The sequence below is a fragment of the Paenibacillus sp. MMS18-CY102 genome, assembly GCF_009789195.1.
In the GTDB taxonomy this organism is placed as follows: domain Bacteria; phylum Bacillota; class Bacilli; order Paenibacillales; family Paenibacillaceae; genus Paenibacillus_T.
In genome coordinates this window covers 1-57,671 of sequence record NZ_WSTC01000028.1, presented here as the reverse complement: position 1 = coordinate 57,671, position 57,671 = coordinate 1, and the positions used below count along the sequence as shown (strand labels likewise).

59 protein-coding genes, 2 pseudogenes and 1 riboswitch (1 of these 62 running past the window's edge) are annotated in these 57,671 nt (G+C 49.1%); of the genes and pseudogenes, 15 read left to right on the top strand and 46 right to left on the bottom strand.

Annotation, left to right across the window (positions count from 1 at the left end):
- Positions 1-465, bottom strand: partial view of a TetR/AcrR family transcriptional regulator gene (locus GON22_RS19345; protein WP_160397756.1) — the 5' portion only. Its footprint begins 330 nt before the window's first position; 465 of the gene's 795 nt are visible here — the first part of the coding sequence; it begins with the start codon at positions 463-465; its stop codon lies beyond the left edge, outside the window.
- Positions 466-635: 170 nt separating this feature from the next.
- Between GON22_RS19345 and GON22_RS19340 the strand changes: the two genes are divergently transcribed.
- Complete coding sequence (locus GON22_RS19340) at positions 636-1,178, top strand: DinB family protein (RefSeq protein WP_160397755.1); 543 nt, start codon at positions 636-638, stop codon at positions 1,176-1,178.
- A gap of 108 nt (positions 1,179-1,286) precedes the next feature.
- Here GON22_RS19340 and GON22_RS19335 read toward each other — a convergent pair whose 3' ends face one another.
- The 3 genes from GON22_RS19335 to GON22_RS19325 are packed head-to-tail and all read right to left on the bottom strand — an operon-like array spanning position 1,287 to position 4,572.
- A complete protein-coding gene (locus tag GON22_RS19335; RefSeq protein ID WP_160397754.1) occupies positions 1,287-3,122 on the bottom strand; it encodes a carbohydrate-binding domain-containing protein in 1,836 nt (611 codons plus the stop codon).
- Between the two features lie 32 nt (positions 3,123-3,154).
- Complete coding sequence (locus GON22_RS19330; RefSeq protein ID WP_160397753.1) at positions 3,155-3,835, bottom strand: DUF4956 domain-containing protein; 681 nt, start codon at positions 3,833-3,835, stop codon at positions 3,155-3,157.
- The gene (locus GON22_RS19325) at positions 3,832-4,572 is read right to left on the bottom strand and encodes a polyphosphate polymerase domain-containing protein (protein ID WP_160397752.1); all 741 of its coding nucleotides are present in this window, start codon (positions 4,570-4,572) and stop codon (positions 3,832-3,834) included. The genes GON22_RS19330 and GON22_RS19325 overlap by 4 nt, the downstream gene beginning before the upstream one ends.
- A gap of 243 nt (positions 4,573-4,815) precedes the next feature.
- Here GON22_RS19325 and GON22_RS19320 point away from each other — a divergent pair, with 243 nt between their 5' ends.
- Together GON22_RS19320 and GON22_RS19315 are read left to right on the top strand one after the other, a co-directional pair.
- A complete protein-coding gene (locus GON22_RS19320) occupies positions 4,816-5,493 on the top strand; it encodes a response regulator transcription factor (RefSeq protein ID WP_160397751.1) in 678 nt (225 codons plus the stop codon).
- Positions 5,493-6,803 (top strand): sensor histidine kinase, encoded by a 1,311-nt coding sequence (locus GON22_RS19315; protein WP_160397750.1) that lies wholly within the window; start codon positions 5,493-5,495, stop codon positions 6,801-6,803. The genes GON22_RS19320 and GON22_RS19315 overlap by 1 nt, the downstream gene beginning before the upstream one ends.
- Before the next feature lie 428 nt (positions 6,804-7,231).
- On the opposite strand, the gene pyrH is transcribed toward GON22_RS19315, so the two are convergent.
- From pyrH to GON22_RS19250, 13 genes and pseudogenes are all read right to left on the bottom strand, one after another.
- Entirely contained in the window at positions 7,232-7,969 is a 738-nt protein-coding gene (gene pyrH / locus GON22_RS19310) for a UMP kinase (protein ID WP_160397749.1), read from the bottom strand.
- A gap of 207 nt (positions 7,970-8,176) precedes the next feature.
- Complete coding sequence (locus tag GON22_RS19305; RefSeq protein WP_160397748.1) at positions 8,177-8,590, bottom strand: DUF1801 domain-containing protein; 414 nt, start codon at positions 8,588-8,590, stop codon at positions 8,177-8,179.
- A gap of 28 nt (positions 8,591-8,618) precedes the next feature.
- Positions 8,619-9,182 (bottom strand): annotated as a pseudogene (locus GON22_RS19300) (histidine phosphatase family protein); the annotation flags it as partial.
- 1 nt (position 9,183) lies between these two features.
- Complete coding sequence (locus GON22_RS19295) at positions 9,184-10,893, bottom strand: proline--tRNA ligase (RefSeq protein ID WP_160397746.1); 1,710 nt, start codon at positions 10,891-10,893, stop codon at positions 9,184-9,186.
- Positions 10,894-11,196: 303 nt separating this feature from the next.
- A complete protein-coding gene (locus GON22_RS19290; RefSeq protein ID WP_160397745.1) occupies positions 11,197-12,183 on the bottom strand; it encodes a hypothetical protein in 987 nt (328 codons plus the stop codon).
- The gene (locus GON22_RS19285; RefSeq protein WP_160397744.1) at positions 12,173-12,751 is read right to left on the bottom strand and encodes a sigma-70 family RNA polymerase sigma factor; all 579 of its coding nucleotides are present in this window, start codon (positions 12,749-12,751) and stop codon (positions 12,173-12,175) included. The genes GON22_RS19290 and GON22_RS19285 overlap by 11 nt, the downstream gene beginning before the upstream one ends.
- 191 nt (positions 12,752-12,942) lie before the next feature.
- The gene (locus GON22_RS19280) at positions 12,943-13,332 is read right to left on the bottom strand and encodes a hypothetical protein (RefSeq protein WP_160397743.1); all 390 of its coding nucleotides are present in this window, start codon (positions 13,330-13,332) and stop codon (positions 12,943-12,945) included.
- Between the two features lie 301 nt (positions 13,333-13,633).
- The gene (locus GON22_RS19275; RefSeq protein ID WP_160397742.1) at positions 13,634-15,502 is read right to left on the bottom strand and encodes a sensor domain-containing diguanylate cyclase; all 1,869 of its coding nucleotides are present in this window, start codon (positions 15,500-15,502) and stop codon (positions 13,634-13,636) included.
- Between the two features lie 98 nt (positions 15,503-15,600).
- Positions 15,601-16,161 carry a hypothetical protein gene (locus tag GON22_RS19270; RefSeq protein WP_160397741.1) on the bottom strand — a complete coding sequence of 187 codons (561 nt, stop codon included), beginning with the start codon at positions 16,159-16,161 and terminating at the stop codon, positions 15,601-15,603.
- Entirely contained in the window at positions 16,158-16,967 is an 810-nt protein-coding gene (locus GON22_RS19265; protein WP_160397740.1) for a GNAT family N-acetyltransferase, read from the bottom strand. The genes GON22_RS19270 and GON22_RS19265 overlap by 4 nt, the downstream gene beginning before the upstream one ends.
- A gap of 49 nt (positions 16,968-17,016) precedes the next feature.
- On the bottom strand, positions 17,017-17,496 hold the full coding sequence (locus GON22_RS19260; protein WP_160397739.1) for a GNAT family N-acetyltransferase: 480 nt from the start codon (positions 17,494-17,496) through the stop codon (positions 17,017-17,019).
- Complete coding sequence (locus GON22_RS19255) at positions 17,468-18,082, bottom strand: DJ-1/PfpI family protein (RefSeq protein WP_160397738.1); 615 nt, start codon at positions 18,080-18,082, stop codon at positions 17,468-17,470. The genes GON22_RS19260 and GON22_RS19255 overlap by 29 nt, the downstream gene beginning before the upstream one ends.
- A 65-nt stretch (positions 18,083-18,147) precedes the next feature.
- A riboswitch (ZMP/ZTP riboswitch) is annotated at positions 18,148-18,226 on the bottom strand.
- 87 nt (positions 18,227-18,313) lie between these two features.
- The gene (locus GON22_RS19250; protein ID WP_160397737.1) at positions 18,314-19,747 is read right to left on the bottom strand and encodes a patatin-like phospholipase family protein; all 1,434 of its coding nucleotides are present in this window, start codon (positions 19,745-19,747) and stop codon (positions 18,314-18,316) included.
- A gap of 433 nt (positions 19,748-20,180) precedes the next feature.
- Here GON22_RS19250 and metE point away from each other — a divergent pair, with 433 nt between their 5' ends.
- Positions 20,181-22,451 carry a 5-methyltetrahydropteroyltriglutamate--homocysteine S-methyltransferase gene (metE, locus tag GON22_RS19245; RefSeq protein ID WP_160397736.1) on the top strand — a complete coding sequence of 757 codons (2,271 nt, stop codon included), beginning with the start codon at positions 20,181-20,183 and terminating at the stop codon, positions 22,449-22,451.
- Positions 22,452-22,475: 24 nt separating this feature from the next.
- Here the strand turns inward: metE and GON22_RS19240 are convergent, their stop codons facing one another.
- The 6 genes from GON22_RS19240 to GON22_RS19215 all read right to left on the bottom strand — a co-directional run bounded on the left by GON22_RS19240 (position 22,476) and on the right by GON22_RS19215 (position 26,491).
- Positions 22,476-23,417, bottom strand: a complete 942-nt coding sequence (locus tag GON22_RS19240) for a LysR family transcriptional regulator (protein ID WP_160397735.1) — start codon at positions 23,415-23,417, stop codon at positions 22,476-22,478.
- Between the two features lie 66 nt (positions 23,418-23,483).
- Complete coding sequence (locus GON22_RS26795; RefSeq protein ID WP_160397734.1) at positions 23,484-23,624, bottom strand: sigma factor-like helix-turn-helix DNA-binding protein; 141 nt, start codon at positions 23,622-23,624, stop codon at positions 23,484-23,486.
- Positions 23,605-24,021, bottom strand: coding sequence for a sigma factor (locus GON22_RS19230; RefSeq protein ID WP_160397733.1), 417 nt, complete (start codon positions 24,019-24,021; stop codon positions 23,605-23,607). Before GON22_RS19230 ends, GON22_RS26795 begins: the two co-directional genes overlap by 20 nt.
- 167 nt (positions 24,022-24,188) lie before the next feature.
- Positions 24,189-25,235 carry an oxidoreductase gene (locus GON22_RS19225; RefSeq protein ID WP_202113338.1) on the bottom strand — a complete coding sequence of 349 codons (1,047 nt, stop codon included), beginning with the start codon at positions 25,233-25,235 and terminating at the stop codon, positions 24,189-24,191.
- Entirely contained in the window at positions 25,222-26,007 is a 786-nt protein-coding gene (locus GON22_RS19220) for a DeoR/GlpR family DNA-binding transcription regulator (RefSeq protein ID WP_160397732.1), read from the bottom strand. The genes GON22_RS19225 and GON22_RS19220 overlap by 14 nt, the downstream gene beginning before the upstream one ends.
- 130 nt (positions 26,008-26,137) lie before the next feature.
- A complete protein-coding gene (locus GON22_RS19215; RefSeq protein ID WP_160397731.1) occupies positions 26,138-26,491 on the bottom strand; it encodes a winged helix-turn-helix transcriptional regulator in 354 nt (117 codons plus the stop codon).
- Between the two features lie 248 nt (positions 26,492-26,739).
- Here GON22_RS19215 and GON22_RS19210 point away from each other — a divergent pair, with 248 nt between their 5' ends.
- On the top strand, positions 26,740-27,279 hold the full coding sequence (locus GON22_RS19210; RefSeq protein ID WP_160397773.1) for an NAD(P)H-dependent oxidoreductase: 540 nt from the start codon (positions 26,740-26,742) through the stop codon (positions 27,277-27,279).
- A 56-nt stretch (positions 27,280-27,335) separates the two neighbouring features.
- Here the strand turns inward: GON22_RS19210 and GON22_RS19205 are convergent, their stop codons facing one another.
- Positions 27,336-27,749 carry an Lrp/AsnC family transcriptional regulator gene (locus GON22_RS19205; RefSeq protein WP_160397730.1) on the bottom strand — a complete coding sequence of 138 codons (414 nt, stop codon included), beginning with the start codon at positions 27,747-27,749 and terminating at the stop codon, positions 27,336-27,338.
- A 141-nt stretch (positions 27,750-27,890) separates the two neighbouring features.
- On the opposite strand from GON22_RS19205, the gene GON22_RS19200 reads away from it, so the two are divergent.
- Positions 27,891-28,361: a hypothetical protein gene (locus tag GON22_RS19200; protein WP_160397729.1), complete on the top strand. Its 471-nt coding sequence runs from the start codon at positions 27,891-27,893 to the stop codon at positions 28,359-28,361.
- Between the two features lie 349 nt (positions 28,362-28,710).
- On the opposite strand, the gene GON22_RS19195 is transcribed toward GON22_RS19200, so the two are convergent.
- The 4 genes from GON22_RS19195 to GON22_RS19180 form a co-directional block, all read right to left on the bottom strand.
- Positions 28,711-30,669 (bottom strand): elongation factor G, encoded by a 1,959-nt coding sequence (locus tag GON22_RS19195; RefSeq protein ID WP_160397728.1) that lies wholly within the window; start codon positions 30,667-30,669, stop codon positions 28,711-28,713.
- A gap of 4 nt (positions 30,670-30,673) precedes the next feature.
- The gene (locus tag GON22_RS19190) at positions 30,674-30,979 is read right to left on the bottom strand and encodes a hypothetical protein (RefSeq protein ID WP_237179246.1); all 306 of its coding nucleotides are present in this window, start codon (positions 30,977-30,979) and stop codon (positions 30,674-30,676) included.
- A gap of 362 nt (positions 30,980-31,341) precedes the next feature.
- Entirely contained in the window at positions 31,342-32,214 is an 873-nt protein-coding gene (locus GON22_RS19185; RefSeq protein WP_160397727.1) for an ABC transporter permease subunit, read from the bottom strand.
- A gap of 15 nt (positions 32,215-32,229) precedes the next feature.
- Positions 32,230-33,222, bottom strand: coding sequence for an ABC transporter permease (locus GON22_RS19180; protein WP_160397726.1), 993 nt, complete (start codon positions 33,220-33,222; stop codon positions 32,230-32,232).
- A gap of 277 nt (positions 33,223-33,499) precedes the next feature.
- Between GON22_RS19180 and GON22_RS19175 the strand changes: the two genes are divergently transcribed.
- The 3 genes from GON22_RS19175 (at position 33,500) to GON22_RS19165 (ending at position 38,535) form a co-directional block, all read left to right on the top strand.
- The gene (locus GON22_RS19175; protein ID WP_160397725.1) at positions 33,500-35,089 is read left to right on the top strand and encodes a sensor histidine kinase; all 1,590 of its coding nucleotides are present in this window, start codon (positions 33,500-33,502) and stop codon (positions 35,087-35,089) included.
- On the top strand, positions 35,073-36,710 hold the full coding sequence (locus GON22_RS19170; protein ID WP_160397724.1) for a response regulator: 1,638 nt from the start codon (positions 35,073-35,075) through the stop codon (positions 36,708-36,710). Before GON22_RS19175 ends, GON22_RS19170 begins: the two co-directional genes overlap by 17 nt.
- Positions 36,711-36,816: 106 nt before the next feature.
- Positions 36,817-38,535 carry an extracellular solute-binding protein gene (locus GON22_RS19165; protein ID WP_160397723.1) on the top strand — a complete coding sequence of 573 codons (1,719 nt, stop codon included), beginning with the start codon at positions 36,817-36,819 and terminating at the stop codon, positions 38,533-38,535.
- Between the two features lie 90 nt (positions 38,536-38,625).
- Here the strand turns inward: GON22_RS19165 and GON22_RS19160 are convergent, their stop codons facing one another.
- The 9 genes and pseudogenes from GON22_RS19160 to GON22_RS26785 form a co-directional block, all read right to left on the bottom strand.
- Positions 38,626-39,036 carry a YjdF family protein gene (locus tag GON22_RS19160; protein WP_160397722.1) on the bottom strand — a complete coding sequence of 137 codons (411 nt, stop codon included), beginning with the start codon at positions 39,034-39,036 and terminating at the stop codon, positions 38,626-38,628.
- 188 nt (positions 39,037-39,224) lie between these two features.
- Complete coding sequence (locus GON22_RS19155; protein ID WP_160397721.1) at positions 39,225-40,235, bottom strand: Gfo/Idh/MocA family protein; 1,011 nt, start codon at positions 40,233-40,235, stop codon at positions 39,225-39,227.
- 22 nt (positions 40,236-40,257) lie between these two features.
- Positions 40,258-40,590 carry a hypothetical protein gene (locus GON22_RS19150; protein ID WP_160397720.1) on the bottom strand — a complete coding sequence of 111 codons (333 nt, stop codon included), beginning with the start codon at positions 40,588-40,590 and terminating at the stop codon, positions 40,258-40,260.
- Between the two features lie 151 nt (positions 40,591-40,741).
- The gene (locus tag GON22_RS19145) at positions 40,742-41,548 is read right to left on the bottom strand and encodes a histidinol-phosphatase (protein ID WP_160397719.1); all 807 of its coding nucleotides are present in this window, start codon (positions 41,546-41,548) and stop codon (positions 40,742-40,744) included.
- A 19-nt stretch (positions 41,549-41,567) separates the two neighbouring features.
- Positions 41,568-42,389 carry an alpha/beta hydrolase gene (locus GON22_RS19140; protein WP_160397718.1) on the bottom strand — a complete coding sequence of 274 codons (822 nt, stop codon included), beginning with the start codon at positions 42,387-42,389 and terminating at the stop codon, positions 41,568-41,570.
- Positions 42,390-42,442: 53 nt separating this feature from the next.
- Positions 42,443-42,925: a MarR family winged helix-turn-helix transcriptional regulator gene (locus tag GON22_RS19135; protein WP_237179245.1), complete on the bottom strand. Its 483-nt coding sequence runs from the start codon at positions 42,923-42,925 to the stop codon at positions 42,443-42,445.
- The gene (locus GON22_RS19130) at positions 42,916-43,374 is read right to left on the bottom strand and encodes a methyltransferase family protein (RefSeq protein ID WP_202113336.1); all 459 of its coding nucleotides are present in this window, start codon (positions 43,372-43,374) and stop codon (positions 42,916-42,918) included. The genes GON22_RS19135 and GON22_RS19130 overlap by 10 nt, the downstream gene beginning before the upstream one ends.
- A gap of 118 nt (positions 43,375-43,492) precedes the next feature.
- Positions 43,493-43,756: a YiaA/YiaB family inner membrane protein gene (locus GON22_RS26790; RefSeq protein WP_442954392.1), complete on the bottom strand. Its 264-nt coding sequence runs from the start codon at positions 43,754-43,756 to the stop codon at positions 43,493-43,495.
- Positions 43,757-43,786: 30 nt separating this feature from the next.
- Positions 43,787-43,969: pseudogene (locus GON22_RS26785) on the bottom strand (YiaA/YiaB family inner membrane protein); the annotation flags it as partial.
- 178 nt (positions 43,970-44,147) lie between these two features.
- Between GON22_RS26785 and GON22_RS19120 the strand changes: the two are divergent.
- Positions 44,148-44,621, top strand: coding sequence for a GNAT family N-acetyltransferase (locus tag GON22_RS19120; RefSeq protein ID WP_160397716.1), 474 nt, complete (start codon positions 44,148-44,150; stop codon positions 44,619-44,621).
- On the opposite strand, the gene GON22_RS19115 is transcribed toward GON22_RS19120, so the two are convergent.
- From GON22_RS19115 to GON22_RS19090, 6 genes are all read right to left on the bottom strand, one after another.
- Positions 44,611-45,522, bottom strand: coding sequence for a sensor histidine kinase (locus GON22_RS19115; protein ID WP_160397715.1), 912 nt, complete (start codon positions 45,520-45,522; stop codon positions 44,611-44,613). The two genes, GON22_RS19120 and GON22_RS19115, sit on opposite strands and share 11 nt — an antisense overlap.
- A gap of 20 nt (positions 45,523-45,542) precedes the next feature.
- Positions 45,543-46,292, bottom strand: a complete 750-nt coding sequence (locus tag GON22_RS19110) for an ABC transporter permease (RefSeq protein ID WP_160397714.1) — start codon at positions 46,290-46,292, stop codon at positions 45,543-45,545.
- Positions 46,285-47,208: an ABC transporter ATP-binding protein gene (locus tag GON22_RS19105; protein ID WP_160397713.1), complete on the bottom strand. Its 924-nt coding sequence runs from the start codon at positions 47,206-47,208 to the stop codon at positions 46,285-46,287. Before GON22_RS19105 ends, GON22_RS19110 begins: the two co-directional genes overlap by 8 nt.
- Positions 47,209-47,292: 84 nt before the next feature.
- Positions 47,293-47,991, bottom strand: a complete 699-nt coding sequence (locus GON22_RS19100) for a response regulator transcription factor (RefSeq protein WP_202113334.1) — start codon at positions 47,989-47,991, stop codon at positions 47,293-47,295.
- A gap of 166 nt (positions 47,992-48,157) precedes the next feature.
- The gene (locus GON22_RS19095; RefSeq protein WP_160397712.1) at positions 48,158-48,931 is read right to left on the bottom strand and encodes a TerC family protein; all 774 of its coding nucleotides are present in this window, start codon (positions 48,929-48,931) and stop codon (positions 48,158-48,160) included.
- Positions 48,932-49,066: 135 nt separating this feature from the next.
- Positions 49,067-50,371 (bottom strand): ferredoxin reductase family protein, encoded by a 1,305-nt coding sequence (locus tag GON22_RS19090; protein ID WP_160397711.1) that lies wholly within the window; start codon positions 50,369-50,371, stop codon positions 49,067-49,069.
- A gap of 119 nt (positions 50,372-50,490) precedes the next feature.
- On the opposite strand from GON22_RS19090, the gene GON22_RS19085 reads away from it, so the two are divergent.
- Both GON22_RS19085 and GON22_RS19080 read left to right on the top strand, forming a co-directional pair.
- Complete coding sequence (locus GON22_RS19085; RefSeq protein ID WP_160397710.1) at positions 50,491-51,318, top strand: MerR family transcriptional regulator; 828 nt, start codon at positions 50,491-50,493, stop codon at positions 51,316-51,318.
- A gap of 31 nt (positions 51,319-51,349) precedes the next feature.
- On the top strand, positions 51,350-52,372 hold the full coding sequence (locus tag GON22_RS19080) for a serine hydrolase domain-containing protein (RefSeq protein ID WP_160397709.1): 1,023 nt from the start codon (positions 51,350-51,352) through the stop codon (positions 52,370-52,372).
- 38 nt (positions 52,373-52,410) lie between these two features.
- On the opposite strand, the gene GON22_RS19075 is transcribed toward GON22_RS19080, so the two are convergent.
- Positions 52,411-53,436, bottom strand: coding sequence for an NAD-dependent epimerase/dehydratase family protein (locus tag GON22_RS19075; protein ID WP_160397708.1), 1,026 nt, complete (start codon positions 53,434-53,436; stop codon positions 52,411-52,413).
- A gap of 94 nt (positions 53,437-53,530) precedes the next feature.
- Positions 53,531-54,160 carry a methyltransferase domain-containing protein gene (locus tag GON22_RS19070; RefSeq protein ID WP_160397707.1) on the bottom strand — a complete coding sequence of 210 codons (630 nt, stop codon included), beginning with the start codon at positions 54,158-54,160 and terminating at the stop codon, positions 53,531-53,533.
- 215 nt (positions 54,161-54,375) lie between these two features.
- Between GON22_RS19070 and GON22_RS19065 the strand changes: the two genes are divergently transcribed.
- Genes GON22_RS19065 through GON22_RS19055 form a run of 3 tightly spaced genes read left to right on the top strand, consistent with a single transcriptional unit; the run spans position 54,376 to position 57,209 of the window.
- Positions 54,376-55,428 (top strand): fatty acid desaturase, encoded by a 1,053-nt coding sequence (locus GON22_RS19065; protein WP_160397706.1) that lies wholly within the window; start codon positions 54,376-54,378, stop codon positions 55,426-55,428.
- Between the two features lie 48 nt (positions 55,429-55,476).
- The gene (locus GON22_RS19060) at positions 55,477-56,607 is read left to right on the top strand and encodes a sensor histidine kinase (RefSeq protein ID WP_160397705.1); all 1,131 of its coding nucleotides are present in this window, start codon (positions 55,477-55,479) and stop codon (positions 56,605-56,607) included.
- On the top strand, positions 56,604-57,209 hold the full coding sequence (locus tag GON22_RS19055; protein ID WP_160397704.1) for a response regulator transcription factor: 606 nt from the start codon (positions 56,604-56,606) through the stop codon (positions 57,207-57,209). The genes GON22_RS19060 and GON22_RS19055 overlap by 4 nt, the downstream gene beginning before the upstream one ends.
- Positions 57,210-57,589: 380 nt before the next feature.
- On the opposite strand, the gene GON22_RS26780 is transcribed toward GON22_RS19055, so the two are convergent.
- Positions 57,590-57,670 carry an IS3 family transposase gene (locus tag GON22_RS26780; RefSeq protein WP_087440906.1) on the bottom strand — a complete coding sequence of 27 codons (81 nt, stop codon included), beginning with the start codon at positions 57,668-57,670 and terminating at the stop codon, positions 57,590-57,592.
- Between the last annotated feature and the right edge of the window lies 1 nt (position 57,671).

Below are 57,671 nucleotides of genomic sequence, written 5' to 3'. Positions count from 1 at the left end.
CCGCATAATGCGAAGCATCCAGTCAATCACTTGCAGATTGCTAGGCGTCAGCGGAACACTCTTAATCTGAATATCGCCATACCACGGATGATCGCGAAATACGCCCACACAAGCCCAGACATACTCTTTCATCTCCTCGCGCCATGGCTTTCCGGCCACTTCCGGCGGTATCGGAATAGCACAGACAGCATCCTGCATCAACGTCAACAAGTCTTCCTTGCCCGTAATATAACGATACAACGACATTGTCGTAAAGCCGAGCGACTGCGCGACTCTGCTCATCGATACGCCCGCAAGCCCGTCCCGATCCGCAATCTCAATGGCTGCATCTACAATTTTCTTAATGCTTAGCTCGCCTTTTGGTCCCCTGCGGGACTGCTTCACGATTCCCCAGCTCAACGCTATGCCGGAAGGCAGCTTGCCGAGTGCTCCTTCGCCAGCTCCATTTGCATCGCCGCGTTCCATATCGTTAGATCCTCCATTAATCCATTCACGATGGCATGTGTGTATTCTGTACACAGTATATCATATTTCCCTTAATAAATCGCAAAGCAGCAACCATCACTGACACCCTGTTGTCAGGGACGCTTTTGTAAGATGGATACATAAGAACAGAAAAGGCTGAGGTGATCGAGATGGCTAACCACTGCGAAAGAATGTATGACTATCATGTGTGGGCGAACAAAACGATTTTTAATCGATTAAAGGAGCTTCCCCCGCATCTCTATAATCAAGAGATTGAAAGCGTGTTTTCTTCCGTGTCCAAAGTAATGGCGCATATTTATAAGGTCGATTACGGATGGATGGAAATTTTCTTGGGCAAAGAAATGAGCGAAGCAATGACGGATTCTTTCCGAATCGAAGCAGATGCCGAGACCAAGACCCTAACGGAGCTGGAAGCGATGTACGACGAATTGGCCGCGAAGTTTAAACGCCATATCTCCAGCCATCCGAATCTAGAAAATGAGGTCATCTTGCATAATCCATACGCTGGCGTACTGCACACAAGATATTCCGAATTCGTCACCCAAGTGGTCAACCACGGCACCTACCACAGGGGCAACCTGTCTGCCATGCTCCGCCAGCTCGGGCATTCCTCCGTCATGACGGAGTATGGGCTATTCATGCACCTATCTCCTGAATCGGGCATGGCAGCAGAAGCAGCCCAGAGCAATTAACGTATCACTCGGCAAAATGCGGCAATAGGAGCGTGCCCCTTCAAATGAAGGCACACGCTCCTATTGCCGCTCATTCTATAACTGTATCGCAGCAACGTACGGATAGCATCACTGCGCCCGTTGCGGCCGTTCGCCATCGCCGCCCGGCGGCATGCGATCTCCGCCTTGGCCCCGGCCGCCGCCAGGCCCGCTCATGCCACCCATGCCGCTTCTTGCTTCCGTAACGCCCGACTCGTTCAGCCAGGTTACGAGCGATGCAGTCTCGAATGCGACGATTTGCGTCCCGCCTTGGTATTCGCCGCCTTCATAGAGCCCATCGATCTCAGTGCCCGTTGATGCGCCTCCCGAGTATAGCGTATAAGATGCATTCTGCTTCAGGTTCGGCGAGCTGATGAATACCGCCTGATAATCTTTCGATGGCGCAAAGGTAATGGCCGCATTGCCTTCATTATCTGCCAAATGAACCAACGTGCCTGCTTGCTGGGCCTGCGGGTACGTCATAAGAACGCCAGGCTGCGCTGATCCATCCGATGTAGCTTGCACCATGCCGGAGCTGCCCGCCGCGATCAGAAATCCGCCTGTCATCGTGAAGGTTCCATCATAATCGAGCGCCCCGTTGTTATTCTCAGTCGGTCCATTAACGATAACGGTGCCGCCTGTCATCACGATTGATCCGTTGGCATCCAAACCATCGCCCTTCGAGTCAACGGTCAAATAGCCGCCACTGATCGTAAGCTGTCTCGCTGACGCCGCTCCTGATTCGGATGGATCGCCTCCTGGCTCGCCTTCGTTAGCCGATCCATCTGCGCCTCCCGCGACATTCACGCCGTCATCGTTGGCAACAATGCTCGTCTTGCCCTCCGAGATCATAATGGCAGGCGCTTCGATGCCTTCATTGCTCCGGGCAATCGTAATGGTTCCTCCCTCTATGGACAGTGCGAGTTCCGCATGAATGCCATCATCGCCCGCGTTGATTTGAACGTCACCGTCCGTTACCCGAACACCGCCGCTGCTGTGCAAAGCATCTTCCCCAGATTCGATTGCAAACGTACCCCCTGCAAGGTTGATAATCCCTTCGGAACCTGCCTTATCGTTCGTCGCCTGAATGCCATGCCCGCCTGCCTTGATTGTGAACTCGCCCGCTTGGATAGCGACGAGATCGCGCCCCATCAATCCATCGTCGATGGCGTCGATAACGATCGTGCCGCCCGTAACTTTCAGCTTATCCTTGCTTGTTATCCCGTTGTTATAGTTTCCTTCTACGACGAGCTGTCCTGTTCCGTTGATCGTCAAATCATCCTTGCTATAGATCGCCGCATTAGGCTCATCCGTTTCTTCCTCAGCCGATCCGTCAACACTAGCATCGGATGCATTGGACGCATCGGTTGCTGCCTTCGCCGCAGTAGCGTATGTTTCACCGTCAGATATAACGTTATTCGTTCCCTCTGGCAAGCTAATGATCGTCTTGCCCGCTTCTTTGACGTAGATCGCTGAGCCGCTGCTGTTATGAATTTCTGCACCGTTTAAGACGAGGCGCACGACACCTTTATCCGGCACGTCGATAACAATCTGCCCGTCATCCAGCTTCCCGCTTACCGCATACGTTCCAGCTGCCGTTATTGTAACCGTGCCATCCTTCGCTGTCGCTCCCGCGCCTTCGACGCTAGCGCTGGCACCGCTGAGCTTAATAGCGGCCGGATTCGCTGCCGCCCAATCCGTATAGGCATCGTCAGCCTCGTACTCAATTTCCTGCGTCAGGTCGATGCTAGCCAATTGCCCGCTCGACGCCGTTTCGCCTGATTGGACCGATACAGCCGTAGCCTTCGTTTCTGTAACCGATGTGGATGTAGATGTCGTTGCGGTTTTGTCACTGCATGCCGTAAGCAAAGCCGCGCATAATAGAAGAACACTTAATTTATTGGTAACGCTCCATGTTTTTTTCATTGTTTATCTTTCCTCTCTATTATTCGTTTATGTTAGTATTCTGCCGTAGCTGGGCTCATCGTTAACGTAATGTCCAAATTGCCATTTCGGCATCGGATCGCATCGAGCAGCTCCTTCTGGTTCGTGAGATGATCGATCGTCACCGCATAAACGAGCTCGTACAGGCTGCCTAACTCTGTTGTTCTTACTTTTCTTAGCTCGTAATCGATCTTGAAGGATTGAAAAATCTCGTCGAATGCTTCCTCGTACCCCAGATTTTCCGGAATCGTCACTTTCAGCAGTTTCTGCGTTGCTTTCTTAGCGCCAAAGTTAGCCGCTTTCAGTACGAACATCAGTATGCAGAGGATGATGGTGAATAGGACGGCGTAGCCGAACGCCCCGACGCCGCACGCAAGCCCTGCCGCCATCGTGAATAAGACGAATGCAATATCCTTCGGATCGCCTGGCGCACTGCGGAAGCGGATAATCGAGAAGGCTCCAGCTAAGCTAAACGCTCTTGCAATATTGCTGCCGATTAGCAGGATGATGATGGCCACGATTGTGGGCAGCACGATCATCGTTAGGGCAAAATTTTGCGTAAAGCCGGTCTGGGTCTTCATATACGTAAGGCTGATAATCCCGCCCAATGCGATAGAAATGAAAATGGTTAGCAGAGCATGCGCCAGCGTTAAGTCCGAGCTCGTGGCCGCCGTCGCGAAAATGGATTCGATCATAAGGAAATTCGCTCCCTCGTCAGTTGATTGTTCATTCGTGTTTTCTTATATTCGTTGCCGTATTTGGAGAAGCCCGTCCGAAACATCTGATGCTCCGATAGCATGTGAGCCAGCCAAACCGGTATCGTCTTCTCAGCCTTCACTTCCATCAGCCATTGCCCCTGATCCATTAACGGCTCCCCATGATCGCCAGCTTCCAGCCTCAGGCCATGCCGCCTCGACCGGATGTTCGTGTCGAACGTAATGCGCAGATCCCGATTATTTTTGCAAAATAACGCGATGCGGTCGTAAGCCAGATACACCTTCGGCTGCAGCTCATACCGGCTCATGAAGTACTTAATTTCTTGAATCACCTGCTGGTTCATATAGCCCTGCAGCTCTGGCTCAATCCCCGTTCGAACGAATGCGTAAGCCTCGTCCAGCTTCAGCGCCGTCCTTCTTTTGTTCACCAGGCCCAGCACTTTCTTCTTCAATTCCACGTACACCTTGGCATCTGCATCCGGAATGCCGTAGGCTCTAATCCGCAACTTCTCCCTATACTTGGGCTTTGCTAAACTCGTACGGATCAAGGAATCATGCTCGGTATCATAATAAAGGTTACTGATGGAATAGAACTTATCGTTCTTGTTGTAGGCATCAAGCTCCATATATTCGAGCAAACGATGATATAGCGCGTGGAATGCTTGGCTATCCATCAGGTACTTGTTTTCGTATCGATTGAACACTTCGATCGCCATCGGCTGCGCCCCCTTTCATGTGGCTGAACGTTTCGCCGTTCGCCGTTCCATGACCAAAGCTTAGGGCTCGAACCTTTAACGAATCTTAAATGATGGCGATGCATCGGATTTTGTTTTGTTTGTTGGCGAGCGCCTGGCTTGCTACTATAAGAAGGATTACGTCGATTAAGGTTGATTAAAGGTTCGATGCTTATAGTGGTCCTACATAGACAACGGCTTATTCAGAAAGGGAGCGACAGCGATATGCGCCTATTAATTGTGGAAGACGAGGTTCATCTGGCAGAGGCACTAACGCAAATTTTGAAAAAGCACAATTACTCCGTCGATGCTGTCCATGATGGGCAATCGGGGTTGGATAACGCGATGAGCGGCATCTATGATTTAATCTTGCTCGATATCATGCTGCCTGAGATGGACGGCATTACGGTATTGAAGACGATGCGAAGCAAAGGAATCGCAACGCCTGTTATTCTGCTTACCGCCAAGGGTGAAATTTCCGACAAAATCTCGGGACTGGACTACGGCGCCGACGACTATGTGGCGAAGCCGTTCTCGACGGAGGAGCTCATGGCCAGAATCCGAGCAGCGCTGCGGCGCAAGGGGGAAGTCGTGCCAGAGGATGCGCTCAAGTTCGGGGATATCGAGTTGAATGCAGCGAATCTGAAGCTTGCTTGCGGAGGCAAGGAGCTGAAGCTGATTTTGAAGGAGAGTGAGCTGCTGGAGCTGCTCATGTCGAGGAAAAACGCAGTCACTTCCAAGGAGCAAATTATTGAAAAGCTGTGGGGGTTCGATTCCGAGGTCGAGCATAATAACGTAGAGGTCTACATTTCTTTCTTGCGGAAAAAGCTTGTCTTCCTCCATGCGGCGGTCCGCATCAATACGATCAGGGGCGTAGGCTATGTGCTGGAGGCGACTTCCTAATGTTTACGAAGCTCCGCAATCGGTTTCTCGTCGTCAATCTTGTCATTATCTCCTTCATGATGCTGTTGGCCTTCGCGGCCATCTACACGATTACGTACCAGAATGTTCGTAAAGATATCGATATGGAGCTGGGCAGAGTGTCGGAATTTTATCACAAGCCGGAAGGGAAGTTTGGGGGAGAGAAGCAGAAGGACGGCGGCGGCGGCCATCTTCCGAAGGGAGATGGCGGCATTGGCAGCGGTAACGGGATCGGAATCGGAGACGGGAATGGAAATCCGCCGCCGGAGCGCTCCGTCTCCTTCTCGTTGCAGACGGACGAGCAGTGGAACATCACATCGGCGAACTCCCGGTTCGACATGGACAGCGCGTTCTACGATCTGGCGGCAAGCGAAGCGGCCTCTGCCCGATCCAATAGCGGGAAGTTTACGCTAGACGGCAATCGCTGGGCTTACAAAATTCAAAGCAATGGAGCCGGGCATCAGGTCGTTTATCTGGATGTCACGGCCCAGCAGAAAATCATTACGAATCTCGTTTATACCTTCTCCGCCGTAGGGCTTGTTATGCTCATTTTGATTTATTTTACGAGCCGCTACTTCGCCAATCGCTCTATCGCGCCGGTCAAAGAAGCGTTCAATAAGCAAAAGCAATTCATCGCCGACGCCTCCCATGAGCTGAAAACGCCGCTGGCCGTCATTAATACGAATGCTGACGTACTGTTGGCCAATAGCGAAGATACAATACGCAATCAAGCAAAATGGCTGCACCGCATTCAATCCGAGACCGAGCGCATGAAGACGCTAACCAACGATTTGCTGTACCTAACCGAGATGGACGATTCTAGGGCAGGCATGATCTTCTCGAATTTCAACGTGAGCGAATCGGTCGAAAGCGTCATTCTCACGATGGAAGCAGTCGTGTTCGAGAAGGATTTGTCATTGCGCTACGAGATTGAACCTGATTTGGCCGTCCGCGGCAATAACGAGCAGATCAAGCAAGTAGCGATGATTTTGCTGGATAATGCCATCAAATACACGCCTGCCAAGGGAACCATCGACATCTCGCTTAAGAAGCGCCACCACGAAATCGTGCTGGCGGTTGCGAATACCGGCGATGGCATACAGCCTGAGCATCTGGAACGAATTTTCGACCGCTTCTATCGCGCCGATGCTTCAAGGTCACGCAGGCTTGGCGGCTATGGCTTGGGCCTGGCTATCGCCAAGTCAATCGTCGAGCAGCACAGAGGCAAAATTGTGGCGAAAAGCACGCCGAAGGAGATGACCTCATTTACGGTGCTGCTTCCGGTGGGATGAGTCTCGTGCTTCCGGGCCCTGCGAACACTGGCGGAACGCAGGGTTTAGCAGCTCAGGCTCGTGTGTCATATGCACCTGCACCTGCACCTGCGTCCTCGACCTGTTCGCTCAACGGCGTCGGGGTAAACTCTCGCTAGCGCGCAATGCGCGTTAACCGCTAACGGACCGTATAGCCGTTATTCGGGGAAATTGCAGGCATTTGAAATTCTAACGGACCGGAGCGCCGTTATTTTCCGCAAAACCGCTGATTTGTAGCGTTTTTGCGCTAAATAGCGGCTCCTGAGTCCGTTACCTTTTTATTAGCGCTGTTTGGGCTCGAATAACGGCTCCTCGGTCCGTTAGCGCAACCGTGCGAGGTTCAGCTTTGCCCCCAGTTCCGCTTAGAGCGAGGGCGATCGCACGCAATACGCACATCCCTCGGACGTCACTCACTCCAGCTCCAACACCGACTCGCTGCTAATGATCGTCCCGTTGTTCTTTCCTTCGCAAATCTCTTTCATAGAACCCGGTTTGTCAAAATTGAATACATGCATCGGCAAATTATAATCTCTTGCTAATATGAAAGCAGATTGATCCATGACTTTCAAGTTATGCTTCAATACATCGTTGTAGTGGAGCGACTTAAACTTCCTTGCCTCTTTATCGTACTTCGGATCTGCGTTAAGCACGCCATCGACGCCTTGTTTGGCCACTAACAGCGCGTCACAATTGACTTCAATCGCCCGTTGGACGGATGGATAATCGGTCGTCACGTAAGGCTGCCCATTGCCACCAGCAAAGATAACAATATACCCCTTCTCTAGATGGTGAACCGCCCTTAATCGAATATAAGGCTCTGCGACTGAGGCAATCGGTATAGCAGTCATCACGCGAACCTCTTGGTTCGCCTTAGATTTAAGGACGCCCCGGAGCATTAAGCTATTGATCACCGTCGCCAGTGTCCCAATATTATCAGCCTCGGCCCGTTCGATGCCCCAGCTCTCCGCCATATTGCCGCGAAAAATGTTGCCCCCACCAATAACGAGCGACACCTCCACGCCTAAGTTAACGACCGCTATGATTTCGTTCGCAATATGCTCCAGCCGCTCTGGTTCAAAGCCGGATGCTCCGTTCCCCGCAACTGCCCCGCCGCTTAACTTGATCAGAACTCTCTTGTACCTCGCCACTTGCCATTCCCCCTTATTAAATAAAAAACACTAAAGCAATAAATGCTTTAGTGTCTTAATGGAATGAAAATATGAACGTGTACAGCAGCCGATTGATTGCACGCCCCCTGCTTCCGTCTCATATCTCCACCCCTTCCATTATTGAAATCAACTTATTCTACAGCTTATGGAAGTAAAATACAACAAATATAATCAGCGCCAGCGGCTCTAATACAACTCTTGCAAAAACTTAACCGACTGCCGGATTAACGCCCTCAGTACTTCGGTATCGACATCGTCTACCTTCTTAATATACACACAAGCTTTCCCCGCGGTATGCTTGCCGAACTTCTCCAACAGCGCCTCCCGCTCCGTATCGCCCGTGGCAAAATATAAACTAATCTGCGCTTTCCGTGGAGAGAAGCCAACGAGCGGCGCATCGCCCTCGTGGCCGGAAGCATACTTGTAATGGTACGAGCCGAACCCGATGATGCTCGGCCCCCACATTTTTGCTGGGTAACCCGTCGTTTCCGTGAACAGGTCCAGGAGCAGATAGGCGTCTGCTTTCTTCTTCGGGCTTTCTACATTTTCGATAAATTCAATGACGCTGTTGTCCGTTTCCTTCGTCTTCTGCTGGTACATGTGTGGACACCTCTTCTTTCGTAGAGTGCCATAGCCGTTTAACGCCTACGAGCTCTTGGCCATTGAATGCCATTCGATATACATCTGGCTTAGAGGCATTCCATAGAAAATCCAAATCATAATGGCTGTCATAATGCCCCATCATTAAAGCCATGACGGCTCCATGCGTGCCTAACGCTATTTTCCGTCCCCTATAGGATGTCAATAGTTGTTTTAGCACCGCTATGGCACGGTTCTGGCACTCCGCATTCGACTCTCCCCCGGCTAAAGCAAAGGTTGGATCGGCAAATGACTGCTCCAACAGCGGATATAACTCCTTATCAGGCATTCGGCTGTCTTCGTTTAGAAAGACTCTTTCTTTCAGGCCTTCGAATAGTTGCACTTCTTGCCCTGCACTCCGAGCCGACTCCTCAATCGTTAGGATCGCACGTTGATAAGGGCTGGAAACGAAAACCTCAATGCCCTCTTCGGCTAGAAGCTCCGTTATTCGCTTAGCGTCCGCTTTTCCTCGATCCGTTAAACCTCTTGTCCACTCATTTCCTTCTGTTTTCGGCGAATCGCCGTGCCTTACCATGTAGATATATGTTTGCATATTAAGCACCCTCGACATTCGCCAAAATCCTAGCAATAGCGTCGTCCAACAGCAATGCTTGCTTTTCATTGCTTCTGCGGTCGACATACTCTACTTGCCCGTTCCCTGCATCCTTGCCGACTACGATCCGAACAGGAATGCCCATAAGGTCAGAATCATTGAATTTCACGCCTGCCCGCTCATCTCGATCATCCAACAGCGCCTCAATGCCGCGGCTTCGCAGTAAGCCGTAAAGCTCATGGGCGATTCGCATTTGCGCCTCATCTTTAACGGATACTGGAATAACATGCACGTGGTAAGGAGCTACCGCCTGTGGCCAAATGATCCCCCGCCCGTCATGGCTTTGCTCCACAATAGCCGACAGGATGCGGGACACGCCAATGCCGTAGCAGCCCATAATGAAGGTTTGCTCCCTCCCATTCGCATCAAGGTAACGGGCTCCTAGCGCCTCGCTATATTTGGTGCCGAGCTTAAACACATGGCCGACTTCAATGCCCTTCATCAATTGAAGCTCTCCCTCCGCACAATGCGGGCATGGGTCCCCTGCTGTTACGTTACGGAAGTCACCGGCTTGTTCCACGGAAAAATCACGGCCTGGCACGACATTTGTGTAATGGGCATCCACCTCGTTGCCTCCGCAAACGCCAGCTTCCATCTGGAGAACCGCAAAATCGACGAGCACAGGAATGTTCAACCCAACCGGCCCTACAAACCCAATTGGCGCTCCTGTGGCTGCTTTAGTTGTTTGTGCATCAGCCAATTCTAGCGTCTCCACTCCGAGATGATTTTGCAACTTTATCTCATTCACCTCATGGTCCCCACGGACAACGACTGCTATGGGCTTGCCGTCTGCGGCATAGATGAGCGTCTTCATAACAGCTTGGGAACTGATTGCAAGATATTGCGCCAATTGCTCTACTGTACGCACATCTGGCGTTTCGATTTTCTGAACCGTACCATGCTGTGCACTTACTCTCCGCTCGCTCGAAGACCCGGAATGTGCCTTCTCCAAATTGGCTGCATACGCACATGCATTGCACGTTGCAATCGTATCCTCCCCAATATCGGCCAGCGCCATAAACTCATGGGTCCCGCCTTCACCGCCTATTGCGCCTGCATCCGCTTCGACCGCTTTAACAACTAAACCGCAACGCTGAAAAATGCGAACATACGCCTCATACATCGCCTTATAGGAACGGTCCAATCCTTCCCATGAAGCGTCGAAAGAGTACGCGTCTTTCATCATAAATTCCCGTCCGCGAAGCAAACCATAACGCGGCCGTCGCTCATCACGAAACTTCGTTTGAATCTGGAACAGCGTGACCGGCAATTTCCGATAAGAGTTAATTTCGTTCTTAACAAGGGAAGTTATGACCTCCTCATGCGTCGGGCCCAGTGCAAACTCCCGATTATGCCTGTCTTTTAGCCGCATTAGCTCTGGCCCGTATACACTGTAGCGGCCTGATTCTTTCCATAGCTCCGTCGGCTGTAGGGCGGGCATCAACAGCTCTTGGGCACCTGCATGCTCCAATTCCTGGCGAATGATGTGTTCAATTTTGTGCAGCACACGCAATCCCAAGGGCAGGTAGGAGTAGATGCCGGCAGCAAGCTGCCTTATAAACCCTCCCCGCAGCATGAACTGGTGGCTTGCAGCCTCCGCATCCGAAGGGGCTTCCCGTAACGTATTTGAAAACAGGGCTGATTGGCGCATTGAATGACCTCCTTGTTATCGTTAAAAACACAAAAAACACATTCGCCAGGGACGAATGTGTTCGTGGTACCACCCTTGTTTAACCGCCAACGATGGCGATCCTCGATCCGAATAACGTCCGGCAACGGCAACGGATAATAAAATGGATCACCGCTGCTGCTCGCAAGGCAGGAATGTTTACTCAGCGGAAAGGCCTCGCAGCCGTGGGCCTTCTCTCTGAAACGCTGATCGCTAAACATTATGTCCTCGGTCAAAGCAATTACAATATATTGCAAACGATATTAGGCCATATCCAGCTGGGAGTCAAGTAGCAAGCAAACTCCTCGCTGCTTCAATTAACTGCTCTTTGGCCAAACTGGCAGAGTCCGATCCCACGCGATAAATAATCGGCTGGCCGCCCTCATCCCTGGTCCACATGACTTCCTGATGAACGCTGCTTTCGCCATATAGGGACTGTTCGTCCTTTGTATAGTGCACCTTCTGTCCGTTCATGTCAATTTCCTCATAAGAGGTGCTCGACGGAGTAATCAGATTGAAATAAAGGGACGGGCTGTTCACGATCTCCCATGTCAAATAAACGTTATCCTGATTTGAATTTTGGTAAACAGAGCTATAAGCTGCGGTAGGCTGATCATGTGAAGGGTGTATTTTGCGCCAAAGCATCTTGCTTCCATCCTGTTTGCTCTGGGTCCTCATCTCGTTCCATGCTTGCTCGGCATCGGGGCTAAGTGCCACGGAAAACGGATTGCCTTCCATGCCTTCTACAAATTTAAACGTTCCGCCAATTGCCTCTGGCAGCGGTTCTTTTATGTTGTGTTTCTTTAATAGCCGCTTCCATTGCACGATATCGGTGAACGGGATAGGCTGGTATGCACCGAGCCAACCGCCTTTCACATCGAATTCAGGGGCATACACAACAGCTGTCTCCCCCGGGTCCAGCTTGGATTGGACATCGCTTAACGATGCGCGCACGCTCTCCAAATCACGCTTTCCTAGTTCTAACAGATCGCTGCTCTGCACATTTAATGTGATCATTCCCTCCTCATCTTTAAACAACAATTTATTGCCTGCATAGGCAAAGCCACATATGCTGGCTGCCACGATGGCGGAAATAAGCGCCACTTTCGGCATTCTCCATAATGTCTTCAACCGCTGTTCCCTCCTTCTCGCCATCATCGACTGCCTGTACTCGGCCGCAATTCGATGGTCCAATGAAGAAGGGCATTGCCTCTGCCGGGAACTTTGTTTGAATTCTTCCGCTAATTGCTGCTCAATCGTCTCAGTAGACAAAACCGTTCCCCTCCTTTCTAAGCTCCACTTGGTCACATCGGCCGCGCAGCTGCTTAATCGCATGATGATGCCTCGATTTGGCTGTGCCTAATGGTATCTGCAATAAACTGGCAATTTCCTCTAATGAGCAATCTTGATAGTAGCGCAATACGATAATTTCCTTTAGCTTGTACGGGAGGGTTTGAAGGAGCGGCATCAAAACCAGTTGGTCGTTCAACGTTGACAGCCGTGCCTCTGCCCCTAAATCCACCCCTTCAGGGACCAGCGCCTGTACCTTTTCCTTGATACGGAATAGCCGCCAGCCCTTCCGCTTCCAGCTCCTTACCTGCCGTACGATCAGGCCGTTAAACCACGAGGCAAACTGACGTCTGGGGTCGAACGTATGCAAACTTCGCAGCAATTCAAGGTAAACCTCACTCATAATATCCCCGACATCTTGCTGGGCAGGAGCCAGATAGCTAATTAATCGATAAGCGTGATCACGTGTTGATTCGTAAACGAATTGAAATGCCTCTTCATCGCCCTGGCTCATCCGGATAAGCCACGGGTTTAAATCGATTTCCTTCATAGGGCCAGCCTCCATTCAGGTCTTACAAGTCATATTGGATCATTCGCCCAAAAAGGTTCAATTTTATGTAAAAGAAAAAGACAGCGGGCCTGTTGCCCCTGTCTATCGTACCAAAAAAGCTGTCCCAAAAGTCGCTGGATCGTGACTTCTGGGACAGCCCCTATAGGGTGGCTATTGCCGCCTGTTTCGCATTAGAACGTTTGCCAAGGCGTATCGGACTGGCCGACGCCCGTTTGCCAGTAAGTAACGCGGACGACGCTATTTTGCGGAACATTATAGTAGACGAAGCCATTCGTGCCTAAGAGGCTGGAAGGCGACATGAACACATTTTGTTGGTTTCCATTAACTTCATAAGTCAAGATCGCATAATCGCATTGGAAGGTTGGCGTGAAATACACGGCACCAATGCCTTGGGTAACGCGGCTAGGCATGTACTGAATTGAGTAGGACCCTTGCGTTAGTGCTGCTGATTCTGTCGCCGGCACTTTAGCGGTTTCTGCGTAAGCTGCTGCAGGAGCGACCAGAAGGGTCGCGGTCATGGCCATAACGAGCGTTTTTGTAATCGATTTCTTCATCTTCATCACTCTCCACTCCAAAAATTTATCTCTCTGTAGGTTGTGATTAATGGAATCCCGGCCGGAAATTCATTAACACTTGCCAGAATGACATTACTGACATAATTTACTATATAGTGGCTTGTACATTCTGCCAAACATGCTAAATTGCCCATAAATCGCTTTCAACGGCAATGTTCATTTAAAACAACCGCTTACACTCCTGTTTTCCAACAATTTCAAACAAACCCTTTTTACTATTATTTTGTAAGGTGAAATTACAAATGGCCCACGTCCCTAGGACGTAGGCCATCTCATCTTCTGTGCACTATACAGCAGCAAAGTACCCGTTTCTGCCCTGCTTCTTCACCTTATACAGCGCTGCATCTGCAGCCTCAATTAATGAATTCGCGGAAACCGGCTCGTCCACGCCCACTGCTGCATAAGTCATAACACCGCAGCTAATGGTTATGCAGGGAGCCGTCTTGGATGCCGCATGCGGAATTTGCAATGCGGCCGTTCCGCGCACCAGCCAATCTGCGAGCTTGCTCGCTTCCAATGCGCCAATGGGGGCGATCACTGCGAATTCCTCGCCACCATATCTTGCGGCAAGCCCGCCCCATGCCTTGGTTTCCGATTGCAGCATTGCTGCAACTTGTTTCAAGCATTCGTCGCCTTGCAGATGGCCATAGGTGTCATTGTATGATTTGAAATCATCGATATCGATCAACAGAAGGGACATCGCGCCGCCACTCTGCACCGTATCGGACAGCATTTCCTGCAGCAACTGGTCAAAATATCTCCGGTTCGCAATGCCGGTTAAACCATCCAGCGAGGATTGAACCCGCAACAGCTCGTTGATCTCAACCAGTTCATTCGTTCTCTCTTGGACCTTCAGCTCCAGCGAATTGTTAAGCCCGCGCAGCTTGCGCGCCAACTCCTCACTGCTCGCGAACGCCTTAGAAAATTTTATCGCCAGAATGAACGATTGCGCCACAATGAACGAAAACAGCCCCATCGTAACATAGTCGCCCGTCTGAATAATGCCGCGGTAATACAAAATATCGTTGATAATACACGCGATCAATATTGTTCCGCCGATCCCTGAGATGACCGAGCCTTCCCTTCGGCGGATCACCGCTAGGAGGAATACAATAAACGCATAGCTCACGAACCCTATAATCATAAGCTGGAAATAGGATAACAACGACGTGAATAGATAAGGGCCCGTTAGTATAATAATGGCGCTATAGGCCGTGCATACAACGACGATGAAGCGATAAATGGCGGACGACATCTCCTGCGGATAGATCGCCCGCACGAACATGGTGAATATCAATGCCCCTATGCTTAAGCATAAATATTCGACCTTCAGCGCAAGCACCCAGTTCAGCGACGGAATAATCCTGTAAATGAACGATTCCCCGACGATCAAGCTTCTTAGCGCAATGACGAAGCAATACACGCCGAAATACAATGGGGCTTTCTCTTTTCTTCGCATCGCATATAGCCCTAGATGATATACCGACATAATAAATAGTGCACCGGATAAAAAGAGTTCAAACGCTAACCGTTTCTGTTGTGCCCCTAAAATGCTCTCCGGGTCTCCGAGCGCAATGCCCCGCGTAATGCCCCCGCGTGGATGCATGCTGTTTGAAACCTGCATCACAATGTCGATCGTTCGATCCGCCGACTGGAACACAGCCACTTGCTGCTGCATGCGGACACCTGTTCCGCCCGCTTGGGCGCTAACTTTACCGTTCTGAATAAGCAGCTTGCCATCAACCCAAAGCTTATAGGCTGATGAAATTGTGGGCATGTCGATTGCCCACACCTTGTTCGGCTCAGCGTGATGGACATGTAGCGTGTAGGTAGCGTATCCTGCACGGTCCGGTTTGCCATTTTGCAGCTGATACTTGCTCCAAGCATTGGGCACCGCAACGTAATCGGCCGGCCGGTCCTGTCCCACCTGCTCGGGATCTACGAGGCGGTTCCAATAAAAGCCCCACTCGCCATCAAGTGAAACCGCATGGTCCCCATCCGTTTGCCTCAGGTCCAGCATGCCTTGAACCGCCACAGGCTGATGATGATGATTACTCCCTGGGACCGTACCGCATGCCGCACATGCGATTAGAATCATAATGGCAGCAAGCCAACGATAGATACGTGATTGTCTTTGAATTCTGATAAGTTCCATATCGTTAACCCCTGCTTGTCCTCGATTGGTTTACATTGCACAGTACGCTATTCGACATCGGGAACGATGATCCTTTAGAAGATGGGCTGCTGGCGAAATTACGCCTTATCTTCAGCTACGAATGCGAAGTTTAGGTCTTCTTTGGAGATATACAACGTTTCAATCGGTCCGGTTGCTATAAGTTCTATTTCTACAAGGTTAAAATGAACCTCGGATCTTGCCCCTATCATGATTCCGCCACTCAAAAAGTTGACGCCATCCCCAAAGGATTTAAAAATCATTGGTTTGCCTTCAAAAAAGAACTCGTCCGTTTGAACCCATTCATGGTTTTTGAATACGGCCAATGGGTAGCTCTTAGGCGTACATTCAATATGGCAGATGCCGCGATAAGACCGAAGCGTAACCCCATATGTGTGCACTTGGCTTCGAGATAAGGACAGGCCATATTTAAAAGCAAAGGTTTGGTACACCATTTCATGAAATAGCGGTTCGACAATATCATCCCAAGCATCGTACGCATTCGCATGAATTGGAACTAAATGCGGATAGAGGCTCGTTAATGCATTGCTGAAATTGAGAAGTATTGCTGTATCTGAAACTTCTTTTAAGCCGCTCTCGGCTTCATGATTAAATGTTTTGGCATTTCTGCGGTCAATCACGCCTCGATCCCCTCTGCCTCTGTGCCCTCTGCACCCTGATTAGTTTGCACGTTCAAAAGCCTTGTCCTTGTGACCATTCCGGCCTTTTCCAACGTCTTTTTAGAGTGCTCGTTGTAATACCAGCAGCCGCTAATGGGGCGGATGCCGCGGCTGGCGCACCATTGCCTGAGTGCAACAATAATAGCGGTTCCCACTCCCTGCTTACGGAACGCCTCACCTACAAACATGCCGATGCTCGCTGTCCCCGGCAGCAGCTTGGATTGTTCGGCAATCCCAATTCCGAGCAAATCGGCTCCCCGGTAATAAACAAAGATCTCCCCATTGGCGATTCTCCGCTCATAGGCATCGAGAAAATCGCCGCAAGTAGACTGAACCTGTGGAAGATCATCTGGATTGGCAACGCGGAAAACCTCATGATCCCGTATGCTGCTCTCCTCCGTATACACCCGTCCATCTTGGAAAAAATAAGCCTGCAAATTGGCCGTGAACGCATTGTCTAGCATCAAGCTAATAAGCAACTCATCGCATGTAGGCACGAATAATGATTTTATCGCATACTGCCCCATGATTTGGCCGAACACAGCCTGGGCATGCATGAGAGAGGAACGGCTGATGTAGAACTGAGTAAGTAGCTCGTTAGGATGAATAGCGAAATAACCAATCTCGCCGGACTCATCCGTGATCACATAGAAAGCAGAGGAGAGTATATGTTCTTCCAGAAAAGAGTCAAACGGTGACGATAATCCTTGAAGATACTCGTCCATAAGATGCTGGATGGCATCAATCGAACACGGCTGGCACTCCATCTGGCCTCATCCTTTCCTAATTGCATTGATGCTTATCAAATTCGAGCCGCTAGGCTAACAACGCCTTCTCAAAAGTAACGCGATGGAAGCCCGGCATAAAATAATCCCGTTCCTCATTCGTTTGCTCAAATCCGATCTGGCGATAAAAGGCTAATGTATTCTGGGTGTCGGCATGCCCAAGCGTATACAGAATCGTTCGTTTGCCGCCGCACTCTGAGATTTTCCCACAAACCGCGTGGATAAGTGCTTTCCCGATGCCTCGTCTCTTCTGATCCTTGTGTACGACCACACCAACGATCTCATAGAGGCTCACTTCATCGTTAAAAATATACCCGGCATGCGCTAAGGTCGTTTCATCGCCTTCGGCCATCACCATGTACCCACTACCACGGTTATCCTTCGCTTGCAAATAAGCTGCCCAGCGCTCAGGGTATCTCAGCATGACGAACGCCGGAAATTGAAGCGGATGCCCCGCCATCAGATGTAAAACTTTATCCTGATCATCGCTTATAAACGGACGAATGTACATAGGGCCGTTCCCCCCTCGCCTTATAGTAAGGATAGTCCATCTTGCCCTGCACTTGTCGAACAAACGCCGCGTCAGTCAACGATTCCACTACATATAAGCCCAAGTCAATAGAGACCGACACGCCGCCGCCCGTAAATATATTGCCGTCGCGCACGAATCGCTCTTGGATTACTTCTCCGCAGTAAGGAGCCAAGAGATCATATGCCGATGGGTTCGTTGTCGCCTTCTTGCCTTCCAAAAATCCAGCAGCTCCTAGAATTAACGCCCCCGTACAAACCGACACCTTATACTCGACATAGCGTGCTGTCTGAATCCATGAAATAAACGCCGGATCGTAACGAAGCTGCCTTGTCGACATCCCTCCAGGAATAAAGACTAGATCGTAACCGGATAAATCCGGGCAAACATGCTGGGGCGCAATGTTAATCGACAGCCCGCGATCATCCGTGACCTTCCCTTTATTCGAGCAAAAATCCCATGACACATTTTCCTTCGCCCTGAGAATGCCCAGCCATGTCACCGCTTCATAAAAGCCTGCAAAGTCCAACGTTGTCATTTGGTCGAATAAAATGTACGCCATTTTCATCCCAAGAAACACCTCGCCATTCTGGAGTAGTGGAAAGCAAAAAAAGTATTTGATCCATTGATCAAATACTTTGCCCAGGCGTACGGCCGTTATCGGTGCGCTTCCTCATGGTTATCCATGTTTACGCCAGTCACACACCGTTTGGTTGTTTCTAGCACTAGTATAAGTTGGAAGAATAGTATTTTCAAGCCACCTATAGGCCTGTTTCTAAGTTTTCAGCTATTCGGCAATTTACAAGGATGCGCTGCTGCCGTTCAGGGAAGCCATCGTTCCTTTACGCTTGCCTTTGGCCACTCGCCGCCGCAATAGCAATATGCCCCCGAACACTGCGATAACAACTGGAATGAACCCAACATACAAGATCGCTTTATTCACGCCATGATTGGCCCATACGTAAACAAATAACGCCAAATAGAGCAGCAGATAAACGAAACTGAGCAAGCGGGTCATCGTGAGGCTAGGCAGGGAGAAACGTTTTTTCTCTTTCTGCCCTAACAACGCTAAATATCCCTCTGTCGGGGCTACCGCATAAGGGCGAATGGACATAAACGGCCAATCTCCCTCCTCCTTCTTCCCTGATTCCCCTTCACCCGCATCTTGTCCACGCAGCTTGCCTATCTGTTCACCGCATGCATAATACCCAACGTACATCAGCGTATATGCCTCTACCTCAGAGAACGCGTTGAGGTCCGTCCGCATCGTCATTGCCAGTGTCCGCACCTTCGGATTAATGCCTGGAATTTCATTGCGCATGCCCACAATAGCATCATCCGTTGACCCGATTCGCAGGTCGCGAATGGCGTTCATGAAAATATCCTGAATGCGAAAGAACGATTCAACCCCATCAACTTCCCCATAGCTCTCTACACGAAGCGGCTTGGATGCATCGCTGAGCATAACGCGCATTTCTTCTTGCTGAAGCAGCCCAATGGCATGGCCCCCGAGGTTGTCCAGCACCCCTCCATCCACGCCGTGCACCATACCGTCCCCGAACGGAATCGCAATCGGGTCGAAGAGACCCGGTACGCATGCGGAGGCCGCTACCGCCTTGGCTAGTGGCAGGTCCAGCAGCTTGTCGGCTGTGATCGCGTGATTATGCTCATTTTGCCGCCATAATAGGCTGTTCTGGTCCGTGGAGATAAATAGGGACTGCCCATTCTCAAGAATGGACGTATTCAGAATTAATTCCGGCTTCCGATTTCCGGGGTGGACGGGAGCGTCCATTAGGTCACGCATAACAGTTGACTGGAACATAAGCGCACTGATGCCTTGCTCCAGCCGGGAACCGAGGATTTTGTCCGGGTCTATTGCAGGCACAACCTTATGGATTGCCCCCAGCGCCCGCCCCAGAATCTGTTCTGGAACTAACCGGGCGATGCCGCCGGAGATAACTACGCGATCCCTTAGGTTTTCTTGGACAACATCAACGAACGCTGCAATGACCCGCTTCATCAGCTTCCTGTAGCCCTCATCGTCCAACAGCTGATTTTGCCGAAGCTCCTCGCACAGCATGTTGTAATAAAAAGCGCCCACAATTGAACCGCCAGACACAGTGGACAGGGCGCGGACTTCCTTTAATAACCCTTCATCAGCGAGCCGCGCCATCACTCCGAGATGAAACAACGACGCGCGATACCCGCCGCCGGACAAAGCTAAACCGATCACATGCATTCACTCTCCCGAATAATAGTCAGCAACAACAAAAGGCACCGCTGAGGGTGCCTGCTGTTAATCCGTTATTTGGTCATTTACCGCCGTAGGGAAAGCTGTCTCAACTTTTTCTTGGCCGCCCTGCTGTTTGTTTACGATTTCCTTTGCGTTTTCCGGTTGTTTTTGTTGCTCAGACACGAATCGCCACCTCCTATTGATGGTTACAGTTCGACGCAGGAATCGATAGTCCTCTACAAAAACTGACATTTTTCGTAAAAAATTTGCCGCGTGAAAATAGCCTAAAACAAAATGCTATCCAAAAACTCGTCACAAGCTTTGTACTCCCCATAGCTAAAACCTATACCTCAGCATAGTAATTATGTGTTTCCCGATAGCCAACCTCCCAACCTATAATAAAGTCAAAATGAAGGACAAGGGGCTGGCAACATTGAAAACATCTATTATTGGCTATCCGAGAGTCGGGTCATTACGTGAGCTGAAATTTGCATCTGAGAAATATTTTAAAGGCGAGATTACGATCGATGAGCTGCACCAAACAGGAGCCGAGCTTCGCGCAGCACATTGGAAAATCCAACAAGAGAACGGCATCGATTTTATACCATCTAACGATTTCTCGTTCTATGACGGCTTGCTCGACACGGCTTGCTTGTTGAATATCGTGCCAAACCGCTATCAAGCGCTCGGCCTTAGTCCATTGGAAACGTACTTCGCGATGGCTCGGGGCTATCAAGGGACGCAAGGCGACGTGAAAGCTCTCGCAATGAAAAAATGGTTCAACACGAACTATCACTACATGGTGCCTGAGATTGATGATTCCACAACGATCCGCTTGGCGGGAACGAAGCTACTCGATGAATTCCAAGAGGCAAAGCAGCAGCAAGTTGCAACGAAGCCTGTCCTGATTGGACCGTTCACGCTGCTTAAGCTTGCTAAATACACGGGCACCAAACAAGCAGCTGACTTTGTTGGTGAAGCCGCAGCGGCGTATGCGGCTGTACTCGAGCAACTGAACACGCTTGGCGCAGAATGGCTGCAAGTAGACGAGCCAGCTTTGGTAATGGATCTCTCCCCTGAGGACATCGCGTTGTTCTCGAAGCTATATGAGCAAATTTTGCCTGCCAAAGGAAGCGTGAAGGTGCTTGTGCAAACGTACTTCGGTGATGTGCGCAACTGCTACCAAACGCTTCAAGCGCTCCCGTTTGACGGGATCGGCATTGATTTTGTCGAAGGCAAAGAATCTCTAGCGCTCGTTAAACAATACGGGTTTGCTGATGATAAGGTGCTGTTCGCTGGCCTGGTCAACGGCAAAAACATTTGGAAAAACCAATACAAGCACACGCTTGGCCTGATTGAACAATTAAACGCCAAAGTGCAACAAATCGTGCTCAGCTCCTCCTGCTCGCTGCTGCATGTGCCTTATACGCTGAAGAACGAATCCAAATTATCCGATGCGGTGAAGCGCCATTTTGCATTTGCTGAGGAGAAGCTGCAAGAATTTGCAGAGCTGAAAACGATTTTGGGGCAATCGAATCCTTATGCTGCCGCGCAGTATGTACAAAACGGGGAGCTGTTCAGCGGTGCCCGGTTTACGGCTAATGAGGCGGTACAAACGAAAACAGCCGCTTTGACGGAAGCTGATTTCACGAGGCTGCCAGCTTTCGGCGAACGCGAAGCGATTCAGAAGTCGAAGTTTAACCTGCCGCTGCTGCCGACGACGACGATCGGATCGTTCCCGCAGACGGCAGAGGTTCGTGCGAACCGGTTTGCTTTTAAGAAAGGGTCGATTACGGAGGAGCAGTACAAGCAGTTTAACTTGGATCGGATCGCGGAATGCGTCGCACGCCAAGAAGCAATTGGCCTGGATGTACTCGTTCACGGTGAATTCGAGCGCAATGACATGGTCGAGTATTTCGGCGAGTGCTTGGATGGGTTTATTTTCACAGAAAAAGCGTGGGTGCAATCCTACGGCACAAGATGCGTAAAACCGCCGATCGTATGGGGAGACATTTCCCGCTCCAAGCCGATGACCGTCGAATATTCGGCTTACGCGAAGAGCCTGACGAGCAAACCGGTTAAAGGCATGCTGACTGGCCCGGTTACGATCTTGAACTGGTCGTTCCCTCGCGAAGATATTAGCCTGAAGGATAGCGCCTTCCAAATCGCCTTGGCCATTCGGGACGAAGTGCTGGATCTGGAAGCGAATCGTATTGAAATCATCCAAATCGACGAGGCAGCACTGCGCGAGAAGCTGCCGCTGCGCAAAACCGATTGGAAGAGTGAGTATTTGAGCTGGGCGATCCCTGCATTCCGTCTGGTGCATAGCGGCGTGCAGGCGGAAACGCAAATTCATACGCATATGTGCTATAGCCAATTCAGCGATATTATTCGCGATATTGATGCGATGGATGCCGACGTCATTACGTTCGAAGCTTCCCGTTCGGATCTGGCGATTATCGATACGATCAACGAATGCGGCTTCCAGACAGAGGTTGGTCCTGGGGTATACGATATTCACTCCCCACGCATTCCTAGCGTAGAAGAGCTAAAGCAGGGGCTGAAGCAAATGCTTGATAAAATCGACATCGCCAAGCTATGGGTTAATCCCGATTGCGGGCTGAAAACGCGCGGCGAGAAAGAAACATGGGCAAGCTTGGAGCATCTCGTGCAGGCGACGGAAGAAGTGCGGGCAACGCTGTAAGGGCATAGGGGAAAGAGGATGGGCTCAACCGAGCTCATCCTCCCCCTTTATAATGGCATAGCCGAAATCCGAAATGACCACTTTCAGCTTCCGCACATAATCAATGGCCAGCTGGCTCAGGTTAACCTTCTTGTTCGTAATGTATCCAATCTGCATATGCTCGTTCGTCCGCAACCGTACGGATGTTATCTGCTCGCCATTAAGGTCCGAGTTCAGCACGCCTGAGCTAATCGTATACCCATTAAGCCCAATGAGAAGGTTAAACAAGGTGGCACGGTCACTGACCAGTATCTTTTTCTTAAGCGCACGGGTGCTCAGAATCTCCTCCGAGAAGTAGAACGAGTTGTACTCGCCTTGCTCGAAAGCTAGGCATGGGTACTCATCCAAATCCTCGATTTCCAGCAGATTCTTAGCGGCAAGCGGATGCTCGGAGCTAATAAACACATGCGGCTCAGCCATGAATAGCGGATGAAACTGCAGATCGCTTTCCTTGAGCATCTTCCGAATAACCTTCTGGTTAAAATCATTCAGATAGAGCACGCCGATCTCGCTGCGCATGTTGCGTACATCCTCGATGATTTCATGGGTCCTCGTTTCGCGCAGCGTACACTCGTATTCGTTCGTGTTCAGGTCCTTCAATAAGCTGACGAACGCTTGCACCGAAAACGCGTAGTGCTGAGTCGAAATCGAGCATAGCTTCTTGGAAGGTTTCTTGTTCATATACCTTTGCTCCAGCAGCTCCGCCTGTTCGACGACTTGCCGTGCATAGGATAAAAACTCTGCCCCTTCGTTCGATAACACAATGCCCTTAGAGGAACGGACGAAAATCTCAACGCCAATCTCCTGCTCGATTTCTTTCACCGCGCTGGACAGGCTGGGCTGGGATATAAATAGCTGCTTGGCCGCTTCACTAATGGAGCCGCAGCTAACGATGGTAAGAATATATTTTAACTGCTGGAGTGTCATTGGGAACCGTCCTTAGCCAATACTTAATGATTATAGTGTAGCTTAGAAATGGACGTTGGCACAACGTTAGTTCAAGCAGCCCCGTTCCCGTGCCATCTCACGCAGCTTTTTCCTCGCACGGTGAATTCTCGATTTCACCACGCTGACCGTCGTTTGCTGCGCGCAAGCAATTTGCTGGTAAGACTGCTCATGCGCGTAACGAAGCAACGGCTGCTGGAGCCGCGGGCTCTAGCCTCGCAACCATCTCCAGCGCTTCATCGACAACCTGGAAAACGTCCGTCCTGCCAGCCGTTGTCTCGTTCATATGTTCCATCTGATCCGGAGAAACCGTTACGGTTTTCATTCTCTTCCGCCAGAAGTCTATTGCCTTGTTGCGTGTTGCCGTTCTAATCCATGCCTGTTTGTTGGCGGTGCTCCTAATCGAATCCTGATGCATGTATAGCTTAAGAAAAACCTCTTGCACAACGTCCTCTGCCAAGAAGCGATCCTTGACGATGGCATACGCCGTTACATATACAAAGCGGTTGTACCGCATATAACATTCATTGAACACATCATTCCCCTGTTGCATGAGCAAAAACGTTCCCCTTTGTTGAAGAAGCACAAGCCGCTCCTCCTGAGATACGCACAGTGTATCGAATACCTGTTGCCAAACTAACACGAAGTTGTGTCCAAAATGTAAAATCATCGTTAAGCTATTACTAATGCACACAAAAAAGCCCCTTAAGCTAATGCATCCGCTTAAGGGGTTTATCGATTTATCGCTATTTATTATGCCTCTAGTTGTATCGTACGCTGCTCGCGGTGGCTTTGAATCGCGTATTCGATAATTCGAATCGTATCGCGCCCTTGATCGGCCGATACGGGCAGCGCTGCGCCTGAGCGAATCGCCTCAGCTATCCCCTTATAGAACGCCTCATATTTCCCCGGCAATGTCCCGATTGTAGCTTCCACCGGCAGGCTTCCAACCACCGTGCTAAGCTTGCCATACAGCTCCGGGCGATCTTCGCCCCATCCGGAATCGCCAGGATGCATGCCAGCTTTCAGCTGATCCTCCTGCGGGTCTAGTCCGTATTTGACGAAGCTCCCTTTATCGCCGTGCAGCATATAACGGGGGCCTCCCATTTTTACAAGCGAACCCGAGTGCAGAATAACCCTTAGCCGCGAATAACCGAGAATAAGGTGGAAATAATCGTCAGACTGGCCGCCTTCCCGCTCCGTTCGAATATCGGCCCATACCGTCTGCGGGTTGCCAAACAAGTGCAGCGCCTGATCGATCAAATGCGAGCCAAGATCGTACAAAATGCCCGATCCGGGCAGGTTTTGCTCGCGCCACCGGCCACGAACTTCCGGCCTATACCGGTCAAAATGTGCTTCATAAGTTGATAATTTGCCTAGCATGCCCGTTTCCAGCAACGCCTTTATTGTTAAGAAGTCGTTATCCCATCTGCGATTGTGATAAACCGCTAGCTGCACCTTGTGCGCCTGGGCTAACGAGATCAGCTCTTCCGCTTCGATAGAATCGACCGTGAACGGTTTTTCAACGACAACATGCTTGCCAGCCATTATGGCTTTCTTCGCATAATCATAATGCGTTGTATTAGGTGAGCATACAATGACCAAATCAATATTGCTCTGCGCAATTAACGAATCAATATCGGCAAACACATCAACATCGGGGTAACGCTTATGCACCTTAGCCGCATCAGAGGAAACGACTGCTTTGACATGCATCCCCTCTACACATTGAATAATTGGGGCATGAAATACGGATGCGGACAACCCGAAACCAACTAAGCCTACATTAATTCCCATCATCGTTCTCCCCTTCATTGGCAATAATGATTTCAACCTCATAGCGATCAAGCAGCTCTCTCACCGCAGCAGGCGGCTCCGCGTCCGTAATGAGAACGTCGATCTTATCCAACCCGCAAACATGATGAAGGAAAGGCTGTTGGTATTTCCCGCTATCTGCAAGGACGATGACTCTATCTGCCTTCACAATCATTTCGCGCTTCACGTAAGTCTCTTCCAGCTGGGGGCTCGACAATCCATCCGGTGTAATCGCACAAGCGCCCAGCAATAAGGTCTGCACCCGAAACTCGCGAATCATCGCAATTGTCTGGGAACCGGTCACGCTCCTATGCCACGCGTTATATTGGCCACCCAACAGATGAACCTTCCCATTGGGCCGCTTGCCCAATACGGCAGCCGCATCGATCGAGTTTGTAACGGCAGTCATATAAATATCCTTGGCCGCACACGCTTCTACGGCAGCTTGCACCGTCGTAGAGGCATTGAGAAATAGCGTCTCGCCATCTTGAATAAGTGCTGCTGCTGCTTTGCCGATGCGCTGCTTGATCTCCTTATTCTCCAAGCGTTCCTCATAGGGTTTCGTAGACAGGTTGGGCGAAGAAAGAATGGCGCCCCCACGGGTACGGACGATAAGCCGGGCTTCCTCCAGCTTCACCAAGTCGCGTCTGGCGCTGTCTCGAGACACCTGATAAAGCTCGCAAACTTGTTCCAAGCGAATTTTCCCGTTCTCTTTCAAATAGCCAATAATGCCCTTCAGCCGCTCATCTTGATTCATCGGTTTCATCCTTAATGAAATGTTGTATAATAGCTTAAGTAGTTTTAAGTATATCACTTAAATTTTGAACTGTAAATGGCATCCAGCCTGATTATACATCCAGAAAAAAGGCAGCCTCCCCTCTTAAGGTTTAGCTGCCAGCTTCCCTATTTTCGATAAACGCCAGATGGCCGAAGCCCCACCCGCACATATCGGCAAGCACAGAGCCTAAAGTACGCCCATGATCAGACAAGTGATACTCCACCTTAGGCGGAATTTCCTGATATACCGTCCGTACAACAAGCCCATCCCGCTCCAGCTCCCGAAGCTGATTGGTGAGCATGCCTTGTGTAATGTTCGGAAGCTGCCGCCGCAATTCCCCAAACCGCTTGGTTCCCTCATGCAGCAAAATAAACAGGATGAGAGGCTTCCATTTGCCGCCGATGGCTTGAAGCGTTGCTACGATCCCTTCTGTTCTTCCCGATTCTTGCACGCTGCTCCCCATTCCCCCATCTCCCGTCCCTATCATGGATCTATCCCTACTTTACCAGAGTATCCGTAAAACAGGGAGTACGCTAAAAAAACATACCTAGTACGGTTTTACGTACTGATCACCGGAAGCCAGCCTGCCCCTATCGTATGGTTTACGGTACTAAGTACGTTTAAACTGCGTACTTTTCAAAACTTGAAATCTCCACAATAATGAGGATACGAATTCAGCTTACTTAAAGTAAGAGAGGAAAGGTGATTGCTATGAAAACGATGGTTATTTGCGCACATCCCAATTTGAACGAATCCCGTGCTAATCGGGCGTTCGCGGCGGAGCTGCATGAGGAGAAGGATCTTTATTTCCGTGATCTCTATCGGGAGTATCCCGATTGGGCGATCAACGTGGAGCGAGAGCAGCAGCTATTGCTTGCCTACGGCCGGATTGTGTTCCAGTTCCCTTTTTATTGGTACAGCAGCCCGCCTCTATTGAAAAAATGGTTCGACGATGTGCTCACGTTCGGCTGGGCATTCGGGCCGGGCGGCGAACATCTGCGAGGCAAGGAGTTCATCTTGGCGACAACTACGGGCGGAACGGAGAACTCCTACCGCTCTGGGGGAGACAACTTGTATACAGCTAGCGAGCTGCTCCGCCCAATTGAACAAACGATTAATAGATGTAACGGCAGCTTCCTCCCCGCTTTCATCGCGTACAACGTAAGCACAGCTACGGACGGGCAACTTGCGCAGGAGGCTAAACGGTACGCCGATCATATTCGCGCAACCGCGCAAGTGCTAGCCCATTAGAATCACAAACTTGCTTAGAAACAAACGAAGGGCATCCGATTTGGGTGCCCTTTGATTTACTTATACTGTCCAATGGAAATGTTAATTTTATAATAGCCATAAACGAGAATCTCATCCAATAGGTTGGATAACTCGTCCTGATCAGCCACTTGAACTTTTAATATAAAACACGGCTCACCACTAACGCGGTGGGCCTCTTTGATTTCATCGCGCTGCTGAATAAACGCTTGAAACTTCGTATGCTTGTAATCCTTCATCATAACGGTTATAAACACGCAGTAGATGTTCCCTAACAGCTTCTCATTTAGCCGAACCGTATATCCCTCAATAATCTTTGCCTCTTCTAACCGCTGAATACGATTGGCTACAGCGACCCCTGACATATGGACAATCTCCCCTATTTGCTTCCATTGCATTCTTGCGTTAGTTTGCAAACAGCGCATGATTTCCCAGTCAATGTGATCAATCATTTCACTTCCTCCTTTCATCGATTAAGCAATGTAGCGAAAACCCTTTCATGAATGTATGTAAACCTACGTACGCCTGCCTATAAAATAAGTGTTAGAGGATCCTCGAAAACAATTATTACCTGACAAAAGGGGGCTAGACAAGTGTCCAAACAGTATCTTATTTTATTTGCACTATTGCTAATTGCCATTGGCTTGGTTGGTTGCGGGAATGACACAACGAGCCCAAGCAATGAAGCTTCTAATGATGAGGCTTCTTCTCACGATCAGCACACTGCCCAGCCAGATACAACTGCTCCAGCCAGTTCAAGCTCGAATAAAGCAACAAACTATTCGCTCGATGCTTCCAGCTATCAGGAAAATGGTGTGCACTACCTGAAAGTTACTACAAATCTCAAGCTATCGAGTGAACACTATGAAGGGGCACCCGTGGATGGCGAAGGGCATATTCACTTCTATCTTAACGGCGACTTGATCGGCCCGATCAAGGACGACGCTCCTTACCCTCTGCAAAATTTGAAAGCAGGAGCAAACACAATAAAGCTCGTATTAGCTGAAAATAACCATTCGGAAAGCTATGGCGTCACGAAAGAGCTAAGTGTTGAGAACAAATGACTGCTCCAGTTTGCCTTAGCATCCGCCTGCGACTGCGACGGGTAACGCTGCGATCTTTCTAACGGACTCCACAGCCGTTATCCCCCTCCAAAAGTGCCGATTACAAACGTAACGGACACCGCAGCCGTTATTTGGCCATTTTGCTGCTATTTAAGGATGATATTAGCCAAATAAGGTCAGCTCGGTCCGTTAGCGCACAAATCTGGCTGATTTGGACCAATTAAGGGCTCTACGGTCCGCTAGAATTTCCAATGAACGATTTCTATCTTGTTTTGCAAATGGAAGATGGGCGTCCCACGTTTTCGCTCTTGGGACACCCTCGCTGTTCGTCGATGATCGCTCAGTTTCGCTATAGCAGATGCATCTTCGCCTCCGCCTCATCCCAAGGCACCGTATACCCATGCCCTTTTGCGCAAAATATCGAAGATGATGTGTACAGCGGATCGGCGTCCTTCCGGTACGCTTTACGTGCAATAACCTCTTGTTCGTTATGGCAACGATCGTAACCGCCGAAGGCCAGATGAATCATGCCTCTGCCATGCGTATACGCGGCAAGCTCTGTACTATAACCCATGAAGGTCGCGACGGGCACTCGACCCGTAACGGCCGCATGCGTTGACGTCGTTTGCGGCGGATCGAACTGGCCCGCGGCTCGCTGAATATCGGATAACACCTTGCCCAGATCATCGAGCTCTATTTTAATTTTGAACACATAATAAGGCTCCAACAAGATATTCTCTGCCTTCTCCAAGCCTTGCCTTAATGCACGAAACGCCGCTTCACGAAAATCTCCGCCATGCGTATGCTCATTGTGGGCGCCACCCTTTAGCAGCGTAATTCGGGTATCCGTCAGCGGCATGCCCGTCAATAACCCATGGTGTTCCCGTTCAAAGAGATGGGTTCGGACCAGGTTCTGGTTGCCGACGCTTAGGTCATTCGCATGGCACGCGTTCAGGAATGTGATTCCGCTGCCGCGTTCCCCAGGCTCCAGAAACAGATGCACCTCAGCATAGTGCCTAAGCGGCTCAAAGTGTCCGTACCCTCTAACGGCGGCGCCAATCGTTTCTTTATACAAAATTTCAGGGCTGCCGAAGCTAATGTCCAGCTGGAACCGTTCCCGCACCAGCTGCTGCAGCACTTCAAGCTGGATAAGGCCCATCACATGAATGTGAATCTCCTGCAAGCTTTCCTCCCAGGCCACATCCAGGGACGGGTCCTCTGCATTCAGCATTTGAAAAGCTTTCAGCACATCCTTCACATTCAAGGAATCAGTGAATAACACCTTCGCTGTAAGGGTCGGCACCAGCTCGTAGCCAAGCTTGTCCGAATAGCAGCCCACGCCTTGCCCCGCTTGCGCACTCGACAAGCCAACAACTGCGAACAAATCGCCTGTTGATACCCGTTCGACCGGCTGTGATTTGCTCCCATTAATAACGAGAAGCCGCGTGGCCTTCTCACAAATCCGTTCATCCCCGCTCATATAGCACAGTTCATCCCGAACCTTCAACGTACCGCTTAGCGCTTTCATATACGTTAACCGCACGCCGCTCGGGTCATGGCGAATTTTATAGACACGCGCCCCGAAAGGCTCTTGTTCATCCGCCTCTCCTGCCATCGTTAATAAATGAAGCTGATCCATGAATGCCACTACGCCGACATCCTGCAGAGCGGAGCCCATTGCGCAGGGCACAACTCGCTGGCCACAAACCATCTCCTGCAGTGCCCGCAACCAGAAGGCCGAGTCCCCTTCGCCCGCCAGAAACATCTCTAGCAGCTGCTCATCCCGCTCTGCCATATTCTCCTTCAAAGCTTCATCCACTTCGCCGCTTGCCAAGCGATCAGAGATCCAGCACGCATCTTGGGTCAGGTGCATGTGGATTTCCTTAAGGACACGGTCCACATCCGCACCGATCCGGTCCGTTTTGTTAATGAACATAAATGTCGGAATCCTGTGTTTATGAAGCAGCTGCCAGACCGTCTCGGTATGCCCCTGTACGCCTTCCACCGCACTGATAACCAGAATGGCGTAATCCATCACCTGAATAGCCCGCTCCATCTCCGGCGAGAAATCGACGTGGCCCGGCGTATCAATCAAATAATAGGTTGCTCCCTTGTAAAGCATGACGGCTTGGTCTGCAAACACCGTAATGCCTCTTGCCCGCTCAATTTCATGGCTATCCAGGTATGCATCCTTATGGTCCACCCTGCCCCGCTCCCGAATGCTGCGCGTATGGTAAAGCAATTGCTCTGCCAACGTGGTTTTGCCTGCATCCACATGGGCGAACATGCCTATCGTTATCGGTTTCATGATTCTAACCTTCTTTGTACTTTTCTTTTACGATGCTAGAGCCAATTCCTGCGCCCACCATTAAGATCAAAGGTCCAAAATTCCAAATAAACGATCCGCCATACAACGCCAGATCCAGCTCGGCAAACTTGTTTAGCGCCAAAAAAGCTAATTTGATAACCAAGAGAATAACGCCGATGAGAAATAAAACATCAAAGGTGAATTTCAACTTCGGATACGCCAATTGTCTACCGTCCTTAATCACTTTTTTGGTCAACGCTTCATCACTCCTTAGCAGTTCATCAATTGTTACGCCGAAGAGGTCACTCACTTTAATAATGATCTCCCGGCAATCTCCTTCCTGCTATCTGTACCTCATTATGGTTAGGCATTAAGCAAAAAGTAAAGATAGCGTTAAAGCAAAAATCGTTAAAATATGCCAGCTTTCATTGATTTGTCCAGTTTCTTTAATTTGGAGATTTGCTATCTTGAAAAGATAGGAGGGACTTCCGCATGCTGCCATTATCAAATAGCACACACTCACCCATGTAAACAGATTACAAGCAACTATAACGGCGACGAATACGGGCGAATCGACGTTATCGAATTTATTCCGGCAGTGTAATGAAACAAAATCAGGATGAGGCAGGCCCGGAAGCCCATCTCATCCTGATTATGAATTGCATGCGTGCACTATTCTTTTACTGCGCCAACTACGATCCCTTTAATGAAGAACTTCTGCAGGAATGGATAAATCAATAGTACCGGCAAGACGCCTAAGAAGATTTGCGCGGAGCTTAATGTCCTTGGGGAGAAGGATTTAAGCGTCGTCGAATCGACCAACTGGCTCAAGTCTCTAGATGTAATAAGTGTTTGCAGCAAGGTCGCAAGTGGATATTCACCCGATCTCATGTAGAGCAAACCGTCGAACCAAGAGTTCCAATGGCCCACCAGCGCGAGCAAAATCGTCGTTGCAAGCGATGGCAGTGACAGCGGCAAATAAATATGCCATAACGATTGCGTATGATTGGCCCCATCCATGAATGCGGACTCTTCAATCTCCTTGGGAATGCTCTTAAAGAAGTTAAGCATGAGAATCAGGTTGAATGCAGAAACGGCCGATGGAAGCACCAAAGCCCAAATCGTATGCATCAAGTGAAGCTTCGAAACCAGAATGTAGCCCGGTATGAGGCCCGGAGGGAATAGCATCGTAATGACGAACAGCCAGATGATAACTCTTCTTCCCTTAAAATAATCGTACTCCTTCGACAGCGCGAATGCTGCCGGAATCATGAGAAGCATGCTAATGCCAACGCCTAGTACCGTTCTCTCGACTGTCAGCACAAGCGAGTCAAGGAATATGCCATTATTGAACGTCGCTTTATAAGCTTCGATATTAAAATCGATTGGCCATAGCGTAACCATTCCCGCCTCTGCGGGAGCTTTGCCACTAAACGAAATGGCGAGCACGTTCCACAATGGCAAAATACAAACAATAGAAAGCACGATAAGCATAACGTTATTTATAACTGAAAAGGTTCGATAGCCTACTGTCTTATGATACACGTGATCCCGCCTCCCTTAAAAGATTTTGTAATTCGCATATTTGTAAGCAAGCCGGTATCCGATCACGACTAGGATTAAACCAATGAACGATTTGAACAAGCCTACTGCTGTCGCGAAACTAAACTGGCCGGTTTGAATGCCGATCCGGAAGACGAAGGTGTCGATTACATCCCCTTTGTCATACACAAGGCCGTTGTACGTATTAAAGATTTGCTCGAACAAACCATAGCCCAACACGCCAGCGATTGTTAACGTCAAAACAACAAGCGTAATCGGCAGCATGGACGGAATCGTCACATATAGCGTTTGCTTCCAACGGGTAGCGCCATCAACCTCAGACGCTTCATACAGCGCTGGATTAATGCCTGCCAAGGTTGCGAGGAAGACGATCGCTCCGAATCCGAATTCTTTCCACATATCACTTACAACGATAACGGCACGATACCAATCGCCATTAAGCAGGAAAGGAACCGGATCCGCGCCGAATAGTCGGCCCAGCATGACGTTTACGACCCCTTGTTGGCCAAGAACATCGATCAAGATGCCGCCGAGGATAACCCACGACATAAAGTGAGGCAAGTATACAAGCGTCTGAATTGAACGTTTGATGCCTTCACGCCGTATCTCATTGAGGAGCAGTGCGAAGATAAGTGGCGCAATTGTATTGCCGATAACCTTCAGCACGAACAGTACAGCTGTATTCACCATCGCCTGTTTCGCTGCATCTAAGGAAAATGCGTACTTGAAATGCTTTAACCCTACCCAGTCCGCATGAAAGAATACATGGTTCATCGTGTGATACGGTTTAAAGTTCTGAAATGCAATGACAGAATACAACAACGGCACATACGCGAAGAGCAGCGTCATGATGACTGCTGGCAAAACCATCGCATACAGCTGCCATGACATGACAAGGCTTTTTATAACAGATTTATTCTTCTTAATTGCAGGCGATATCTTCCCGCCGGGATCCATAACTACATCCGGTTGTTTAGCCATATCTGGCATTTTTACACGCTCCTTTTGTCATTAATATTAAGTACATCCAATTGTTTCTGAAATAAAAATGTGTTAGTCTGATAGCAATTTGTTAAGCAATTTCCAATTGCACTGTAATTGATCGTGGAGAGAAGGGATTCAGCTGAGACCATTCGGAATTTTCAAGAAACTAGTATTATCCCTAGGTCTCCTACTACTTCCAATAATCATCCTCTTTGGGTATACCTCCAGCGTTAGCATTGACGTTGTAAAGGAACAACTGCGATTAACGCACTCCAATCGTACGATGAGTTTATCCAACCAAATCGACACGAACCTGCAACAAATCTCGCACTCATCCAAAGTATTGATGGAAGATCCTAGCATACGTGAATTTACCGGTTACTCATTTAATCCAGAGCCGTATGAAACAGCTTACCGCCGCAAGCTAATCTTCGAAAGAATTCAACTATTCGGGCTTTCTACAGCATTAGCACCCAGAGTATCCGTTTTCTCAAATTCCAATCAGGCTGTCATTTCGACGGAGGCTACTAGGTCGTTCGATCCACGCATTCTCTATTTGAATGCTGCGCCCAAATGGCAATCAGAGACAGTTACGAACAACAAATCGATGTTCTACTTCTATTCCATGAAACCGGAAAATAAAAGCATGAACCAACCGTCGAATATCGTCATTGAGGTCAAGTTCTCCAGCGAAGAATTGAAGAAGTGGCTCGACAAGAGCAAATTAGAAGCCGTTGACGATCCTTTTCTATACCGGGCAGGTGCCCCCATCATCGCCAACCATTCAGCAAAGCTAGACATTATTACGCGGTTAATTCCAAAAATAAACTTCCCCTCAGAGTTCGAGAACACCGAGCCGACGGTTCAAAATGTTCGCATTGCCCATCAACAATATGAGATTTACATCAAAAAGCTAACGCAAGCGGACTGGTATGTGATCGATTACATTCCGGTGGAGGAAATTGTTAAGCCCATTACAGCGAATATCAAACTCTTTTACGTTACGATTGGCTTAATTATTTGCGTAGGCATTCTGCTCGTCTACCTTCTCTATCGATACGTGCAACGGCCCATCTCGCAATTGGTCGTTAGCCTCAAAAAGCTGCAAGTCGGCGATTACTCCGTTCGCATTCACGCGAAGCCAAAGAGTGAATTCCTTTACCTATTCGAAAAGTTCAATGGCCTTGCCGCCCAGATTCAAGAGCTGATCGAAAAGGTGTTCAAAGAAAAGCTGCAGTCGCGCGATGCCAAACTAAAGCATTTGCAGTCCCAGATCAATCCGCACTTCTTGTATAATTCGATGGGCTATATTATCAACATGACGAAGCTGGACAACAAGGGCGCAGTCATTTCGATGGCCAAAAATTTAAGCGAGTTTTACCGGTATACGACACGCCTTGAGAACCCGCTCGCCCGAATGGCCGAGGAAGTCCAACTGGTGACCAACTATCTGGAAATCCAGAAGCTGCGAATGGAACGCGTCCAATATGAAATCGATTTACCAGACGGGATGCTGGAGCAATTCGTTCCACGGTTGCTGCTGCAGCCGATGATTGAGAATGCATTCGAGCACGGCTTCCAACAAAAGCTTCGCTCTGGGCTTATTCGGATTCACGGGCTAATCAATGCCGAGGAGTATTGCATCATGATTGATGACGATGGTGCCGGCATTCCGGAGGAAAAGTATGACGAGATTAATCAAACGCTAAATAACCCGATCGAGGAAAATGTCGGTTGTGGCTTATGGAATGTAAACCAGCGCATCAAAATGCATTACGGAGAAGGCTCTGGCCTGGAATTGGGCCCTTCACCTTTAGGCGGAGTTCGAGTAACTATACTATGGAAGTTAACTTCAAATGACAGAGGAGCTTAATATGCAGCAGCAATTGTTGATTGTCGATGACGAGCAACATTGGGTAGACAGCCTTGCCGAAACTATTGATTGGAAATCCGTAGGAATAGGCGGAGTATTCAAAGCTTATTCCGGTTTCGAGGCGCTTGATGTGCTTCAGGAACACGCGATCGATATCATCATTACGGATATTCGGATGCCGGAGATGGATGGCCTGGAATTAGTCGAGCGGATACAAGTCGAGTGGCCCAATGTGAAATGCATCATTCTTACGGGCCATGCCGACTTTGATTACGCCCAAACCGCACTCCGGCATAAAGTGAAGAACTACCTGCTCAAGCCAGCGGAGGATGAGGAATTGCTAGAAAGCGTCTCCCTGCTTGTCCAAGAGCTTCAGCAAGAAATCGAACAATTCACCTCCAACAATAACGCCCTGCGGACATTGCAACAGAACATCTCCCTCATCAAGAGCAACTTATTGCAGGAATTAATTAAAGTTAAATCTTATCCGTTAGAGAAGTGGGCCGAGAAAAAAACGCTTCTAGGCCTTCCTTTCCAGGCAGACGAGCCCTATGCCCTGCTTCTCCTTCGCATCGAAGACGAGAATGCGCCGAATTCTGCCGATTCCTTGATTCAATATGCCGTCTGCAATATTGCCGAAGAAGTATTCAGCCGTTATTTTCATATTTGGCATAGCACGGACCATTACGGCTATATCGTCTTCCTGATTCAATTTAACCATTCGGACAACACCGACTCTAATCGCAAGTATCAGTTAGAGCATTCCGCCTCCAGGCTGCAGCATAATGTCAAAGTATTTCTGAATCGGCAGGTTTCGATTTTGTTTAGCCACTGGCACCCGTTTCCTTACGAAATTTCCCAGACTTACGAGAATGTCGTTTCCGCCTTTCGCCAGAAGGTCGGGGATGACCGGGAGTTTTTCATGCAAGTGCCTAACCAGGCCGCCAAAAATGAAGTGCAGGCGATCTCCTCCCTATATGAGCCGCCCACGCTTGCCCACTTGTTGGAATTAGGGCGTTGGAACGATGCCGAGCACAAGCTTGATCTCATATTCAAGGAGCTGTCGCAGTCCAAATACGAATCGCAGGAGCATCTAATGGAGGCCTTCTTTCATTTCAGCTCTGTCTTTACGTTCTTTGCACATAAAAATAACCGCAACTTGTCCACTTTAATTGGCAACGGCTTTCATCAGTTGCAAGGAGGCCAGGCTATCCAGTCCATCCGCCAGCTGGAAGCCTGGGCGCACCAAATCATCGGGCAATTGCGCAACGATTTAATTAAAGATATGAAACTAACGCGTTTAGAGACAGTCGTAAAAGTGCAGCAATATTTGGAGCTGAACCTCGAAGGCGATGTTTCCCTGCAGACGATCGCAGACCATGTTTTTCTGCATCCTTCGCATTTATCCAAAATTTATAAGCTCGAAACCGGCGAGGGCTTAAGCCAGTATTTGTTCCGGTTGCGCATGGAGAAAGCGGCTTTTATCCTAACTCAGCACCATCTCAAAATTTACGAAGTCGGCGAGAAGGTCGGATTGCCTAATACGCCATATTTCATCAAATTGTTCAAAAAACACTTCGGCGTGACGCCTCAGGATTACCGGGATCGACAAGGGCCATAAGATGCACAACAAATTAGTATGAAACAAACATATTGTTATATTCTTCCACCTTGAGACCCAATTATGATTAAAGCGTATTCACGACATTACTCAGGGGGAAAAGTGAATGAAGACAAATCGGAAATGGTTGAGCATCGCGCTTGCAGCTGCAATGGGCACTTCGCTGCTAGCAGGATGTTCGAGCAACGAAGAAGAGCCAAGCTCGAAACCGGCAACGACTTCAACTGCTGGAGCAGATGCAGATGCTGCTGCAAAAGCTTTGGTTGAAAAAGGAAAATATGATACTCCGGTCACAGTTACCCGTGTTGTTAACAACACGCAAGAGAAGTTTATCAACGGTGAAGATTGGGATAACAACGTCTTCACGAAATGGGCGAAAGAAAAACTCGGAATCGAATTGAAAACGCTGTGGGTTGTCGACAACGTTAACAATGCGTACACGAATAAGCTGAATCTGTCGCTCTCTTCCGGCGAAGACCTTCCAGACCTCGTGCCAATCCGCGATAACCCGAACTATTTGAATACGTTGCTGGATTCCGATCAGTTCATGGCTGTTGACGAGCTGTTCGAGAAGTATGCAAGCCCGAAATGGAAAGAGCTCGCTAAGAAATACCCTGAAATGTGGTATGGCGTAACGCGCGAAGATGGCAAAGCTTATGGCGTGCCAGTATTCGACTACACGCTGAACGTTGAGCCCGTATTGTGGATTCGCCAGGACTGGCTCGATAAGCTAAACCTGAAAGCACCGACAACAATGGATGAGCTCGATAAAGTTATGGATGCATTCGTCAACCAAGATCCAGACGGCGACGGCAAGAAAGATACGTACGGCTTGGCTGCCACGCTTCGTGACAACCTGAACACTTGGATGTCTGACCTGAGCTGGGTTTTCGGCGCTTACGGCACGGCTCCAAGACAATGGAACAAATCCGCTGACGGCAACTCGCTGGAGTGGGGCTCCACGCAAGACGGCACGAAACAAGCCCTCACGAAGCTGAACGAGTGGATGTCGAAAGGCTATATCTCTAAAGAAGCTGGCACATGGGATGAGTCGAAAGCATCCGAGGCGTTCACGAAAGGCGAAGCCGGCATCATTGCAGGCGCTCACTGGATGCCTGACTGGCCGCTTCCTGACCTCGCTAAGAACGTAAAAGGCGCTACTTACAAAGCTTATTCCGTTCCTGCAGGCCCAGATGGCAAAAAAGGCGTACGTGGCGGCCCGATCAACTCCATGGTTAACGGCTACATCCTGATCAACAAAAAATCCGAGCATCCAGAAGCATACTTCCTTATGTACAACTACTTGCTGGAGCACTTCGCTAACCCAGAAGCTGGCGGCGAATTCGAGAACGGCTTTGCAGAAGGCTATGACTACCGCATGGTCGATGGCAAACCGTCCAAGGATAACTCTGACGACAAGCTCGTTAAGCCAGAGCGTTATGGCGTAAACTGGGAAGGCGCACGCCAACCGGACCTGATGATCGATACGCTTGCTAAGCTGGCTTCCGGTCAAGAGCCTACGACGCCGTTCGAGAAACAAACGAAAGAATACCGTAAACAAGCGGAAATCGATGCAGCTGCAATCGTGCTCGATTACCAGAAGAACAACCAACGCTTCCCAGATTACTTCGCTAGCGCGTACACAGATGCAATGAACCAGAAAATGGAATTGCTCAGACAGCTCGAAGTTGAAGCGTTCACGAAAATCATCTACGGCAATGCTTCAATCGATTCCTACGAGGACTTCGTTAAGGAATGGAAATCTGCTGGCGGTGACGAAGTAACGGCTGACGTTAACAAATGGTTCGCTACCATTAAAAAATAAGTTAGCTGCAAACACTAGCCCCTTTTGCTGATCAAACGGCAGAAGGGGCTTTCCCTTGTTACGGAAAAGCCCCAGATGAGTGCAGATTCACTAGTGACCGCGATGCTTTTCTTTTGCCTTCAGCACCTTTAATTCACGTTTACGTGCTAATGCTGCTTCTTGCTGCTGTTTGGAATGGGCTTGCTTCTCCCGCTTCCGCTTTTCATACTCTAGCTGGAGGGCGTCTTGTGCATACGAGGAAACGCCTTTTCCCCGCAATTCAGCCGCAGCTTGCCTTGCAAGCCGTTTGGGACTCACCTTCTTCGCCTCGGACAACTTGACAGCCACCTCTTGCGAGAGCCCGCTGGCAAGGTCCCACATCTCATGGCGGACAAACTGTAGTATCTCCTCGTCCTGCGGCTCAGTGCCAAAGATGTATCTGGCTGCCTTCAGTTTCCCCTGCTCCTGCACTTCCAGAACGCCAACCCAATACTGGCCATCATGATACACGGTAAGCTTCATACAACTTCCCCCTCAATCTAAATCGAAACGATGGACATCCCGAGGGGGGAAGGTTACTGGCATGGAATGGTACGGAATAGCGTACCCGAACATGCGCCTGGACTACCAACCAGGACTGTGTTTTCTCGTTTCAACAAAAATTATAATTGGCTTACCGGGGAACATCAAGCGGCTATGCGTTTGTTTCCTTACTGGGGACGGGAGATATGCTGCAATCTGACATCAACGGCTCCCGCTTCGCTAGGATAACGCAACGCTTCTAATATGACTTGAGCATTATAGCCATCATAGAAGTCATAAACAAATCCCTGGCGGCCATTCAGCAGCTGGATGACGTTATTTAAAATCGGCAGCCTGCTTGCAGAAGCTTGCATAATCTCGTCCGGCAACTCGACATTCGCGCCATTCAGGAGCAATTGCTCCCAATTTTCCAGCGCAATCGTCCCTTCTGTGCCATGTACAATTAAGGAAACACGCTCTTGGCTTCCGCCATTCACCGTTCCTGATACACGAATCGATACATGATTGTCCAACGTAAGCAAGGCTGCAACCTCATTTTCACAAGAACCTGTTCCAGCAGGAAAAGTTACGGCACTTTGGACATGCGTGATGGATCCGAACACTTGTTGAATCATTTGAATCCAATGAATGCCTACCTCAAGAATAAAACCGCCCTCTTGCCTAGTAGAGACCCACCGGTTCTGTTGCCACGGTCGCGGCCACTGCGGAAACTCCAAAATCAGCTCCATTCCAGTTACTTGCCCAACGCACTGTTCAGCCATTAATTTCCGCAGCATTAGAACCGCCGGTTCCAGCGGGAACGAGAAGTGTACCGCGTGCACAATCTCTCGCTCTGCAGCCATCTCTAGCAAATGTTTGGCTTCCGCCAAACTATTGGCAAGCGGCTTCTCGCAAAAGACATGCATGTTCTTGCTAATAGCGCTTAACGCAACCTCATAGTGCATTGCAGGAGGCACCGCGATGTACACCAAATCAACGTCCACTTCATTCAGCAATTCCCGGTAATCCGTAAAGCACCTTGCTTCTGGATGAGCTCCCACAATCGTTTCAAATTGGCTTTCATTCGAATCACAGACGGCAACCAAATTCATATCATTCGCATAAGAGGGAATCATATGGCGGATCATGTCCAGCCCCATATTCCCCAATCCTATTACAGCTAGATTTATTTTGTTCATTGCATGCCCTTTCTTCTCGCTGTTATGCCATTAATGCTGCCTCACCTAAGAAGCGAGCGGATAGAGCCTCCGAGAATGGTTTAATGACCAATCGATTCCATTCAGAACTTCGATTATCGTGGATTTCTACCCACAATCGGTGCTTGGCTGGCCAGTATGTAATCTCTAAAACGCCAGCTTTCTTCCCTTGCTTCAAATGATAATGAACGGAGCCCTTCAATGTCGACAAAGTCGTCTTTTGCGTAATGTTAAGCTCAAATTGCTCGATAACCCCTTCAATCTCTTGAATGACAAGGTCATGGTCAAACAATTTCACTTGATTCAAATTGGAGTTAATAATTTCATACATAATCATAGAAACCTCTCCTTATAAACGCCAATACATGTAAAATTATAACAGCATTAGCCTGCTTATGATAGAGTTAGGGCATCTTGAGTCTGTTGGCACAATAGAATAGTAGATTAAGAGAGACCGCCATGAATTCATAGCGGTCTCTCTTAATCAATTATTTTAAATGCAAGAAATGAGGCTTCCGCTCCTTATATACGACCATTCGTTTGTACCCTATCGCCAACAAGGCCTCTCGCACTCGTTTCCAGTCACTCGCAATTCGTTCTGGATGGTGGGCATCGGAGCCAAAGGTAATGTGGACCCCGTGGAATAGCGCACGTTCGATCACATCGTTAGAGGGATACCATTCTTGGCACGCGTGCTGCATGCCGTTCGTATTGACCTCCATCGCCACCCCACGGTCTGCCATCCGCTTCAAAATGCCATCGATGTAGGGGGACAACAGGTTACGGAAACCGGGGTATCCACGTTTGAACCCGTCCAAATGCCCTACAATTTGAACCCAGTGGCTCTCGATTCCGAGCATCATCACTTCTACATAACGTTTCACTGCGATCTGTTGCTGCTCCTCGCTAGCCGTGTTGAAATCCAAAGCATCCATAATGGCTGCTGAGGATAGAAAATGGATGGAACCGATCACATAATCAATTGGATACTGTGCATACTTGCGACCGTACAAATCAATCTGATCACTGAAAATATCCGATTCAACGCCAATAAGCAGCTCGATTTGCTGTTCATAAGCCCGCTTCAGGCGAACGGCTTCCTCGATGTACACATCGAATTCGGCAGCCGCCATCGCCAGCTGAGGATAAGGATGATTCTCCCACGAGAAGAAATACGGGGAATGGTCGGAGATGCCGAGAATCGGCAGCCCTTTTCGAATGGCTTCTTGGATATAATCCTCCAAGCTGCCTGCTGCATGCCCACATCGGTCGTGATGGGTGTGAAGGTCGAACATTTTTATCCCCCCGCCTCTATCAAAATCTTGCTAACCAATCTATAATCTCATCGACTGCCTCCCGATATCGCTGCCCTACGAGCAGGCCGGTATGCGTTGTGTGCCACAAGCCTCTATACTCAGCGCGAAGATGCTCCGCTGCCACCCTGCCCCGCCGGTCGTCACCATCATTGTTCACCGCTTTGACAACCAAGCATGGACAAGAAATTGAACTGCTATCTATAGATATCCCCTTGGATTCCGCTGTAAACTTAAGTGCGTTGAATGCCCTCGACGACTCCATGGCCAAATATTTTATCTGAAAAACAACATCCTCCACCGTTTCATCCACACTCGCAATCCGTTCGCGAACCGGGGCGGGCATGATGCATTCAGTCATTATCTGTTCCAATTCGCTATAAGGCACCGCTTCAAATACCTCTCTGCTTATAACAGAGTCGATCAACACCAGCCCCGCCATCTCAATGGTTTCGGCCAGCTTCTGGCTTAAGATGCCTCCCATGCTAAAACCGATCACAATCGGCGGAACCCCACACTCCGCAATCACCTCTTTAATATCGTCCAAATAATCCTCGAACGTTACCCTCGTCAAATCCAGTTGCCGGCTTTTGTAGTGGCTGCGCATGTTCATCACATAACATTTCCACCCTTCTTCGATGAAGTGAGGGAGGTATTTGCTCCACATCCAACTGCCCGTAAACGCCCCGTGTATGAGCAGCAGCGGAGGCTTATATTGCACGGTCTGCTGGACATTCTCCCCTTCGAATATTTCTAGAAACAAATCGTTTTCCCCGATATAAACCTCCGTGTGCGCAGGCAATTCTTTCGTATAATCCTTCAACGCTATATCCTCCCCGATCTTAGTTTGATATAAAACTATTTGCTTAAAAAAATTTAGAAGTTGTTATGGATCTTCCTTAAAATGTTGAATAGATCCTCTTTCTCTTGGTCGGTAATGTTGCCATAAAATACGTCCAGCATCTCATTGGATATGGATTCGAAAATTGGCTGCAGCGCCTTCCCCTTCTCGGTCAGGGCCGCATAAACGACCCTCGTGTCCTCGCTATCCCGTTCCTTCGATACATATCCGAGCCGAACCAGCTTATCCACGAGTGCCGTGACCGTCGACTTATCCTTGTTGATTTGTTTCGCAATGTCCGCCATCGTGAGCCGAGACCGCTTATATAGCGCATAAAAGATATCGCCGTGCGACGTGCCAATCCCTTCTACCCCGTGCTTCGACATCTCCGCAACAATGAACCGGTTGACCTTCTCTCTAATTTTGGAGATTAATGAAATAGCGTCTGTCGTTTTCATATCCCTATAATAGTTTGACGTCAAATTAATGTCAAGCGAGCTTGGCTTGCCTAAATCCATCTCCTTGTCGATGCTTTATACGCTTCGTATTCTTGCCCAAACTTGTCTGCCAGCGCATGCTCTTCAAACTTGATATACCATTGGTTCGTTATCACAAGGAAAAGAACAACAATCACGAATGGAGAAACCGCTCCAAGAACGATAAATAAGCCAGCCAATGCAACAAGAAAGCCTAGATACATCGGATTTCTTGTGTATTTGAACAAGCCTTCCACCACAAGCCGGCCAGGTTCCTTGAATGTATGGATGTTTGTGTTGTAACGGCGAAACGCACGGGATCCCCATATCGCCATGCCCAGGCCTGAACCAACAACTAGGATTCCAGCTAAATTATAAGGAAATGGCAGCCATATATCATACGGGCAATATAGCCGCATAACCAACATGCCTATGGCACCTATCAGAAAAAGCTGGGGCGGCAACAAGCGCCTGCCCTTCATGTTGATCATCCAAAAGACCCCCCTCATTGAACATTAGTTCAATTATAAGGGGGGTGGATGAAGCCTCTCATTAACCTAGGATAATTTCTGCTTCGAAATCTGGCCTTCACATCGCTGGGATGCTCGCCTACATGCTGCTTTCCGATTTCATCGCTTGCTCAGCGAGGAGCTCTTTGTCCTCTGCGTTATCCCTTGTCACTTTCTGAACGCCAATTGCACTATAGGAGATCAATAGAATAACAGCGATGTAATACCCTTTTTCATTTAATTCAAACGGCGCGTTATAGAGGCCAATTAGAAACATCGCATACCCGATAATCAAACCCGCGACCGCCATGCCGGTGAAAGCTTCTGTATTCCTCATCCGGTGTTTCGGATTTTCCAAGCGCATTTCTTTATCTTCCGTATTGTCCCGCACAACCTTCTGTACCACGATGCAGGTAATCGTAATTAACACCATACAGAGCAGGTAATAGCCTTTCACGTTCAATTCCCAATCCGCGTTGTATACGCCTAGGCAGAATAGAAATAGCCCCGCACATAATGCAAAATACGATGCAGCCGTGAATGCAGGCGTGTTCCGCCTGCGATATCTCTGATTCATCCGAAACTTCCTCTCCCATTGCATAATAGAATGCATACTATTTTCATCCACTATACGATGAACCCCGTTTTCATTCTACGGTGAAATAGGCATTTTTAGGCAAAATTAAGGTATGATTCATGATAAAGCAAACATATTCGTGATAATGTAGTAAAAAACACAGAGAGGACAACCTACAATGACCATAAGGCCTTATCGAGCAGAGGATGCCGATTATATCATTAGCTCCCATTACGCTCTCTACAATAAAGAGTTTGGTTATGACTTATCGTTCCGGGATTTTATTGCGCAGAGTGTCGGCGGGTTTATAGCGAGAGGCGACCGTAAAGAAAACATTTGGGTACTAGAGTCAGAAGGAAAACAACGAGGTTCTATAAGCATTAAGAAAGCCGATGAGGAGACTGCACAGTTAGGCCTGTTTCTTGTTGAGCCTTCTGTAAGAGGTACGGGGTTTGGGCAGCAGTTGCTGCAAACCGCCATCGTTTTTTGCAAGGAATCCGGGTTCAGCAAAATCATCTTATGGACCAATAGCGAACTCAAGGCCGCGCGGAGGCTGTATGCGAATAATGGGTTTACGTTAATCGAATCGCGAACACAGATGCTATCGAACAAAGAGCTGGTCGAAGAACAATGGGAACAGGTTATTGGCTAGTGCCTGCAACCTTCCATTCACAGATCATGGATAATTCATTGCCCTGCAGCTCTGCTATTAGGCTTCCATTCATTTTGGACATTAGGCTCTTCGCAATCGACAAACCTAATCCCGTCCCGTTCTCCCGTCTTGTTGGATCTGCTTTATAGAAACGCTCGAACATTACCATAAGGTCCGCTTGCCTTACATGCGGTGCGGGATTGCGAATCGTCAACCGAACGGAACTGCTCGTTTTCTCTAGCACAATAGCGACATCTCCGCTCGTGTACCGGATCGCATTGGTAAGCAAGTTTTCAATGACGCGATTAACCGCCGATGCATCGCCTAAGATGCTGATTTCGCCTTCTGGCATATGAATAGCCGGCTCGATCTGCCGTTTATTGAACGCCTCATAGAAGCCAGCTAAACATTCGATCACCAATTCATTCAACGTGATCTGATCCATGCCCAGCGCATAGTCCGGTGACTCAATAATGGATAGCTCGAAGAAATCCTCCAATAACGTTTTCAGGCGCAGCGCGCCTTTCCTGACGATTTGGGTGTATTCCTTCTTCTTATCCTCTGACAAATGCTCTTCTTCGATTAACTGAATGTATCCGAGAATAGAAGTCATTGGCGTCCGAATATCATCGGAAATATTCGATATTGCCTGCTTGAGCTCGTGTTCGGTTCGTTTTTTCTCTGCATCGGCTTGCCTAGTCAAATCAATCTGGCCATTAATAGCCTCAGCGAGCGCAACCATGTCCCGATCTAAGAAAGCTACATCTATTTTCTTCCCCGTCTCCCCTTGATTTAACAAGTGAAGCTGCCGGACCGCTCTCTTCATTTCGGCCTTCAATATAAACAGGCGCGCGAGAAACACCATCGCTGCCGCAGCTGATAGGATTGCGACCCACATCATGTTCCCCACCCGCCTCTCCATTACTTAATCTCTTTTCTGTGAAAAATCCAGCTGCCGAGCAGCCCAAACAAGACATAGGTCAACACCGGCACAGCCAACAACGTAAACCATTGGCCGCCATCTAGCGTACGAATGCTTCCTAGATCCAATACCAGCTTGAACACGGAATAATTCCATATCGGTTCGATGAAGGATAGCTTGCTGCTTAATACGTACAAGAGCTCATCGAAGAAGACGAAAAACATAAGCAAAAACCCGATCGCTTTGCCGCTTTCCGTGAAGATCGTGGAGATAACGGCCATAATGGAAGCGAATGACGCTGCGTACAGCATGTACAGCCCCGTCGTTTGTGCAAGGAATAGCCAATCAGGCGCACTGTTAAAGCCAGAAATGACGCTGCTTGCTCCTGTCGCCACGAACGGCAGAATGAGGGCAATGATCATAGCGCCAATGGAGAAAACGGCCAGTTTCGCCCAATAAAGCCGCATTCGAATGTTGCCGGAAGATGCGACGCTCTTCATCGTCCCCATCGCATATTCGCCAGAGATGAAGAACCCCGCTAGAATGCTCGGAAATAGCTTAATCATTTCAATATTAAAGCCCATCACTTCTGCCTTATAAAATTTACTGATGATAAATGCCCCGGCACCTACGTTCTGTACGGAAAAATAAGATAAAAGCACAGCTGCGCCAATGATCAATAAAGGTATCGTTCGGAAGGAGCGGTCCTTTCTAAGCTTAAACCACTCGGCTTGGATGAGATTATACATGTGAGACACCCCCAATCCGGCTTGTGAAGTACGCTTCCAAGTCTTCTCCCATCGGCATGAACTGTTCGATGACAAGCCCTTCCTTCACGAGATGCGCAGACACCTTTCCCGGTGTGTCCACATGCCGAAACAGCTTGATCACGCCGTCTGGCATGACCTCATAGGCAGTGGTATGAAGGCCTGTCTCGATAATGGCAGCTGCTTTGTCAGGCTGGTCGACCTTGATATGCAGGTAATGCTGGCATTTAGCATTCAGTTCCGCTGCGGTCAATTGCTCCAGCAAATGGCCATGATGAATAATCCCATAATGCGTAGCCAGCAGATGCAGCTCGCTCAAGATGTGGCTCGAGATTAGAATGGTAATCCCGTATTCCCGATTTAGCTTCATTAACAATTGCCTGATCTCCACGACGCCCATCGGGTCCAATCCATTAATGGGTTCATCCAGAATCAGAAACTCAGGGTCTCCCAATAAGGCGATCGCAAGGCCAAGCCTTTGTTTCATGCCAAGCGAGAAGTTTCTAGCCTTTTTCTTGCCTGTATCCCGCAGCCCAACAAGCGCAAGCGTTTTGTCGATGCAAGCCCGGCCCGGAATTCCCCGTAACAAGCGGTGTGCTTCTAGATTCTCAGCCGCCGTCATGTGCGCATAAAGGGCCGGTCCCTCAATAATCGTCCCGATCCGCCTTCTTGCTTCAATTAAGGCCCGTTCGCTGCTTTCGCCGAACAACTCCATGGAGCCCGCTGTTGGATACGCCAGTCCCGCAACAATACGGATCAGCGTCGATTTGCCAGCGCCATTCTGGCCGATAAAACCATAAATAGATCCTTGCGGAATCGACAGATTCACTTTATTCAGCGCCATTTGGTTTTTGAATTGTTTGGACAGCTGATTGGTTCTCAGAACATATTGGCTCATCGTTCTCTCCCTTCCTTCTTCTGCAATGCCCTTACTATAGGAAGGAAATCGTAAGGCAGCCTTAAGCCAAATCTAAAGAAAATCTTAATTCTTAAGGCGGTAGCCCATGCCCCAGATCGTCTCAATATATTCCTCGCCGGGATTCGCTTTATGCAGCTTGCTTCTTAAATTGCTTATATGTACGTTGATCGTATTATCGTCTTGGTGATACTCCTCTTGCCAGACGCTCTTGAACAAATTCGCCTTCGTGAAAACCTTCTTAGGAGACGACAGCAGCAGCAAAAGAATGTGGTATTCCCGCGCGGTAAGCGAAACTGCCATATCCCCTATGCTCACCAGCTTAGCATCCGTATCAATTACGATATCTTTATGCCGCACTTCCTTCGCTTGTGGCGCCTCCATCGTTCGCCGGGCTCTTCTAAGGTGGGAATCGATTCTCGCCGACACTTCTTCAATATCAAATGGTTTCGTAATATAGTCGTCTGCCCCTGTTCGCAGCATATCGACCTTCGTCTGCTGGTCGAGCTTGGCCGAAATAATGATGACGGGAACATGGCTTTCCCCTCGTAGCTTCGAGATCACTTCTTCCCCGGTTAGTCCAGGAAGCATCAAATCCAGCAAAACCATATCCCATGTGCGGCTCTCCAAGTGGATCATCGCTTCTGTTCCGGAGTATGCTGGCTTCGGCACATACCCGCTCTTTCTGACGATATTGCACAGCAAGGAATTAATATCATTATCATCTTCAACGACCAAGATGTTTATAAGAGGGTTCACCGGCATCCTTAAGCTCCTTTGGGAATGGCATTCCATCCAGCATATCATCTGCCCTGCAAAATCAAAAGGCACCTGTCCGCCGCCCGGCCGCGTTCGCGAAAATTTGATCAACCATGCATTCGTATGGAACGCAAAAAAGGTACCCTCGGGTACCTTTTCCAAATACAACGCATTACGTTTGTTCAACCTTCACTTGTTTGTTGTTAGGCGCAAACCAACCAATAAGCGCAATCGCAACCAATACGGCATAGAAGACAAAAGTCCAGCCGGTACTATGCGGGAAATCGTGATCCAGCGCACCAATATCCTCATGGGCAAGCGTAATAACAGCAAGCTTTACGCCAACCCAAGCGACGATCGCGTAAGCCGTCGTCTCAAGCGCTGGGCGTTGTCCAAGCAGCTTCACAAACCACGCAGCCGCGAATTTAATTAAGATCAATCCGGCAATCCCGCCCAGCAGCACGACGATAAATTTGCCTCCGTCCATCCCGCCGAACTCTCCCAGCGGCGAATCTGGCAGTCCGAGCGCAAGCGCAACCGCAGCAAGAATCGAGTCAATTGCAAAAGCGAGATCCGCCAGCGCGATTTTTCCTACAGTAGGCCAGAAGCCGCTTCCTTTACTCGCTTCCTTATCGCCCTTATGGCCATTCTCATTCTTCTTGCCGAAGCGCGATTGAATGATATGCTTAAAACCGAGGTATAGCAGATAAGCTGCCCCAATTGCCTGCACCTGCCAGACATTCGCAATGAACGATATCGCGAACAGTGCGCCAAAACGAAAAACAAAAGCCATGATGATGCCGTAGTTAATTGCTTTCTTCTTCTGCTCGTCCGGTAAATTTTTGGCGATTACCGCTAGCACGAGCGCATTGTCTGCCGACAACAAACCTTCCAACCCAATAAGGATTAATAAGGCCCAGGCATACTCTAACCAGATTGACTCCAACGTGAATTCTCCTCTCCCTGATCATGGCAAGCATAGGCAGTAAGCCAAACACATGTAAATAATGTTCACTTGTCCACCCCTGCTTATACGCAAAGAATCGCCGAAAGAGTTCACTGTTTTTCTGCATTTGGGCAATTATCTAAATGCAAACTCCTCATAATGGATCGAACTTGAAGGAACGCCCAGGCGCCGGAACTGACGTTGGAAACCCGTTATCATAAGGGTTGGCCCACACATATAGACATGCTTGTCCGCAACACGGCTGCCCGACGCAGCTAAAATCGTTTCTATAGCCAGCCTGCCCTGATCAGCCGAATAGTGAATATGTGCGTGAAATTGCTTCTGTCCTTGTGCTGCTTCAAGTATCTCATCCAGATACAACGCATCCTCTGGCGTTCTAACGGTATAGTAGAAATCGATTCTTTGGTTGCGTTCTTGTGGCATGTCACGAATCCAACTTATGAAGGGAGTTACGCCGATCCCGCCAGCAATCCAGATCTGCTCCTTACCGCCCTGACGGTAATCCATCATGCCATAGCCGCCTTCGACGATTGCGCGAGTGCCGGCCTTAAGATGCTTGTAAAGATATTGCGTGTAGTCACCCGCAGCGCTAATTGTAAGCCGAATATTGGTCTCGCTCGGGGAACTGCTAATCGTGAAAGGATGGGGTTCCGACAGCACTCTATTCCCTTTAAATCGAACAAAAAGAAACTGGCCCGCCTTAAAATTCAGCTGTTTCTTCTTCGCTTGTTTTAGCACAACCTCTACTGCCTTTTTATTCAGATGATTCACTTCCTGAACGTCGTATGCAGCCGTTCGCCTTACGAATCTAGCAAACAATTCGGTGTACAAGTAAGAAACAATGCCCACTACAATGGCGGCCATTAATACAATGAACGGCACTATAGTTGAACGAACGAGCGGATCAACGAGCAGTGTGTGGGCCGCGCCCATAATAAAGAAAACGCCGATGAACTTGTGAGAAATCCGCCAGCCTCTATATCGAATGCGGATTAACTTCCGAACCACAGGAAGGCGCGGAGCTAGCGTTAACAAGATGAGAATAACAAATCCGCCAAAAGCAATAAATCCGGGCACTCGCCCCGGGGTTATGCGGTCTGGGATGAACAGCATCACAAGAAAATGAAGGATAAGCAATAAGAACGCAGCCACCCCCGAATGCCTATGAGCTGCGTACATCTTATCGAGGCCATGAAATAGGGATTCGAGAAACCGCAGCCGCGTTGACAACAGAAAGGCAAAAGCCATTAATAGCATCATGCTGGATGCGATAATTTCTCCAATATACTGCCGATCATAATCCAGCCGGCTTCCATCATCTATCGGCGGAAAAACAAGCCATAGCGCAACATTGAGCAGTGGGAGTGCCGTTATGAGCACGGTGCCTAGGTTTTTTCTTATATGGATTATGTGAATCATCCCCTCAGATTAAACTTCAGAAAAGCAGTAGACTTTCCCCTTAGGGCAAGGTGTACAGTATGGTTAGCGCTTGAAACAATTAGCCAGCATTACCCTATGAAGAATGGAGGCCAACCCTCGTGCTATCGATTGGAGAATTCTCGAAGCTGTGCGAAGTATCACCCAAAACGCTTCGTTACTATGATGAAATTGGATTAATTAACCCAAGCGAGACCAATCCCGAGAATGGTTACAGGTACTATTCGATCGGGCAACTAAAACGAATGCTCTTTATTAACCGGCTAAAATCTTATCATTTTTCCCTAGAAGAAATCAAAGCCATTCTGGAATCGGAAGAGGACCACTCCGAGGAGCAGCTTCGTTCTGCCCTCAACCGCAAGAGAAGGGAAATTCAACAAAAAGCTGATGCTTTTGCCTATACCCTTAAACAGATGCATGACGATATTGTGAGTTTAGAGAAGGGCATCCCTATCATGTCCTACCTCGACCATATCGAAGTGCAGCTAGTTGTGACGGAGCCGATGAACATTTTGTATATGCGCCAGACGATGAGCCGTGATGATTTTGCCGAGGGGTATGGAACGTATTTCAGCAGGCTGTACGCAAAAATTTCCACCGAACAACTCACCCCGCTTGGTACGCCAATGACCTTCTATCACAGCTCTGAATACGATCCGATCGGCAATGATACCGAGTTCGCCATCCCGGTGAAAGAGGCAGTGAAAGGAACGAGGGATTTGCCAGGGGGGCTTTGTGCGAAAGCCGTGTTAAAAGGGGCTTATTCCGAGCTAACTTCGGTCTATGCGAGGCTGAGGGAATGGGCAGAACAAGCCGGATATGCGTTACTGAAATCACCGTATGAAGTGTACGTGACCGACCCTAATCAAGCCAACAGCCCTGAGGGCATTGTGACCGAAGTTTATTTTCCAGTGAAGAAGAGGAAATAACCCTACCCCACATGAATAGGAGGCAGCCAGCATGCCAAGAAATGAATGGCCCACGGCCGAGTGGCAAACTGCAGACCCAGAAACGTTAGGAATGGACAAGGACAAGCTTTCCGCACTTCCTTCCATTATACAAGCCGATTACAGCAACATAAGCGGCATTGTGATCGTAAGAAACGGAATTATTGCTTATGAGCAATACTATAACGGCTACGGCACTGATGCTTCGCACCATGTGACATCTGTTACTAAGAGCATTTTATCTGCCCTTATTGGCATCGCCATCGATGCAGAATATATCAAGCATGCCGATCAAAGCGTATTGGACTTTTTCCCCGAATATGTGCCCCATGCTGATGCCGAGAAGAAAAGGTCCATCACCCTGCGCCATCTTCTCACAATGACCGCCCCGTATCCATTCCAAGACTGGAACGAACCGCTGGACCAGCTGTGCATGCAGCCTGACTGGGTAAACTATACGCTGGATATGCTCGGAGAGCAGGGGAATATCGGGGACTTCAAGTATGCCACCGCAGGGGCGCATCTGCTGTCAGCCATTATTACGCGCGTTACCGGCCAAAGTGCCCGCGCATTCGCGAACGAGCGCTTATTTAGACCGATCGGCATGCAGGAAATTCCCGACTTTGGTATGGAATCATTCGGGTTCGACGACCTATTCGGCAGGAATGTGAAGGGATGGGTCCAAGACCCGAGCGGCAACTCTACAGGGGGATGGGGCCTTACGCTTAACGTTCGGGATATGGCGCGTTTCGGGTTCCTCTACCTGAACCATGGCATGTGGGACGGCAGTAAGATTGTTTCCAGCTCATGGATCGCTGAATCGACCACGATGAACCCTAACAAATACGGTTATCTGTGGTGGTTAGGCGATGAAGACGGAATTCCCGCATACTTAGCACTGGGCGATGGCGGCAATGCGATTTGCTGCATACCCGATAAGGGTCTTGTCGTAGCCATTGCTTCCACGTTTATCAGCAACCCCCGTGATCGGTGGACACTGGTTAAAGAAAACATTATCCCGGCTGTGAGGGACTAATATAATGTAAAAGGCCATCCTTGGGGGATGGCCTCTCGTTATTTTAATTGTCCTAGATGGCGTAAAATCTCGTCTTCCTTGCCATAATCAACAGCTTCATCAGGTTGGTTAGCAAGCTCCCACTTCACCGTTTGGATGCATCCATCGCTGAAGGAGCATTGCTCAACAAAGCCTAGTTCCTCCCGAATCCGTTGCGAATCGACAAGCAGCGGCTGTTCCGTGTTAAAAGGCACTTTCATTTCTTCAGGCAAGCTGCCGTTAGGAGCAACAATCACTTGCCCCTTCCAATTAAGAATACTGCCAATTTCATTAATGTAATCAAGCATAGAATGCGCGTGCAGCTCACCGACGTTATAGATGCGCCCTGCTGACCGTTCATTCGTAATCGCTAATGCAATCGCGTAAGCTACATTTTCCACAAAGCTATGGGTCCATCTCCAATTGGAGAAGCTTTCTTCCACGAGGACGAACGGACGGCTATCGCTGATCGGTTTCAATTTGAGGTATTTATAAAATCGCTGCAAAGGGTCATGGGGCCCATATACGGCTGGCAAACGCAAAATCGTTCCTTGCATGTGCTGGTTATTCATAACAATATCTTCAACCAGGATTTTATCATATTTGTTGCACCAATCATTCGGATCTTTCGCCGGGTCTTGATAGGGGAAACGATTCAGCCGCAAAGCAGAAGATTCCGTAATCGGCGTAGGCTCGAGCGGTCCCTGATCAGCTTTTCTAACGATGCCGTACGCACGGTAAACGTCTTGGCTGCTAATGGTGATAAGGCGCGCGGCAATTCCTTCGAAAGCTCTCGCAACGGCTCGCGTATCCTCTTCCGTAGAGGCAATCATATCGACAACAACGTCTGGCGATAACGATTTGAATTCATCCCTGAACTGCTCCAACTGCATCTTTTCCCCAAAAATGTGTTTCACATTGGCAGGCAGCTCGCACTTTGTCTGGCCACGATGAAATAAGGTGATGTCATGATGCCCCATTCCGGCAAGTTGCTTAACGACGTGTGGCCCGATGAAGCTGGTTCCGCCTATCATTACAATCTTCATCCCGATTTTTCACCCTTCCCAATCGATCATCAAAATGACAAGAAAAAAGCTTCCGCTTATCCCAAGCCGAAGCTCCCTTCATTCCTTCATTGTGCTATACAATCTTACTGAGCATTAACAGGCGATACCCGCCCTCATAATCATTTTCATTTAGCAAATGGCCATATTTCCGTTCCCATTCCCCATTGTTCAGATCGTTCTCTAATCGTTGCAAAATGGGTTGAAGCACTTCTTCCGGCACTTTGGCTAATGGTGAATTGCCTGCACGAAATGTTGGATTTAAGTACTCATGCGGTTTTCTCCACCCGGAAGCAAAGAATCCATCTGCAATATCATAAGGAATTAAGAATGGCTTCACCTCAACATGCTGCCCAGAGACGTTCGCCAACAATTGTACAACTTCCTCAATAGGCTTGTAAGATGAGTACGATTGTTTGATAATGGATTCAAAATAATCAACTAACCAACAACCATCCTTGCATAACCGGGGATCGGCGATTAGCAGGACTAGCCGTCCGTTATCCTTGAGTATGCGCAACATTTCTGTGAAACTTCTTTCCAAGTCGACAAAATGATGAATGGCAAGCGTAGAGATAATGCCATCGGCTACACTGCCAGCAAAGGGCAGCTCCTCTGCTTTCCCAGCAATCCAATGTAAGTTCTCATGCTGTTTGCCTTGCTCCCTCATGACTTCGGAAGGTTCCACTGCCGAAATCTCGCTCATCTCGTCTCAGCTCTCCTCAACTATTCTGTAAAATAACTATTTCTTATGGTAAATACTAGCATTCCCAATGAAAGCGAGCAATACCACCCATGACATTTATCATACTCCTAGCTTGACGTTTATGACTGTAAGCAACCATGCATGCCTCCTTATAATGAAGATATACGATCGCTGGGATATGCAGCGCGAGAGCTTCAATTAGGAGGAAGTCCCCCATGGATCCGATGAACATTGCAGAATTGAAGAAACATTCAGCACCATTCGCACGAACGAATGCCAAGGCTAGCTTTCGCCAGCTAGGCAACACCCTGTTGCCGTTTATTGCGCTATGGATCGCGGCTTATGCAAGCTTGTCCGTCTCTTACTGGCTAACGCTGCCGATTGCTGTTGTTGCGGCGAGCTTTCTGATCCGAACATTTATCATTTTTCATGATTGCTGCCACCAGTCGTTCTTTAAGAGCCGCCGGGCGAACGATTGGCTAGGGAACATTACTGGCGTCCTTACGCATTTCCCTTACGAGCAATGGAAGAATGCGCACAATATCCATCATGCGACAAGCGGCAACCTCGACAAGCGGGGCGTCGGCGACATGTGGGTCATGACCGTAGACGAATACATCGCCGCTTCGCCGCGGCTTAAGCTGGCCTACCGGCTGTACCGGAACCCGCTAATCATGCTCGTGCTCGGCCCTTTGCTCGTCTTTCTCGTTACCTACCGCAAGAACCGACCGGGGGCGAAGCGCCGTGAGAAGCTCAATACGTATATGACGAATGTGGCGATTGTCGCCTTGTACGTTGTGTTAGGTGAGTTAGTGGGATGGAAAAGCTTATTGCTCGTGCAAGCCCCGATCCTTTGGGTTGCAGGAATGATGGGAATTTGGTTATTCTATGTTCAGCATCAGTTCGAGGATTCCTACTTCGAGAATGACGACAAGTGGAGCTATGTGCAAGCTGCTGTTGAAGGGAGCTCCTATTATCAGCTTCCCCGCCCGCTGCAATGGATAACGGGCAATATCGGCTTCCATCATGTGCATCATTTGAACCCGAAGGTGCCGAATTATAATCTAGAGAAAACTCATCTGGCGATTCCGCCGCTTCAGAAAGCAATGACGATTAACCTTCGTACCAGCCTGCGCTCGCTTCGGTTCCGGTTATGGGATGAGGACGCGAAGACGTTTATCGGCTTCCGCGAACTAAAGTCCGCTCGCAGGAAGGTTGCTGCGAAGAAGCCAGCTATTCCGGTTAACAGGAAAGCCGGTATCGGATAGAGCGGGATTTGAAGCGCAATTAGCCATCATAAAAGGTGGAACAGCAGCATGTTAAAGTGGCGTTCGAATTTATACAAAACGACCGGGCTTAATCCTTTCATTTGGGCCATCTTGTTCATCTTGCCTTTCTATTATATCTTTCGCACTTCTTCCAAAGCCCATACCGCTGCGGGAATAGCGCTCATTATTCTATTCTTCGTCTCCTATGTGCTTGTCTTCGTCACCAAAGGATGGAAGGTGTATGTATGGTCGGGCGTCCAGATCGCCATCTCGATTGCCATGACCATCTTGTTCGGATTCGTATACTTCTCATTGTTGCTAACCTTTGTAATCGGGAACATTACGAGCAAGAAGGGCTTCATTACCCTGTACGTGATTCACCTTACAGTAACGATTGCGACCATCGATTATGCAATCGTCGTCAAAAATCCGATGGCCATCAGCCAATTGCCCTTCGTCTTCATCTGTTTGATCATGGTTATCCTGCTGCCCATTACCAACTATAACCGCAATAAGAACGAGCGGCTGCAAGGCCAACTGAACGACGCAAACAAGCGCATCTCGGAATTGGTGAAGCTTGAGGAGCGCCAGCGCATCGCTAGGGATCTGCATGATACACTCGGCCAGAAGCTTTCCCTGATCGGGCTGAAGAGCGACTTAGCCCTTAAGCTAATGGCCAAAAATCCTTCCCAGTCTGTAGTGGAGATGAAGGATGTCAGGCAGACGGCGCGAAACGCCCTGAAGGAAGTACGGCAGATCGTAAGGCAAATGCGCGGCGCAAAGCTGACAGAAGAAATGGCCCGGATCGAGCAGATGCTGACAACGGCGCAAATCGAGCTGACGGTTGAAGGTGATTTAGAGCCGAAAGACTTATCGCTCATGAACGAGAACGTCCTCTGCATGTGCTTGAAGGAAGCGGTCACCAATCTCGTTAAGCACAGCGGGGCATCCGCCTGTACGATTACGATCCGGCCGGACCGCCTAGCCCTGGTCGCGATTGTCGAGGACAATGGGATCGGCATGGCGCAAAATTCGGTCTATTCCACAGGCAGCGGCCTTAAAGGGATGAAGGAACGCCTGGAATTCGTCAATGGGAGCCTTGAGCTAGGAGAAGGGCCAGGAACCTCCCTTGTGATGAAAGTGCCTAATACCCATCCAAGAGAGAAGGCTGGCATATGATTCGAATCGTGATTGCCGAGGATCAACGAATGATTCTCGGCGCTCTTGCTGCATTGCTTGACCTAGAGGAGGATATGGCGGTGGTCGCGAAAGCCAGCAACGGCGAGGATGCCGTCAAGCTGGCGCGACTTCATCAGCCAGACGTTTGTATTCTCGATATCGAGATGCCGCTCAAGAACGGGTTGGAAGCTGCCGAGGAACTGGCTGCCTTGTCCTTAGATTGCAAAGTCGTCATCCTTACGACGTTCGCCCGTGCAGGCTACTTCGAAAGAGCGATCAAAGCCGGCGTTCATGGCTATCTGCTCAAAGACAGCCCGAGCGAGGAGCTCGCGAATTCCGTCCGGACTATCGTAGGCGGCCGGCGCCTCTATGCACCCGAATTGATGGATGAAGCCTATGGCGAGGAGAACCCTCTTACCGAGCGGGAGAAAGCCGTGCTTGTGCTTATTGCTGATGGCAAGAGCACCAAAGAAATCTCCAAGGAATTGTTTATTACGACCGGAACGATTCGGAATTACATCTCTGTTATTCTCAACAAACTGGGCGTTGGCAACCGGGTCGAGGCCATTAAACAGTTTAAGGAGAAGGGCTGGTTTAAGTAAGAGGCCGGAGCAAAATCACAAGGGCATCCCAAAAGCTACGGCGGCTGAGGGACAGCCCTTTTTTGCGCGTCGAGGCAGTTGGCGTTACGTTGGCTGCGGGCGGCGGCCGGAGCGCAACGCGCCACCGGCACGGACAGCGGTCTGCAGGGCATTCACTGTTTAAGACGGCTTTCGTACAGACAGCAGCCTGCTCATTGCAGTTTGTACAATGGAAACGACTCGGGCTCAGCAGTAGGAAGGTGTCATTGCATTTTGTACAACGAGAGAGGCGGCTTCCGATGTTTTGGGCGCATTTTGCCTGTTCTGGGGTACAAATAGAAAAGCTGTCTTAAAAGTGAACTGCACCCCGTCAAGTAGACAGCACAAAAAATAAAAGCTAATTAAGCGGCCTTGGTCCTGAATTCCATTGGACTTAGGCCGTTTAGTTTTGCTTGTAGCCGTTCGTAATTGTAAAAGTGAATG

Bases quoted from the DNA above. Each gene is read 5' to 3' on its own strand.
- GON22_RS19330 (WP_160397753.1), bottom strand. From the start codon at position 3,835: ATGATCGAATCCATTTTCGCGACGGCGGCCACGAGCTCGGACTTAACG.
- GON22_RS19195 (WP_160397728.1), bottom strand. From the start codon at position 30,669: ATGAAACCGATAACGATAGGCATGTTCGCCCATGTGGATGCAGGCAAA.
- GON22_RS19240 (WP_160397735.1), bottom strand. From the start codon at position 23,417: ATGACACTCCAGCAGTTAAAATATATTCTTACCATCGTTAGCTGCGGC.
- GON22_RS19120 (WP_160397716.1), top strand. From the start codon at position 44,148: ATGACCATAAGGCCTTATCGAGCAGAGGATGCCGATTATATCATTAGC.
- GON22_RS19275 (WP_160397742.1), bottom strand. From the start codon at position 15,502: ATGGAACTTATCAGAATTCAAAGACAATCACGTATCTATCGTTGGCTT.
- GON22_RS19255 (WP_160397738.1), bottom strand. From the start codon at position 18,082: ATGAAAATGGCGTACATTTTATTCGACCAAATGACAACGTTGGACTTT.
- GON22_RS26790 (WP_442954392.1), bottom strand. From the start codon at position 43,756: ATGCGCTTGGAAAATCCGAAACACCGGATGAGGAATACAGAAGCTTTC.
- GON22_RS19160 (WP_160397722.1), bottom strand. From the start codon at position 39,036: ATGAAGCTTACCGTGTATCATGATGGCCAGTATTGGGTTGGCGTTCTG.
- GON22_RS19340 (WP_160397755.1), top strand. From the start codon at position 636: ATGGCTAACCACTGCGAAAGAATGTATGACTATCATGTGTGGGCGAAC.
- GON22_RS19265 (WP_160397740.1), bottom strand. From the start codon at position 16,967: ATGGAGTGCCAGCCGTGTTCGATTGATGCCATCCAGCATCTTATGGAC.
- GON22_RS19325 (WP_160397752.1), bottom strand. From the start codon at position 4,572: ATGGCGATCGAAGTGTTCAATCGATACGAAAACAAGTACCTGATGGAT.
- GON22_RS19215 (WP_160397731.1), bottom strand. From the start codon at position 26,491: ATGGGGAGCAGCGTGCAAGAATCGGGAAGAACAGAAGGGATCGTAGCA.
- GON22_RS19150 (WP_160397720.1), bottom strand. From the start codon at position 40,590: ATGATTATGTATGAAATTATTAACTCCAATTTGAATCAAGTGAAATTG.
- GON22_RS19165 (WP_160397723.1), top strand. From the start codon at position 36,817: ATGAAGACAAATCGGAAATGGTTGAGCATCGCGCTTGCAGCTGCAATG.
- GON22_RS19280 (WP_160397743.1), bottom strand. From the start codon at position 13,332: ATGAAGATGAAGAAATCGATTACAAAAACGCTCGTTATGGCCATGACC.
- GON22_RS19075 (WP_160397708.1), bottom strand. From the start codon at position 53,436: ATGAAGATTGTAATGATAGGCGGAACCAGCTTCATCGGGCCACACGTC.
- GON22_RS19055 (WP_160397704.1), top strand. From the start codon at position 56,604: ATGATTCGAATCGTGATTGCCGAGGATCAACGAATGATTCTCGGCGCT.
- GON22_RS19105 (WP_160397713.1), bottom strand. From the start codon at position 47,208: ATGAGCCAATATGTTCTGAGAACCAATCAGCTGTCCAAACAATTCAAA.
- GON22_RS19115 (WP_160397715.1), bottom strand. From the start codon at position 45,522: ATGATGTGGGTCGCAATCCTATCAGCTGCGGCAGCGATGGTGTTTCTC.
- GON22_RS19210 (WP_160397773.1), top strand. From the start codon at position 26,740: ATGAAAACGATGGTTATTTGCGCACATCCCAATTTGAACGAATCCCGT.
- GON22_RS19070 (WP_160397707.1), bottom strand. From the start codon at position 54,160: ATGAGCGAGATTTCGGCAGTGGAACCTTCCGAAGTCATGAGGGAGCAA.
- GON22_RS19170 (WP_160397724.1), top strand. From the start codon at position 35,073: ATGACAGAGGAGCTTAATATGCAGCAGCAATTGTTGATTGTCGATGAC.
- GON22_RS19135 (WP_237179245.1), bottom strand. From the start codon at position 42,925: ATGGATTTAGGCAAGCCAAGCTCGCTTGACATTAATTTGACGTCAAAC.
- GON22_RS19320 (WP_160397751.1), top strand. From the start codon at position 4,816: ATGCGCCTATTAATTGTGGAAGACGAGGTTCATCTGGCAGAGGCACTA.
- GON22_RS19155 (WP_160397721.1), bottom strand. From the start codon at position 40,235: ATGAACAAAATAAATCTAGCTGTAATAGGATTGGGGAATATGGGGCTG.
- GON22_RS19080 (WP_160397709.1), top strand. From the start codon at position 51,350: ATGCCAAGAAATGAATGGCCCACGGCCGAGTGGCAAACTGCAGACCCA.
- GON22_RS19110 (WP_160397714.1), bottom strand. From the start codon at position 46,292: ATGTATAATCTCATCCAAGCCGAGTGGTTTAAGCTTAGAAAGGACCGC.
- GON22_RS19220 (WP_160397732.1), bottom strand. From the start codon at position 26,007: ATGAATCAAGATGAGCGGCTGAAGGGCATTATTGGCTATTTGAAAGAG.
- GON22_RS19175 (WP_160397725.1), top strand. From the start codon at position 33,500: ATGAGTTTATCCAACCAAATCGACACGAACCTGCAACAAATCTCGCAC.
- GON22_RS19305 (WP_160397748.1), bottom strand. From the start codon at position 8,590: ATGTACCAGCAGAAGACGAAGGAAACGGACAACAGCGTCATTGAATTT.
- GON22_RS19335 (WP_160397754.1), bottom strand. From the start codon at position 3,122: ATGAAAAAAACATGGAGCGTTACCAATAAATTAAGTGTTCTTCTATTA.
- GON22_RS19090 (WP_160397711.1), bottom strand. From the start codon at position 50,371: ATGATTCACATAATCCATATAAGAAAAAACCTAGGCACCGTGCTCATA.
- GON22_RS19315 (WP_160397750.1), top strand. From the start codon at position 5,493: ATGTTTACGAAGCTCCGCAATCGGTTTCTCGTCGTCAATCTTGTCATT.
- GON22_RS19205 (WP_160397730.1), bottom strand. From the start codon at position 27,749: ATGATTGATCACATTGACTGGGAAATCATGCGCTGTTTGCAAACTAAC.
- GON22_RS19295 (WP_160397746.1), bottom strand. From the start codon at position 10,893: ATGCGCCAATCAGCCCTGTTTTCAAATACGTTACGGGAAGCCCCTTCG.
- GON22_RS19065 (WP_160397706.1), top strand. From the start codon at position 54,376: ATGGATCCGATGAACATTGCAGAATTGAAGAAACATTCAGCACCATTC.
- GON22_RS19145 (WP_160397719.1), bottom strand. From the start codon at position 41,548: ATGTTCGACCTTCACACCCATCACGACCGATGTGGGCATGCAGCAGGC.
- GON22_RS19285 (WP_160397744.1), bottom strand. From the start codon at position 12,751: ATGAAGGAAATCGATTTAAACCCGTGGCTTATCCGGATGAGCCAGGGC.
- GON22_RS19260 (WP_160397739.1), bottom strand. From the start codon at position 17,496: ATGTACATTCGTCCGTTTATAAGCGATGATCAGGATAAAGTTTTACAT.
- GON22_RS19225 (WP_202113338.1), bottom strand. From the start codon at position 25,235: ATGATGGGAATTAATGTAGGCTTAGTTGGTTTCGGGTTGTCCGCATCC.
- GON22_RS19130 (WP_202113336.1), bottom strand. From the start codon at position 43,374: ATGATCAACATGAAGGGCAGGCGCTTGTTGCCGCCCCAGCTTTTTCTG.
- GON22_RS19180 (WP_160397726.1), bottom strand. From the start codon at position 33,222: ATGCCAGATATGGCTAAACAACCGGATGTAGTTATGGATCCCGGCGGG.
- GON22_RS19100 (WP_202113334.1), bottom strand. From the start codon at position 47,991: ATGCCGGTGAACCCTCTTATAAACATCTTGGTCGTTGAAGATGATAAT.
- GON22_RS19060 (WP_160397705.1), top strand. From the start codon at position 55,477: ATGTTAAAGTGGCGTTCGAATTTATACAAAACGACCGGGCTTAATCCT.